This window comes from Streptomyces sp. NPDC020489 (assembly GCF_044386545.1).
Lineage (GTDB): Bacteria > Actinomycetota > Actinomycetes > Streptomycetales > Streptomycetaceae > Streptomyces.
This window is the reverse complement of sequence record NZ_JBIRUZ010000003.1, coordinates 70,980-128,650: the sequence shown is the minus strand read 5'-3', so window position 1 is coordinate 128,650 and position 57,671 is coordinate 70,980. Positions and strand designations below refer to the sequence as shown.

Genomic DNA, 57,671 nt, shown 5'->3' with positions numbered 1-57,671 from the left:
GTGGCGGGCTGGATCATCAGCGGGTGGTGTCCGCGGTCGCCTCGGAGAGGGACTGCGCGAAGGCCAGTGCCTGGCGCACCGTCTCCGGGCCGTCCCCGGCCTCGCTGACGCGAAGGCTGAGGTCGTCGGCGGTGGAGTTGCCCGTGTAGCCGTGGTCCGCCTCGCAGTTGGGGTCGCCGCAGGCGGCCGGCTCCAGATCGATGCGGGCGACGGCGCCCCAGCCGATGGTCAGCACGACCTCGCGGGGCAGGGTGCCCGGCTGGTACTGCTCCGGGTTGGCGACGACCCGGCTGAGCACCACGGAGGAGATCCGGTCCAGCTTGACCGACTCGGTGGAGGTGGTGGCGTACGGCGTCGGGGACGTGCCGTCCGCGGCCTGCTCGTCGGTGTGGCTGACGATGAAGCGGTTGCCGGTGAGGACGAGCACGGTCACGTGCCGCCGCACCTCGTTCTGGTCGAACGTCGTCTCCTGGTGGACCAGGTACGACCGGATGGGCTCGCCGCCCACGGCGGCCTCCACCGCCTCGGCCACGAGGGCCGGGTAGTAGCCGCTGCGTTCGATCGCCGCTCGCAGCCCCTGGGTCGTCGTACTGGTCTTGGCCATGGGCCCCATCCTACGGGGGAGCACTGACTGCGAGGCACCGCTCAGGGGGTTCTCAGTACGCGGGCAGCGTCCGCGGGCCGAGGTCGTCGCGGGCGGGCGGGGGCGCGAGCCGTACGGAGGCGCCGAGGACGCTCAGGCCGTGCGGGGCGACGACGACGGGCTCCAGGGTGACCGCCACCACCTCGGGGTGGTCGTCGACGAGGCGGGAGACCCGCAGCAGCAGCTCCTCCAGGGCCGCCGTGTCGACGGGCGCCGATCCTCTCCAGCCGAACAGGAGCGGTGCCGTCCGGATGGAGCGGACCAGCGAGGTCGCCTCCCGGTCGGTGACGGGGATCAGCCGGTGCGCGACGTCGTCGAGCAGCTGCGAGGCGGCTCCGGCGAGCCCGAAGGAGAGCACGGCGCCGGCCGCGGGGTCGATGACGGCCCGTACGACGGTGTCCACGCCGCGGGGCGCCATGCGTTGCACGACCGGGCGCAGCTCCTCCGGCGTCCCGAACAGCTCCGTCAACTCGGCGTAGGCGCGTCGCAGTTGGTCCTCGTCCGCCAGATCCAGGCGTACGCCGCCCAGGTCGGCGCGGTGCCTGAGGTGCGGGGCGGTGGCCTTGAGGGCGACGGGGTAGCCGAGGTCGCGGGCGGCCCGGGCGGCCGCGTCGGGGGTGGGCGCCAGCAGGGCGCGGTGGACCTGGATGCCGTAGGTGCCGAGGAGTTCGCAGGTCTCCTCGGTGCCGAGGGTGAGGCCCTGGCCGCGCGCGAGGAGGCTGTCGATCAGTCGGGCGGCACCCTTCTCGTCGATGGCCGCGTCGATGGACTCGGGCACCTTGCCGGGGTCGGCGGCCTCGCGGCGCCACTGGGCGTACCTGACGGCTTCGCCGAGCGCGCGGACGGCGCGTTCGGCGGCGGGGTAGGCGGGGATGAGGCGGGAGCCGTCGCGGGGGGTGTCCTCGGGGGGCTTGGCGGCGAGGCGGTCCAGGGCCCGGAAGGGGTGGGAGGCGCCCGGTGTCGCGGCCTGCGGTGCCGTGCTGGCCGCGGCGGACAGCGCCTCCGCGAGTCCGCCCAGCTCGACGTGGACCACGAGCACCGGCTTGCCCGGTACCTGCCCGGCGGCAGACCGCAGCGCCTCGGCGAGCGCCGCGTCCCCGGCGGACCCCTCCCCCACGGCGGGGATCGCGGTCACGACGACCGCGTCGCAGGTGTCGTCGGCGAGCGCGCGCGACAGGGCGGTGTGGAAGTCGGCGGGCGAAGCGGCCGTGGTCAGGTCCAGCGGGGGCAGCGGCCTGAGGCCCTCGGAGAGGCAGGCGTCGTACGTCAGCAGACCCAGGGACTCGGAGTTGCCGAGGATCGCCACGCGCGGGCCGCCCGGGAGGGGCTGCCGGGCGAGCAGCAGCCCGGTGTCGACGAGCTCGGTGATGGTGTTCACCCGGATCACGCCGGCCTGCCTGAGCAGCGCGGACACCGTCGAGTGCGGGAGCCGCGTGGCCCGTACGGCATGCCCTTGCGGGGCGGAGCCGGCGCCCTGGACGACGACCAGCGGCTTGGCGGCGGCGGTGCGGCGGGCGAGGCGGGTGAACTTGCGGGGGTTGCCGATGGACTCCAGGTACATCAGGACGACGTCGGTGTCCGGGTCGTCGTACCAGTACTGCAGGACGTCGTTGCCGGAGACGTCCGCGCGGTTGCCGGAGGAGACGAAGGTGGAGACGCCGGTGACCCCGGTGACGCCGCCGCCGCGCCGGTGCAGCCGGGACAGCAGGGCGATGCCGATGGCTCCGGACTGGGCGAACAGGCCGATGCGGCCGGGGCGGGGCCGCTCGTTGGCCAGGGAGGCGTTCAGCCGTACGTCCGGGTGGGTGTTGATGATCCCGAAGGCGTTGGGGCCGATGATCCGCATGCCGTACGCGCGCGCGTGCCGGACGAGTTCGCGCTGGCGCTCGCGTCCTTCGGGGCCGCTCTCGGCGTACCCGGCGGAGATCACCACGAGACCCTGGACGCCGTGCTCGCCGCACTCGGTGACGACCTGGGGGACGTGCTCGGCGGGCACGGCCACCACCGCCAGGTCGACGGGACCGTCGATGTCGCGCACCGAGCGGTACGCGGGCACCCCGTCCAGCTCCTTGTCGGTGAAGGCCTTGTTCACGGCGTGGAGGCGGCCGGTGAAGCCGGCGTCCCGGATGTTGTCGAGCAGGCCGCGGCCCACCCCGCCGGGGGCACGGCCGACGCCGATCACGGCGACCGAGCCGGGCGCCAGCAGCCGTTGCACGGACCGCGCCTCGGCGCGCTGCTCGCGCGCGTACTGCACGGCGAGGGAGCGGTCGGTGGGTTCGAGGTCGAACTCCAGGCGGACGACGCCGTCCTCGAAGCTGCGCTTCTGGGTGTACCCGGCGTCCGTGAACACCTTGATCATCTTGGTGTTGGCGGGCAGCACCTCGGCGGCGAACCGGCGGATGCCGCGCTCGCGGGCGACCGCGCCGATGTGTTCGAGGAGGGCGGAGGCGACGCCGCGGCCCTGGTGGGCGTCCTGGACGAGGAAGGCGACCTCGGCCTCGTCGGCGGGTGCGGACGCGGGCGTTCCGTCGGTGCCGATGCGGTCGTAGCGTACGGTGGCGATGAACTCGCCTCCGACCGTGGCGGCGAGTCCCACCCGGTCCACAAAGTCGTGGTGCGTGAAGCGGTGGACGTCCTTGGCGGACAGGCGAGGGTACGGGGCGAAGAAGCGGTAGTACTTCGACTCGTCGGAGACCTGCTCGTAGAAGCTGACCAGGCGCTCGGCGTCATCAACGGTGATGGGGCGGACGCGCGCGGTGCCGCCGTCGCGCAGCACCACGTCGGCTTCCCAGTGCGCGGGGTACTCGTGCCGGTCCGGCGAGCTCTGCATGGGCCCCAGGTTACGGCTCGCGTACGACAACGGCGCGAGGCAGTCTGTGGAGAACGCGCAGGATCGCGAGAGGGACGGATGTCGGGCCGAGGCCGCGGTCCGACGACTCACCCCGGACGGGACGAAGGACCGCTCCGGAGACGCTTCACGTTGTGGGAAACTGGTCTAGACAACCCTGAACACCGAAGGGCAGCATCACATGGCTGAGCGCCGCGTCAACGTCGGCTGGGCCGAGGGCCTCCACGCCCGCCCCGCTTCCATCTTCGTCCGGGCCGCCACGGCCTCCGGCATCCCCGTGACGATCGCCAAGGCCGACGGCAACCCCGTCAACGCGGCCTCCATGCTGGCGGTTCTGGGCCTCGGCGCCCAGGGCGGCGAGGAGATCGTGCTCGCCTCCGACGCCGAGGGCGCGGACGCCGCCCTCGACCGACTGGCGAAGCTGGTCTCTGAGGGCCTCGAGGAACTCCCCGAGACCGTCTGATCACGGCATGACCGAAGGGCTCGTCCGCATTATCGGGCGGGCCCTTTCTTTTCTCCGTACGCACTCGGTGAATTCGCGTTCGCAGGCAGCAGAAATAGGCCCCCGCGAATTACTGCCCCTTTGTATACGGCCCTTTTGTTAATGCCACAGGCTCGGCGTGTGTACGGGATGTTGCGAGTTCCTCACACGCTCGGGCCGGTCTCCCGCGGAGCCGAACCTGAGTCGGTGGGCGGCCGTCGAGCGTTCCGTGTGCAGCGCGGTGACGGCCCGCGCGCGTTCCCCGTCCCCGCGGCCCACCGCGTCGACGATCGCGCCGTGCTCCGCCCAGGACTCGACGGGGTCGGCCGGCGCGTCCACCGCGTACATCCAGGAGATCTTGTGGCGCAGCTGGGTCAGCACCGAGGCCAGCGCGGGGCTGCCGGAGGCCTGGGCGAGCGTCTCGTGGAACCAGCCGCCCAGGGACCGCAGGTCGTCGCTGTTGCCCCGCCTGGCCCGCTCCTGCCCCAGCCTGACCAGGCCACGCAGCACCTTCAGATGCGCCTCGGTGCGCCGCTGGGCGGCCCGTGAGGCGCCGAGCGGCTCCAGGAGCATCCGCATCTCCAGCAGGTCGGCCGCCTCCTGCTCGGTAGGTTCGGCCACGCATGCGCCCGCGTGCCGCCGGGTCACCACGAACCCCTCGGCCTCCAGCGTGCGCAGGGCCTCCCGGACGGGGACGCGGGAGACGCCGTAGCGGCGCGCGAGGAGTTCCTCGGTGAGCCGGCTGCCGCGCTCGTAGACACCGGCGACGATGTCGTCCCTGATCGCGGTGCATACCGAGTGCGCCGGAATACGCATGACCGACCTCCGCTTTAATCCCCGTGAAACGTCGACGATTGACGTGTGTTCAGTGACTCTATTGCAAAGAGCGGGAATTTCCGATGGCGGGCCGGAATCCATGGATATTTTTTGGACAGCGCCGTGCCGGAAACGACGAAACCCCGGCCGGTGGGCCGGGGTTCCGAAGAGGTCTCGCGTCGGTCGTCAGACGTTCACGCCGTGCGAACGGAGGTAGGCGACGGGGTCGATGTCCGAGCCGTACTCCGCGGTCATGCGGGCCTCGAAGTGCAGGTGCGGCCCCGTGACGTTGCCGGTCGCGCCGGACAGGCCTATCTGCTGGCCCGGGGTGACCGTCTGGCCCACCGAGACGCCGATGGACGACAGGTGGCCGTACTGGGTGTACGTGCCGTCGTGCATCTTGATCACGACGTTGTTGCCGTAGGACCCGCCCCAGCCGGCCTCGACGACCGTGCCGGAGCCGACCGCGCGCACGGAGGTGCCGCTGGCGGCGTGGAAGTCCACGCCGGTGTGGCTGCCGGAGGACCACACCGCGCCGCCGGCCTTGTAGCCGGTGGAGATGTAGGAGCCGGCGATCGGGCTGACGAAGGTGTTCAGGCGCTCGCGCTCGGCGGCCGCGCGGGCGGCGCGCTCCTTGGCCTCGCGCTCCTTCTTGGCCTTGGCGGCGGCCTGGCGGCGCGCCTCCTCCTCGGCCTTCTGCTGGGCGGCCTCGACGGCCGCCTGCTCCTGGGCCTCGGCCTGGGCGTCGATCTGGGCGGCGACCGAGTCGCCGAGGGTGATGACCGGGGTGAGTCCGGTCTGCTCGGCCGCGGGCTCCGCGGCGAGGGCCGGGGCGGCGAGGGTGCCGATGACACCGGTGGTGGCGAGGGCCGCGACGCCGGCCGCGCGGGCGGTGCCGCGCTTGATCCGGCTCGGGGCGCGGTGCTTCCCGGTGGGGCGCGTGAACGCCATGTAGTGGCTGGTCCTTTCCTTCCCTCTCGCCTACCGGGTTAGCTGACGGGTTCGGAGCAGGAAGGTCTCCTACGGACCCCCTCGCGGCACGCGCGGGCGTCCGATTCACCCCAGGGACTACGGATGGGTCCCCGGCTCCCCTGGCTCGCGCCGTACGGGGACTCGGCGATGGCTGTCCGGTGCCGCGGGCGCGGCGCAGTGCCTGACGGACAGCCGGGAAGACGCTAAGCGGGGCCACTTTCAATCCCCAAACGGATCACGGCTTTTGTAGCGCATCCCACAGGGCAAACAGGCAACTGGCCTTCAATTCGGACATTAAGGAGCCCTGGTGACCCTCCAGTCACCAGGGCTCCCCCGCGCGCGTGCCGCTACTCGGCCGTCACGACGGTGACTTCACCGATGCCGAGGGCCTCCACGGGCTCCCTGATGGCGGAGGCGTCGCCGACCAGGATTGTCACCAGACGGTCCACCGGGAAGGCGTTCACGGCGGCCGCGGTGGCCTCCACGGTGCCGGTGGCGGCGAGCTGTCGGTACAGGGTGGCCTGGTAGTCGTCGGGCAGGTGCTGCTCGACCTGGTCGGCCAGCGTGCTCGCGACGGCCGCCGCGGTCTCGTACTTCAGCGGGGCCACCCCGACGAGGTTCTGCACGGCGACGTCCCGCTCGGCGTCGGTGAGCCCCTCCGCGGCGAGGGTGCGCAGCACCGTCCACAGGTCCTCCAGGGCGGGACCGGTGTTCGGGGTGTCCACGGAACCGCTGATGGCGAGCATCGCGGCGCCGGTGCCGTCCGGGGCGGAGCGGAGGACCTGCCCGAAGGAGCGCACGCCGTAGGTGTAGCCCTTCTCCTCGCGCAGGACGCGGTCCAGGCGGGAGGTGAGGGTGCCGCCGAGGCAGTACGTGCCGAGCACCTGGGCGGGCCACACGCGGTCGTGCCGGTCGGCGCCGATCCGGCCGATCAGCAGCTGCGTCTGGACGGCACCGGGGCGGTCCACGATGACGACCCGGCCGGTGTCGTCGGCTGTGATCGGCGGCACCGGCCGCGCCTCGGCCGAGGAGCCGGTCCAGGACCCGAGGGTGTCACCGAGCAGCGCGTCGAGGTCGATGCCGGTCAGGTCGCCGACGACCACGACGGTGCCGGTGGCGGGGCGGACGTGCTTCTCGTAGAAGGCGCGTACGGCCGCGGAGTCGATCGCGCGGACGGTGTCCTCGGTGCCCTGGCGCGGGCGGGACATGCGCAGGTCCGCCGGGAACAGCGTCCGGGAGAGCTCCTTGGCGGCCCGCCGGGAGGGGTTGGCGAGCTCGTGCGGGATCTCGTCGAGCCGGTTGGTGACCAGCCGCTCGATCTCGCTGTCGGCGAACGCGGGCGCCCTGAGGGCGTCGGCCAGCAGACCGAGCCCCTTGGGCAGGCGGGACGCCGGGACCTCGAGGCTCAGGCGGACGCCGGGATGGTCGGCGTGCGCGTCCAGGGTGGCGCCGCAGCGCTCCAGCTCGGCGGCGAACTCCTCGGCGGTGTGCTTGTCGGTGCCCTCGGAGAAGGCCCGCGCCATGATCGTGGCCACACCGTCGAGACCGGCGGGCTCGGCGTCCAGCGGGGCGTCCAGGAGGACCTCGACGGCGACGACCTGCTGGCCGGGGCGGTGGCAGCGCAGGACCGTCAGGCCGTTGTCGAGGGTGCCGCGCTCGGGGGCCGGGAAGGCCCACGGCTTCGCCTCGCCGGCCTGCGGCTGGGGGTGGAACTCCATCGTGGCGAGCTCGGTCACTTGGCCGCCTCCTCGTTCTTGTCGCCGGCCTCGACAGTGGCCGCGGCCTCGGGGTCCTCGGGGAGCTCCGCGTCCTCGGCGGCCTCCGGGGAGAGGGGTTCGTAGACGAGCACCGCGCGGTTGTCGGGGCGCAGGCGGGCCTTGGCGACCTCCTGGACCTCCTCGGCGGTCACCTCCAGGACGCGGTCGACGGCGGTGAGGGCGAGCTGCGGGTCGCCGAACAGGACGGCGTAGCGGCACAGTTCGTCGGCGCGGCCCGCGACGGTGCCGAGCCGGTCCAGCCACTCGCGCTCCAACTGGGCCTGGGCGCGCTCCATTTCCTCGGCCGTCGGGCCCTCCGCGGCGAACCGCGCGAGCTCCTCGTCGATGGCGGCCTCGATGACCGGCACCTCGACGTCACCGGAGGTCTTCACGTCCAGCCAGCCCAGCGAGGGCGCCCCGGCGAGCCGCAGCAGGCCGAAGCCGGCCGCGACGGCCGTACGGTCCCGGCGGACGAGCCGGTTGTACAGGCGGGAGGACTCGCCGCCGCCGAGGACGGTGAGGGCCAGGTCGGCCGCGTCGCACGCGCGGGTGCCGTCGTGCGGCAGCCGGTACGCCGCCATCAACGCGCGCGCGGGCACCTCTTCCACGACGACCTCGCGCAGCTGCTCGCCGATGATCTCGGGCAGCGAGCCGTCGCGCGGGGCGGGCTTGCCGTCGTGGGCGGCGATGGAACCGAAGTACTTCTCGACCCAGGCGAGCGTCTGCTCGGGGTCGATGTCGCCGACCACGGACAGCACCGCGTTGCCCGGCGCGTAATACGTCCGGAAGAACGCGCGCGCGTCCTCCAGGGTCGCCGCGTCCAGGTCGGCCATCGAGCCGATCGGCGTGTGGTGGTAGGGGTGGCCCTCCGGGTAGGCGAGGGCGGTCAGCCTCTCGAACGCCGTGCCGTAGGGGACGTTGTCGTAGCGCTGGCGGCGCTCGTTCTTGACGACGTCCCGCTGGTTCTCCATCGACTCGTCGTCGAGGGCGGCCAGCAGCGAGCCCATGCGGTCGGCCTCCAGCCAGAGGGCGAGCTCCAGCTGGTGGGCGGGCATGGTCTCGAAGTAATTGGTGCGCTCGAAGCTCGTGGTGCCGTTGAGCGAGCCGCCCGCGCCCTGGACGAGCTCGAAGTGACCGTTGCCCTTGACCTGCCCGGAGCCCTGGAACATCAGGTGCTCGAAGAGGTGAGCGAGGCCGGTACGCCCCTTGACCTCGTGGCGCGAGCCGACGTCGTACCAGAGGCACACCGCCGCGACCGGGGTCAGGTGGTCCTCGGAGAGCACCACGCGCAGCCCGTTGGCCAGGCGGTGCTCGGTCGCTGTCAGGCCCCCGGTGCCTGCCTGGTCTGTGGCCGTGTGACCCATGGGCATGTACGTCCCTTCGATCGCGGTGCGGTTGATCGGAACCGCGTTTTCTGCCGGTCCTGCCACTGTATGCAAGCGTGCGAAGCCCCGGTGAAGTTCCCGGTGGTCGTACGCCGAGAGCGAGATCCCGTAGCCTGCGGGCGGGGCCGCGTGCCGTACGGGTGAACACCCGGCGGGACGGCTGACGTCGGGTCGTCGTCCGCGTTGTCAGTGCCGCGGTCCACAATGGTCCGCGTCAGATCCCGTTCACGCTTCAGCAAGAGTGAGCCGAAGGGGCGCGACCCGAAGGCGAGCGACCAGAAAAGAGGAGCCGGCAGCGATGGCCCGCCGTAGCACGAAGACCCCGCCGCCCGACGACTCGTACGAGGAGAAGATCCTCGACATCGACGTCGTCGACGAGATGCAGGGCTCCTTCCTCGAGTACGCGTACTCGGTCATCTACTCCCGCGCCCTGCCGGACGCCCGTGACGGTCTGAAGCCGGTGCACCGCCGCATCGTCTACCAGATGAACGAGATGGGTCTGCGCCCCGATCGCGGCTATGTGAAGTGCGCCCGGGTCGTCGGCGAGGTCATGGGCAAGCTGCACCCGCACGGCGACGCGTCGATCTACGACGCCCTGGTGCGCATGGCCCAGCCGTTCTCCATGCGGGTCCCGCTGGTCGACGGCCACGGCAACTTCGGCTCGCTCGGCAACGACGACCCGCCGGCCGCCATGCGGTACACCGAGTGCCGGCAGGCCGAGGCGACGAGCCTGATGACCGAGTCGATCGACGAGGACACGGTCGACTTCGCCCCCAACTACGACGGCCAGGAGCAGGAGCCGGTGGCCCTGCCCGCCGCCTTCCCGAACCTGCTGGTCAACGGCGCGTCTGGCATCGCGGTCGGCATGGCCACGAACATGCCGCCGCACAACCTCTCCGAGGTCATCGCGGCCGCCCGCCATCTGATCCGCCACCCCAACGCGGATCTCGAGACGCTGATGAAGTACGTCCCGGGCCCCGACCTGCCCACCGGCGGCCGGATCGTCGGCCTGGCCGGCATCCGGGACGCGTACGAGACGGGCCGCGGCACCTTCAAGATCCGCGCCACCGTGTCGGTGGAGGACGTCACGGCGCGCCGCAAGGGTCTGGTCATCACCGAGCTGCCCTTCGCGGTCGGCCCGGAGAAGGTCATCGCCAAGATCAAGGACCTGGTCGGCTCGAAGAAGATCCAGGGCATCGCCGACGTCAAGGACCTCACCGACCGGGCGCACGGCCTGCGTCTGGTCATCGAGATCAAGAACGGCTTCGTGCCGGAGGCGGTCCTGGAGCAGCTGTACAAGCTGACGCCGATGGAGGAGTCCTTCGGCATCAACAACGTCGCGCTGGTGGACGGCCAGCCGCTGACGCTGGGCCTCAAGGAACTGCTGGAGGTCTACCTCGACCACCGCTTCGAGGTGGTGCGCCGGCGCAGCGAGTTCCGCCGCACCAAGCGCCGCGACCGCCTCCACCTGGTGGAGGGCCTGCTCACGGCACTCGTCGACATCGACGAGGTCATCCGCCTGATCCGCTCCAGCGACAACTCCGCGCAGGCCAAGCAGCGCCTGATCGAGCGCTTCTCGCTGAGCGAGATCCAGACGCAGTACATCCTGGACACGCCGCTGCGCCGGCTGACCAAGTTCGACCGCATCGAGCTGGAAGCGGAGAAGGACCGGCTCACCACGGAGATCGAGGAGCTGACCCGGATCCTGGAGTCGGACAGCGAGCTGCGCAAGTTGGTCTCCACCGAACTGGCCGCGGTGTCCAAGAAGTTCGGCACCGACCGGCGTACGGTCCTGCTGGAGGCGGGAGCGGTCGCCCCCACGGCCGCCGTACCGCTCCAGGTGGCGGACGACCCGTGCCGGGTGCTGCTGTCCTCGACGGGGCTGCTGGCCCGTACGGCGAACGGCGAGCCGTTCCCCGAGGACGCCGCCGACGGCAAGCGGGTCAAGCACGACGTGATCGTCTCCGCGGTCCCGGCGACCGCGCGCGGTGAGGTCGGGGCGGTGACGTCCGCCGGCCGGCTGCTGCGGATCAGCGTCATCGACCTGCCGCAGCTGCCGGAGACGGTGGCGGCGCCGAACCTCGCCGGGGGCGCGCCCCTGTCGGAGTTCGTCTCCCTGGAGGACGGCGAGACGCTGGTGTGCCTGACCACCCTCGACGAGTCGTCGCCGGGTCTGGCGCTCGGCACGGAACAGGGTGTCGTCAAGCGTGTGGTGCCCGACTATCCGTCCAACAAGGGGGAGTTGGAGGTCATCACCCTCAAGGAGGGCGACCGGATCGTCGGCGCGGTCGAGCTGCGCACCGGCGAGGAGGACCTGGTCTTCATCACGGACGACGCGCAACTGCTGCGCTACCAGGCCTCGCAGGTCCGTCCGCAGGGCCGGCCCGCGGGCGGCATGACGGGCATCAAGCTCACGGACGGCGCGAAGGTCATCTCCTTCACGGCGGTGGACCCGGCGGTGGACGCGGTGGTGTTCACGGTCGCCGGCTCGCGCGGCACCCTGGACGACTCCGTCCAGACCACGGCCAAGCTGACCCCCTTCGACCAGTACCCCCGCAAGGGCCGCGCCACGGGCGGCGTGCGCTGCCAGCGGTTCCTGAAGGGCGAGGACTGCCTGTCCCTGGCCTGGGCGGGCGCCGCGCCGGCCCGTGCGGCGCAGAAGAACGGCATGCCGGCGGAGCTTCCGGAGATCGACCCGCGACGGGACGGTTCGGGTGTGTCGCTGGCCAAGCCGGTGTCTGTGGTGGCGGGGCCGGTCTAGGGCCGATTGTGAAGGTGGCCTCGTCGCCCGGAGGGCGGCCGCGCGGGCTTTCGAGCGGTGCGGCGAGCGCGTGCCGGGCGTCGCGCGGCAGAGGCCACTTCCGCCACAGGCCTTAGGGCTCGTCGACAGGCTCGGGGGCCTCGTCCTCCGTGCCCTGTACGTAGCGCAGGACGCCCCACATGCCGTGCTCGTCGGCGGTGTGTGGGGCGTGGCTCTTGCACGCCTCCAGTTGGTCGCCGAGGGCGGGCGCGTCGATGCCGGTGCCGATGAGTACGAGCTGGGTGAGGCGCTCGGCGCCGGCCGGCCAGGCCTCGGGGTAGAACCGCAGGAACCGTCCGACGGCGTGGACGGCGAAGCGGTTGCGGGTGTCGTAGGGCCCGAAGTCGACGTACCCCTTGATCCGGTACAGCCCCTCGGGCCGGCTGTCGAGGAACGCCATCAGCCGGCGTGGGTCGAGGGGGGCCTCGGAAACGAAGGAGAGGCTCTCGTACCCGGTGTGCAGATGACCCTCGTGCGGCTCCTCCCCGTGCTCGTGCACGTCGTCGAAGGAGAGCTGGCCGATCCGCTCCTCGCTGGGCCGGCAGTCGAAGAGGAACTCCGGGTCGATCCGGCCGTGGGTGGCGGGCACCACGGCGGCACGGTCGACGAGGGACCGCACGGCGTCGAGGACGCGCTCGCCGTCGGCCGCCCGGTCGAGCTTGTTGACCACGACGAGGTCGGCGACGGCGACATGCCGGTCGATCTCGGGGTGCCTGGCGCGGGTGTCGTCGAACTCGGCGGCGTCGACGACCTCGATCAGCCCGCCGTAGACGATCCCCGGATGTTCACTGGCGAGGAGCATGCGCACGAGTTCCTCGGGCTCGGCGAGCCCGCTGGCCTCGATGACGATGACGTCGATGCCGACGGCGGGGGCGGCGAGCCGTTCGAGGTAGGTGTCGAGCTCGCCGGCGTCGACGGCGCAGCACAGGCAGCCGTTGCCGAGGGAGACGGTGGAGTCGCCGAGGGCGCCCGCGACGGCCATGGCGTCGATCTCGATCGCCCCGAAGTCGTTGACGATCGCCCCGATACGGCTGCCTCCGCTGTGGTGGAGGAGGTGGTTGAGCAGGGTGGTCTTGCCGGAGCCCAGGAATCCGGCGAGGACGACGACCGGGATCTGCCGGGGGCTGGGGCTCGGCTGGCTCAACGTGCGACCTCTCTGACACCGACGCGTGCACCGGATCGTGGGTCCGGCGCACGTACGAGGATTGAATGCCGGACCAGGATACGAGCCGGAAGAATCACCGCGAAGTGAACGATTGTTAGCAGCACTTGCGGGGCAGACGTTGGGCAAGGCGCCGGTACGTGCGACCCTCGCTTCCCTCCGTGCGCCTCCTCTCCGCCTCCCCCGCCGATCAGAGCCGCTCGGCACCCTGGGAGACGGCAAGCGCCGCCCACCGCTCGCCGGTCCCCATCAGTCGACCCGCACCCCGACGACCGGCGGACGGCCGCCTGAACCGGGGGTTGACATGGCCACACGGAGTTACGGGATACGCGGACTGGGTTCCGTTGCGGCGGCCGGACTCGGCGCGGCCGTCGGCGCACTCGCCACCCTGGCCGCGCAGCACCACACACTCGAGTCGCTGCGCGTACGCCTGGCGCACCTGGAACAGCACACGCACAACCAGCAGCACACCAACCTGGCCACCCAGCAGCGTCAGCACTGGGAACTGCTGAGCAAGGCGATCGACGATCCCGACCTCGCCGAGGTCCTGGACCTCTACGAGGACCCCGTCTCCTCGAAGCAGCGCCGGCAATACCTGTTCGCGAACGCCCTCTACACGAATCTGCTGCTCTACTACCGCATCGGGAACATAAGCCGCGAAGAGTTCTTCGGTCTCGCGCGCGGAATGTTCCAGAATCCGATCGTGCGCGAATACTGGTACGCGACCCAGAAACACCGCGCCAGCATCGCGAACTCCGAGGAGGCCGAACTCGGACTGATGGTCGACGAACTACTGCGCCAGCTGGAGGACTCGGATACGGAGGGGTGGTGGGTGGTGGGAGAGCCGCCGAGCCCATAGGCACGCCGGACATGACGGGAGAGCCGAACTCCTCCCCTCTTCACCGCCCTTGAGCGACCTCCACTCGCACGCCTGTCGGTGGACATCACGCCAACGGGCGATAACGGATGCATAAAACCACGCGTTCATCGGGACAAGAAGAGGTTGACTGCTGCGCGACCGCGCGAGGAGTCGGCCGCCAAGGATTCGTCGCTCCACGCCGCCCGGTGGTCGAGGCCCAGCCCTACAGGGATGTGATCGTGCGCCGCGCTGCAGTCGTGCGCAGGCGCCAGTGCCTTGAGACCAGTAGGGAAATCAACAGTGAGTCAGATCGTCCGTCGCCTCGGGGCGTCACCGCGAGAACGAGGCAGCGCGACCGGGGCAACCTGCCCGGACATTTTTGAATTGGCCAACGGTGATTTCGCCGTCATCGGCACCGACGCGACCGACTCACTCGATGCACAACTTCCCGCCGACGCCGCCCGCGCCGACTACGAACGCATCGTGGTGATCACCCGGGAAACGCTTCTCAGAGCCAAGACCGACATTCCTGACGCATGACGGCGTCGAGGCGACCCCTCGCCTTGGGATGCGCTTCCTGACTTCTCCTCGGCGGCGCGGGCCCGGTACCACTCCTGGTACCGGGCCTGTTGCCTCCGCTCGTGGTGCCGGGGCCGTTGCCTCCGCCCCTGACGCCCGGCCAGTTGCCTCCGCTCGCGGTGCCGGGGCCGCTGCCTCCGCCGCTGCTGCCGGGGGCGTTGCCTCCGTCCGAAACCGCACCGGGAGCGCGCCGGGGCACGCCTGGGCACATGACCCCGCCGGTCACGCCATCACCGGCACCGCCACCGGCGCCCCCGGCCCCACATACCGCGCCACCGGCCGGATGATCTTCGGGTCCTGTGCCTGTTCCAGGATGTTGGCGCTCCAGCCCACCACCCGCCCCGCCGCGAAGGTGGGGGTGAACATCTCGCGGGGCAGGCCGCACAGCTCCATGACGACGCCGGCGTAGAACTCGACGTTGGTGTGGAGTTCGCGGCCGGGCTTCAGTTCCGCCAGGATCGCCTCGACCTGGCGTTCGACCTCGACGGCGAAGGCGACGCGTGGGCCGCCGAACCGCTCCGCGACCTCGCGCAGCATCCGGGAGCGCGGGTCCTCGGTGCGGTAGATCGCGTGACCGAAGCCCATGATCCGCTCCCCCGCGAGGACCCGTTCACGGATCCAGGCGTCGATGCGGTCGGGCGTGCCGATCGCGTCCAGGGTGTCCAGCGCACGGCTCGGCGCACCGCCGTGCAGCGGCCCCGACAGCGCTCCCACGGCCCCCACGAGACACGCCCCGACGTCCGCACCCGTCGAGGCGATGACCCGCGCCGTGAAGGTTGATGCATTGAAGCCGTGATCAATGGTTGAGATCAAGTATTGCTCGATTGCCCGGGCCCGCAGGGGGTCCGGCTCCGAACCGGTCACCATGTAGAGGTAGTTGGCCGCGTAGGACAGGTCCTCGCGCGGCTCCACGGGTTCCAGTCCGCGCCCGAGCCGGTACAGCGCGGCGAGCAGCGTCGGTACGGCCGCGGTCGCCACGACAGCGTCCCGGCGGCGTTGGTCCCCGTCGATGTCGTACACCGGCCGGAAGCCCTTGGCCGCGCCCAGCAGCGACAGCGCCGTGCGCATCCCGGCGAGCGGACCGGAGACCGCGCTCGCGGCCGCGAGGGCGGGCAGTGCCGCCCGTACCTCGTCGGGCAGCCGGCGCAGCGCGGCGGTCTCGGCGGCGAAGACGGCTCCGTGTCCGGCGTCCGGCAGCTCGCCGTGAACCAGGAGGTGCCAGACGTCCTCGAACGCGCGGGTCTGCGCGAGTTCGACGGCCGAGTACTGGCGGTAGTGATAGAAGCCCTCGGACCCCCGCACGTCACCGATCTCGGTGTCGGTGACGACGACACCCGCGAGACCTCGCGGTACGTCGACGAGGGTGCCTGCGGTCCTGTTGACGGACATGATTCCTCCCTGAACTTGATTTCACTGTCCATGTTGACTAAATGCTCTGTCAACATTGATTAAATCAATGATTACTCCACGCGGATACGGTGACCTCATGCGCGATCACGAACCCGCCCCCGACCTCGAGGGACGACGGCTGACCACCAAGGAGGCGGCCGAGCTGCTCGGCGTGAAGCCCGAGACCGTCTACGCGTACGTGAGCCGCGGTCAGCTCGGCAGCCGGCGCGTACCGGGCGGCCGCGGCAGCACCTTCGACGCCAAGGAGGTCCAGGCGCTCGCCCGGCGCAACAGGCGGGAGAGCGCCGGGAGTCAGGGATCCGGCGGCGAACTGTCCGTACGGACCCGCATCACACTCATCGACACGGACCGGTACTACTTCCGGGGCGTCGACGCGACCGAACTGGCCGCACGCCACTCCTACGAAGAGATCGCCGAGTGGCTGTGGACCGGGCGGATGCGCCCCGGCACGAGGTTCACGGCCCCCGAGTCCTCGGTCTCCGTCGCCCGCCGGGCCGTGAACGCACTGCCCGAACACACCTCGCCCACCGACCGGTTGCGGGTCGCCGCCATCGCCGCCGCGACCGCGGACCCGCTGCGCTTCGACCTGTCCGAGGACGCCGTGCTCGGCACCGCGCGCATCCTGATCCCCACCCTCGTCGCCGCCCTGCCGCCGGTGCGCATGGGCCACCGTGACGAGGGCTCACTGGCCGAGCGGCTGTGGGACCGGCTCAGCGCGCGCCGGCCCGACGAGGCGTCCGTGCGCGTCCTGGACACCGCCCTGGGGCTGCTCGTCGACCACGACCTGGCCGCCTCCACCCTCGCGGTGCGGGTCGCCGCCTCGGCCCGCGCGCACGCCTACGCGGCCGTCTCCGCCGGACTCGGCGTCCTGGAGGGCCCGTTGCACGGCGCCGCCAGCGGACTGGCTCACCGGCTTCTGCTGGACGTACTCGACCAGGGCGACGCGGCCCCCGTGATCGCCGACGAACTGCGGGCCGGACGCCGTATCCCGGGACTGGGCCACCGGCTCTACCCGGGCGAGGACCCCCGCGCGCGTGCGCTGTTCGCCCTCCTGGAGGAGATGCCGCACGCCGAGCCCGCCCTGGCCGCGGCCCGTGACGTGGTGGCCACCACCGCGCGCCACACCCCGCTGCACGCCAACGTCGACCTCGCCCTGGCCGTCTTCACCGTGTCCACCGGGATGCCCGCGACCGCCGGCGAGACGATCTTCGCGGTCGCCCGTACGGCGGGCTGGATCGCCCACACCCTGGAGGAGTACGGGGAACGGCCCCTGCGCATGCGGCCCAGTGGTCTCTACGTGGGCGCCAAACCCCCTCAAGCGCTGCCGTAGCGGGACACGAGCACGGTCGGGAGTCACACGGAGCCAAGTCAGGTTAGGCTCACCTCTGTGAGTACGTGTACATCCGTCTCCCGCGACCTCGACGAGCCCGTTTCCGGGACCGCGGCGACCGCGAAGACCTGGCTGCTCCTCGAACAGCCCGGTCCGTGGGGCGCGCATGCGCTCACCTCCAGCCACCTGGACCCCGCGCTGGGCCGCGCCCTGGAACGGGCGGCCAAGGGCACAGGCGTACGCGTCGCGCTCATCCGCCGGCCCGGGCGGCACGCGGACTGCGGCACCCCGTCGATGCGCCGCGTGTACGTGTCCCACACCGCTCCCGGCGGCGTCTGGCTGCACAGTGCCGAGGTCCGCGATCCGCGGCGGCTGCTCGATCTCGACTTCGCCGCGCTCGGCGCGGGCGACCACCGCAGCGTCGCCGGCGCGCTCGACGGACGCCCGTACACCGGCGCCCCGCTGGCCCTCGTCTGCACCAACGGCAAGCGCGACCGCTGCTGCGCCGTCCTCGGGCGCCCCCTGGCGGCCGAGCTCGCCGCCTCCGGGGCCGAGGGCGTCTGGGAGGTCACCCATCTGGGTGGACATCGCTTCTCACCGACGCTGCTCGTCCTGCCGTACGGCTACGCCTACGGCCGGGTGAGTGCCCAAGCGGTCAAGCAGATCCTGCACAGCGTCCAGAACGGGCGGATCGTCGTGGAGGGGTGCCGCGGCAGCTCGGCGTGGGAGCGGCCCGGCCAGGCTGCGGAGCTGGCGGTGCGCGCGGCAGCGGGCGAGTACGCGGCGGACGTGCTGAGCGTCGTACGCACGGACGGCGCCGCCCCGCGCTGGGAGGTCACCGTCGCGCACGTCGACGGGCGCCACTGGCGGGTCGTCGTGGCCCAGAGCGCCTCCCTGCCACCGCGCGCGGAGAGCTGCGGGACCTCGGTGCTGGGCTCGCCCGCGCGGATGGACGTCGTGGCGGTGCGGGAGCTGGCACCCACGGCAGCGCTCGCGAGCTGAACTGGACGCCGCCTCCCCGGCGCGAGCTGAGCTGAGCTGAGCTGAGCTGGACGCCGCCTCCCCGGCGTGGACGTCGTAAAGCGTCATCACGTGGCGCCGTACGCCCCGCATGTATTGATCAAGAGATCCACGCCACACCCCTACGGCTGTTCACACCCCTCCGCGTACCGTCATGGGTATGAGCCCCACTCCCCCCGCACGGCGCCTCCGCCTCGGTCTGCCGCGGCGGATGTTCTCGCAGCTGCTGTTGATGCAGCTCGCGATCGCCGCGGGCGTCGCGGTGCTCGCGACGGGGCTCTTCCTCGCGCCGCTGAGCGACCAGCTGGACGACCAGGCGATGCGCCGGGCCCTCGCGATCGCGCAGACGACCGCCGAGCAGCCGCAGATCGCGAAGGACCTGCAGAGCACCGCGCCGTCGGTCGACGGGCCGGTGCAGGTGGAGGCCGAGCGTATCCGGAAGGCCACCCGGGCCGAGTACGTCGTGATCATGAACACGCGCGGTGTGCGCTGGTCGCACACCGACCCCGGGCAGATCGGCGGGATCGTCTCCACCGACCCCACGCGGGCGCTGGGCGGCCAGGAGGTCATGGAGATCGACGACGGCACCCTGGGGCGCTCTGCCCGCGGCAAGGTGCCGTTGCGCGACAGTGACGGCGACATCATCGGCGCGGTCTCGGTCGGCATCGCCTACGACAGTGTCCGGGCCCGGCTGATCCACGCGATACCGGGGCTGCTCGCCTACGCGGGCGGCGCCCTGGCCGTCGGTGCGCTCGCCGCCTGGCTCATCTCCCGGCGGGTCCAGCGGCAGACCCGGGACCTGGCCTTCTCCGACATCTCGGCGCTGCTCGCGGAGCGCGAGGCGATGCTGCACGGCATCCGGGAGGGCGTCGTCGCGCTCGACCGCGCGGGCCGTATCCGCCTCCTCAATGACGAGGCGCAGCGCCTTCTGGGCATCGGCGACGAGGTGGTCGGCCGCTCCCTGGAGGAGGCGCTCGGAGAGGGCCGTACGGCCGACGTCCTGGCCGGCCGGGTGACCGGCACCGACCTCCTCACCGTCCGCGGCCAGCGGGTCCTGATCGCCAACCGCATGCCCACCGACGACGGCGGCGCCGTGGCCACCCTGCGCGACCGCACCGAACTGGAGCAGCTCGGCCGGGAGCTGGACTCCACGCGAGGTCTGATCGACGCCCTGCGCGCCCAGGACCACGAGCACGCCAATCGCATGCACACGCTTCTGGGGCTGCTCGAACTGGAGTTGTACGACGAGGCCGTGGACTTCGTCGGAGAGGTCGTCGGCGATCACCGCGCCACCTCGGAGCAGGTCACCGAGAAGATCGAGGACCCCCTGCTCGCGGCCCTGCTGGTCGGCAAGGCGACCGTCGCCGCGGAGCGCGCGGTCGCCCTGTGGATCTCGGACCGGACCTGGCTCCCGGACCGGTTGATCGATCCCCGCGCCGTCGTCACGGTGGTCGGCAACCTGGTGGACAACGCCCTGGACGCCGTCGCGGGCACACCGCACGCGCGCGCGGAGGTCGAGTTGCGTGCCGAGGGCCGTACCGCCGTCCTCAGGGTGCGCGACACCGGGCCGGGCATCCCCGCGGAACACCGTGACCTGGTCTTCACCGAGGGCTGGTCCACAAAGAAGCCGCCGACGCACGGCAAGCGGGGCATCGGGCTGTCCCTGGTGCGCAGGCTGGCCGAGCGCCAGGGCGGCAGCGCGACCGTGACGGAGGCGGACGGCGGGGGCGCGGAGTTCACCGTCGTCCTGCCCGAGGCCCTGGCGGGACCCGACCTGGAGCCCGCGCTGACCGCCCCGCCCACCGCCGGGAACGCCGGGAACGCCGGCGGAACCACCGCCACAGCCACCGCCGGGAACACCGTCGAGGAGGAGTCGCGATGATCGAGGTCCTGGTCGTGGACGACGACATACGGGTGGCGCGAGTCAACGCCGCCTACGTCGAGAAGGTGCCGGGCTTCCGCGTGGCGGGTGAGGCGCACAGCGCGGCGGAGGCGCTGCGCCAGGTCGAACTGCTGCCCAGGCTCGACCTGGTCCTCATGGACCACTACCTGCCCGACGAGACGGGTCTGTCGGTCGTCCAGGAGATGCGCCGCCGCGGTCACCAGACGGACGTGATCATGGTGACGGCTGCCCGTGACATCACGACCGTGCAGGCGGCCATGCGCCAGGGCGCGCTCCAGTACCTGGTCAAGCCGTTCGCCTTCGCGGGCCTGCGCGCCAAGCTGGAGGCGTACGCCGAGCTGCGCCGCACCCTCGACAGCGGCGGCGAGGCCGAACAGGCGGAGGTGGACCGCATCTTCAGCGCCCTGTCCGCCCCCTCCGAGCCCGACCTGCCCAAGGGCCACTCCCCCACGACCGCGGAACTCGTACGCCAGTCCCTGCTGAACGCCGAAGGCCCCCTGTCGGCCCAGGAGATCGCCGAACGCACCGGAGTGAGCCGCCAGACCGCCCAGCGCTACCTCAAGCTCCTGGAGCGCACCGGGCGGGCCCGCCTCACCCTCAAGTACGGCGACGCGGGCCGCCCGGAACACCGTTACGTCTGGGCGACCCGCGCCTGAGGACACGGCCCGTGGGGGCGGGGGAAGGAACCGTGCCCTCCCCGGATACGGATGCAGGCCCACCCCCTGCTCGACCGACACGGCGGTCGTACGGCAGTACGGCATTACGGGGCGACTACGGCGATGACGGGAGCCTGCGGCGGAGGGGCGAGGCCGTTCCTACGCGGGCCTGCAAGGCAAGGCCAGGTACGGCCACCCGCCCCAACGCAGGCCTGCAAGTCAAGGCCCCGTACGGCCACCCACCCCTACGCCGCCCCAGCCCCCGTCAGGGAACGCACCTCGGTCTCCGCGTGCTTGGCCTCGTCCGCCACCTCCGCCGAGGTGACCGTCCCGAGCCAGCCGGCGACGAAGCCCAGCGGGATCGAGACCAGGCCGGGGTTCTGGAGCGGGAAGTACTGGAAGTCGACGCCCGGGAACAGCGACGCCGGACTGCCGGACACCACAGGCGACAGCAGCACCAGCACCACGGCCGGGACCAGCCCTCCGTAGACCGCCCACACCGCTCCTCGGGTGGTGAAGCCGCGCCAGAACAGCGAGTACAGCAGCACCGGCAGATTGGCGGACGCGGCGACCGCGAAGGCCAGGCCCACCAGGAAGGCGACGTTGAGGTCGCGGGCCAACAGGCCGAGGCCGATCGCCACCACACCGATCCCGACGGCGGCGACACGCGCCACGGCGACCTCACTGCGGGGTTCGGTGTCCCGCCGCCGCAGCGAGGCGTACAGGTCGTGGGCCACGGACGCGGAGGAGGCGAGCGTGATGCCGGCGACCACCGCGAGGATCGTGGCGAAGGCGATCGCGGCGACGATGGCGAACAGAACCGTTCCACCCGTGGAGTTCGCCCCGCCGCCCAGATCGAGGGCCAGCAGCGGCACGGCGGTGTTGCCGGCCGCGTTGGATCCCCGCACGGCGTCCGGACCGACGATCGCCGCCGCCCCGAAACCAAGGACGATGGTCATCAGATAGAAGCCGCCGATGAGTCCGATCGACCAGACGACGGAACGGCGAGCGGCCCGCGCGGTGGGCACGGTGTAGAAGCGCGACAGGATGTGCGGCAGCCCCGCCGTCCCCAGGACCAGCGCGAGTCCCAGGCTCATGAAGTCGAAGCGCGCGGTCCAGTCCCCGCCGTACTTGAGCCCGGGCGCCAGGAACTTCTCGCCGTGGCCACTGCGTTCGGCCGCGGTGAGCAGCAGTTGGTCGAAGTCGCCGTGGAAGCGCACCAGGACGAGCACGGTCAGCGCGATCGTGCCGCCGAGGAGCAGGACCGCCTTCACGATCTGGATCCAGGTGGTGGCCCGCATCCCTCCCAACGACACGTAGATGACCATGAGCGCGCCGACGCCGATGACCGTCCAGGTCTGCGCCGCCTCGCTGGTGCCGCCGAGCAGCAGGGCGACCAGGCTCCCCGCCCCCACCATCTGCGCCACCAGATACAGAACGGACACCGTGACCGAGGAAGTTCCCGCCGCGATCCGCACCGGGCGCTCGCTCATCCGCGCCGCCACCACGTCGGCCAGCGTGAACCGCCCGCAGTTGCGCACCAGTTCGGCGACGAGGAACAGCACCACCAGCCACGCCACCAGGAAACCCACCGAGTACAGCATCCCGTCGTACCCGAAGAGCGCGATGAGTCCGGAGATGCCCAGGAAGGATGCCGCCGACATGTAGTCACCCGCGATGGCAAAACCATTCTCCATCGGCGAGAACAGCCGGCCCCCGGCGTAGAACTCCTCCGCCGAGCCGTGCCGGTTGCGGCTCACCCACGTCGTGATCGCCAACGTGACCGCGACGAAGGCGCTGAACAGCAGCAGCGCCAGCGTCTGGTGGTCGCTCGTCACGAAGCACCGCCCTGAATGCCCCTGGTCAGCTCCTGGGTGTCCCAGCGCAGCTCCAATGCCGCCCGGTCCCTGCGCAGGCGGGCGTGGCGCGCGTACGCCCACGTCAGCAGGAAGGTGGTGAGGAACTGCCCGAGTCCGGCGACCATCGCCACGTTCACCGCCCCCGCCACCGGCCGCGCCATCAGCCCGGGCGCGGTCGTCGCGGCCACCACGTACCCCACGTACCAGGCGAAGAAGGCGAGGCATGCCGGCACCACGAACCTGCGGTACCTGGAGCGCACTTCCTGGAAGGCCGCGCTGCGCTGCACCTGGAGGTACACGTCCGCGGCCGCCTCCTCCCGCTCGGCCCGTCCGGACCGGGCGACCGGCAGGGGCACGGGCGCCCCGGCGCCGCCCGACTCGCCCCAGCCGGAGGCGAGTGCGTCGTACCAGGGGTCGTCGTACTTCACCGCTCCGAACGTCTCTGCGAACGCCGGGGGCTGACCGTCGTGGTTCCCGGCCGCACTTTCGGGACCACTCTCGTCTGCGCGGGGACGACCGTTGCTTGACTGCATGCCCAAGGATGGACAGAACAGGAAGATCCCCGACTCTTCTTCTCCTCCCGCTTCACCCCATCAGGTGACTCGACCTGGCGGACCGGCTCGCCGGGGCGATTGGCTCGCCCCAGCGATCGACCATCAGGCGGTCAGACGCGGCGAGTTGAGTGCCCCCGCCCCTGACCGGCGCCCCGAGCCGCCCTCCGAGCCGCCCCCGGCCCAAACCCGGCGCAGCACTACGCGTCGATCCGTGACCGATCCAACGTGGCCGCCGAGCTCGAGATGAACTCCTTGCGCGGCGCCACGTCGTTGCCCATCAGGAGGTCGAAGACCTGCTCGGCGGCCTCCAGGTCGGAGAGGTTCACCCGGCGCAGCGTGCGGTGCCGTGGGTCCATGGTCGTCTCGGCCAGCTGGTCGGCGTCCATCTCACCGAGGCCCTTGTAGCGCTGGATGGAGTCCTTGTAGCGGATCCCCTTGCTCTGGAACTCCATGAGCTTGTCGCGCAGCTCTCGGTCCGAGTACGTGTAGACGTACTTGTCCTGGCCCTTCTTGGGCTGGACGAGCTCGATCCGGTGCAGTGGCGGCACCGCCGCGAAGACCCGGCCCGCCTCGATCATCGGGCGCATGTAGCGCTGGAACAGCGTCAGCAGCAGCGTCCGGATGTGGGAGCCGTCCACATCGGCGTCGGTCATCATGATGATCTTGCCGTAGCGGGCCGCGTCGATGTCGAAGGTCCGGCCCGAACCCGCTCCTATGACCTGGATGATCGCGCCACACTCGGCGTTCTTGAGCATGTCGGTCACGGACGACTTCTGGACGTTGAGGATCTTGCCGCGGATCGGCAGCAGCGCCTGGAACTCGGAGTTCCGGGCCAGCTTGGCCGTACCGAGCGCGGAGTCCCCCTCGACGATGAACAGTTCGCTGCGGTCGACGTCGTCGCTGCGGCAGTCGGCGAGCTTGGCCGGCAGCGACGAGGACTCCAGGGCCGTCTTCCGGCGCTGTGCGTCCTTGTGCTGACGGGCCGCGATGCGCGTGCGTGCCGCGGCGACCGCCTTCTCCATGACGACCCGGGCCTGGGCCGCCGCGTCCCGCTTCGTGGACGTCAGGAACGCCTTGAGCTCCTTGGAGACCACGGTGTTCACGATGCGCCGGGCCGCCGACGTGCCGAGCACTTCCTTGGTCTGGCCCTCGAACTGCGGTTCGGCGAGACGCACGGTCACGACCGCCGTGAGGCCCTCCAGGGCGTCGTCCTTGACGATGTCGTCCTCGGCGACGCGAAGCAGCTTCTTGGCGCGCAGCACCTCGTTCATGGTGCTGGCCACGGCCGTCTCGAAGCCGGCGACATGGGTGCCGCCCTTGGGTGTGGCGATGATGTTCACGAACGACTTGAGGGTCGTGTCGTAGCCCGTGCCCCAGCGCAGGGCGACATCGACGTCGAGTTCCCGGGTGACCTGGGTGGGCGTCATCTGCCCGTGCTCGTCCAGGACCGGCACCGTCTCCTTGAAGGTGCCCTGGCCGGAGAGGCGGAGGACGTCGCAGACCGGCTTGTCGTTCGCCAGGTACTCGCAGAACTCGCTGATACCGCCGTCGAAGCGGAAGGACTCCTCGCCCTTGCTGCCCCCCTCGCCGAGACCGAACTCGTCGCGGACGACGATGGTCAGCCCGGGCACCAGGAAGGCGGTCTGCCGGGCGCGCTGGTGAAGGTTCTCCAGGGAGAGCTTGGCGTCCTTCAGGAAGATCTGCCGGTCGGCCCAGTACCGCACGCGCGTGCCGGTGCGGGTCTTCGGGATCCGCTTGGTCTTGCGCAGGCCGCCCGTCTCGAACTTGGCGTCGGGCCCCGCCCCGGCGAAGGCGCCGGGCACGCCGCGCCGGAAGCTGATCGCGTGGGTGTTCCCCGCGCGGTCCACCTCGACGTCCAGCCGCGCGGAGAGGGCGTTCACCACGGAGGCGCCCACGCCGTGCAGGCCGCCGGAGGCCGCGTACGAGCCGCCCCCGAACTTGCCGCCGGCGTGCAGCTTGGTCATGACGACCTCGACGCCGGACAGACCGGTCTTGGGTTCGACGTCGACCGGGATGCCTCGGCCGTTGTCCCGGACCTCCACCGAGCCGTCGTCGTGGAGGATCACCTCGATGTGGTCGCAATAGCCCCCGAGAGCCTCGTCGACGGAGTTGTCGATGATCTCCCAGAGGCAGTGCATCAGGCCTCGACTGTCGGTCGAGCCGATGTACATACCGGGGCGCTTGCGTACGGCCTCGAGGCCCTCGAGGACGAGCAGGTGCCGCGCGGTGTAGTTGGAACCGTCCCGGTCTGCTCCTGCCAGCAGCGCTGTGGACGGCACGGACGTCTCGGCGGTCACGCGGTTCGCTCCTCGCTGAATTTCAGATGTCGCCCTGATGGGTAAGGGCGCGGCTTCGGTCGCCGCCAAGAGGGTACCGAGGCCTGGTAGAGCCGTTGTAACGCCACCCTCGTCGGAAGTCACGATAGTCCAGAGTCGCATGCATGTTCGATCCCTCGATGGAGTGAAGTACATATCACGTTCCCTTCGGGGCATGAACCATTTAGGCTCCGGGCACGTCCTCATGAACAACCGGCAACCCAGCCGGGAGGACGGACTTTGACCGCAAGAGCGAATCCGTAAGACACCTAGACACGCAATACGGCACATTCGCCGCCACCGGCAGCAGACGGCCGGCCTCGAAAGATTTTTTCGAGGAGAAGCCCTGAGCGGGAACGTTTGGGGTTGGTTGGATGTTGACCCTGGTACGACAGCTCGTCGAGCTAGAGAAGAGGCGACGTGACTACTGTTCTGACCCCTGCGAGCCCGTTGACGGCCGCCGATCGCTGCGACCGTTGCGGCGCCCAGGCATACCTGCGCGTCGTCCTGCTCAGTGGCGGTGAACTGCTCTTCTGCGCCCACCATGGTCGCAAGTTCGAGCCGGAACTCAAGAAGATCGCCGCTGAGATACAGGACGAGACGGAGCGCCTGACGACCGCTCCCGCATCCGCCTCGGAAGAAGATCGCTGACACCTCGCATCACGACGAGCCAGCGCCGGCACAGGCCGGCACACGAGCGGCCGCCCCTGAAGAGGGGCGGCCGCTCGCGCCGTGTCTGGAGGGACGGGCGCGCCGTGACCGACGGGTACGGCCGCGCCAGCCACCGGGTACGGGGCCTGCCGTCTTGTCGGCACTATGAGCCGCCACTACGGGCCGTTCGTTCGCGAGCACGGCTACGGACCGACCGTGAGCGCAGCTACGGGTCGTCCGTGAGTTCGGCTCTGGGGCCGACCGTGAGTGGCCCCACGAGCAGCCAGCCGTCCGCAGGTGCCGCCACGGGCCTCCGTGAGCGCCCTGAGGAGGCCCCGTCAGCGCCCCTACGGCCTCTCACGCACCGTCAGACCCTCGTCGGGCACCCTCGGGGCCTCCCGCCCACCGTTGGCCCGCTCAGGGACCCTCACGGCCCCCTGCCCCCTATTGGCCCCGTCAGAGCCCCCCACGGCCTCCGGCCCGCCGTTCCACCCGAGCGTCCGCAGCACGTCCGACACGCGCGTGTAGACCCCAGGGCTCCCCGCACGTCCGCAGCCGCTCCCCCAGGACACGAGCCCGATCAGCTTCCCCTGAGCGACCAGCGGTCCACCGCTGTCCCCCTGACAGGCGTCCATGCCGCCCGTCGCCTCACCGGCGCAGAGCATCGTGCCGACGAGGTAGGTGCCGTCGGCGCTGCCGGGGTAGGCGCGCTCGCACAGGGCGTCGGACAGCACATGCACGTGTGCCGCCCGCAGACTGTGGGCGTAGTCGCCGCCGCCCGTGGCGTCGCCCCAGCCGTACACGGTGGCGGAAGTGCCAGGCTCGTACGCGGCGTCGCCGGCCGGCGCCATCGTGATGGCGGAGCTGCCCGGCAGGGCTGTGGCGAGGGTGATGACCGCGAAGTCCCCGGCGTTGGTGCCCGCGTCGTAAGCGGGGTTCACCCAGGTGGCGCGTACCGGGATCTCCTGACCCTCGTTCGAGAGCAGGTCCGTTCGACCCGCGATGACCTTGAGGTCACCCACCCGGTCCGGCGGCCCCCCGAGGACGTCCTCGCCCAGACAGTGGGCCGCGGTGAGCACGGTGGTCCGACCGACGGCCACGCCACCGCAGAACTGCCCCGCGCGCGTACCCCCGAACCGGTCACGACTCGACAGCGCCACGGTCCACGGACCCTCGGAGATGTCGACGGGGAATCCGCCTACGACGACGCTGTCGGCGGCCACTGGGGTGGCGGCCACAGGAGCGGCGGACACCAGCGGTATGGCACCCGCCAAGGCCGCGAGCACCAGCGACCCGGTCAGCGGCCGGGCAAAGGGACGACGCATGCACGTTCCTCACTCTGGGGTGGTCATGGGACACCCAGGGTGATCCACCGAGGCGTCGCCCGCACCCGCTCAGCCCGAAGGCCCGGCCCCCTGTACGGGAACCGGGCCTTCGACGTCGTACGGCCTCGACCTAGTCGAGGTAGTCGCGCAGCACCTGCGAACGCGACGGGTGGCGCAGCTTCGACATGGTCTTGGACTCGATCTGGCGGATGCGCTCGCGCGTCACGCCGTACACCTTGCCGATCTCGTCGAGGGTCTTCGGCTGACCGTCGGTGAGACCGAAACGCATGGAGACGACGCCCGCCTCGCGCTCGGACAGGGTGTCCAGGACGGAGTGCAGCTGCTCCTGGAGGAGCGTGAAGCTGACCGCGTCGGCCGGGACGACCGCCTCGGAGTCCTCGATGAGGTCACCGAACTCGCTGTCGCCGTCCTCGCCGAGCGGGGTGTGCAGGGAGATGGGCTCGCGGCCGTACTTCTGGACCTCGATGACCTTCTCGGGGGTCATGTCGAGTTCCTTGGCCAGCTCCTCCGGGGTGGGCTCGCGGCCCAGGTCCTGGAGCATCTGGCGCTGCACACGCGCGAGCTTGTTGATGACCTCGACCATGTGCACCGGGATACGGATGGTGCGGGCCTGGTCGGCCATCGCGCGGGTGATCGCCTGACGGATCCACCAGGTGGCGTACGTGGAGAACTTGTAGCCCTTGGTGTAGTCGAACTTCTCCACCGCGCGGATCAGACCGAGGTTGCCCTCCTGGATGAGGTCCAGGAAGAGCATGCCGCGGCCGGTGTAACGCTTGGCCAGGGAGACCACCAGACGGAGGTTGGCCTCCAGGAGGTGGTTCTTGGCGCGGCGGCCGTCCTCGGCGATGATCTCCAGCTCGCGCTTGAGCTTCGGCGCGAGCTTGTCGGCGTTGGACAGCTTGTCCTCGGCGAACAGACCGGCCTCGATGCGCTTGGCGAGCTCGACCTCCTGCTCGGCGTTGAGCAGCGGGACCTTGCCGATCTGCTTGAGGTAGTCCTTGACGGGGTCGGCGGTGGCGCCGGCGACGGCGACCTGCTGGGCCGGCGCGTCGTCCTCGTCGTCGTCGGAGAGGACGAAGCCCTTGCTCTCGCCGCCCTCCTCTTCCTCTTCGCCGGGCTTGATCTCCTCGAGGACCTCGTCCTCGATGACCTCGGCGTCGTCCTTGCCGGCGGTCGTCTTCTTGGCGGCCGTCTTCTTGGCGGTCGTCGCCTTCTTCGCGACCGCCTTCTTGGCCGTCGTCGTCTTCTTGGCGGCGGCCTTCTTCACCGGCGCCTCGTCGTCCACGGCAGCCTCGGCGGCGGGCGCCGCCGGGGTGGCGGTGGCGGTGGCCTTCTTGGTGGTCACCGTCTTCGCGGCAACCGTCTTGGTGGCGGTGCGCTTGGCCGGACTCTTCGCTGCGACGCTCTTTCGGGTGCGCTTGGGCTCCGCGGCACTGACCATCAGCGTCACACCCTCTTCCTCGAGGATCTGGTTGAGGCTGCGCAGTACGTTCTTCCACTGAGTGGCCGGAATCTGGTCAGCTTCGAAGGCCCGACGCACGTCATCGCCGGCGATCTGCCCCTCAGCCTTTCCCCGCTCAATGAGAGCCATGACAGAGACGGACTCGGCGATCTCCGGCGGGAGCGTACGGGATGTGCTGGCCGACACGAACAACCTCTCGGAACGTTGGAAAACGGCTTCCGGCCCCGTCCGGGCTGGACAGGAACCGACCACCGGCCGTGGAGATGGGCCGACGGTGCGGGCGGGGGCCGGGAAGATGCACAGCGCCTTCTATGGCGTCCGTATTCCCTCCGCGGCTGTCACCTCTTAGGTCATCGCGTTGTTTCCACAAGCGTTACGCCCAATCTGCGTGGCCCGAGTCACACCCCGTAAGCGATCAAAAACGTTCAGATACGGGCAAAGGTGGGCAGCATTGGGCGCTTCGAGGGAGGAGCTGGAGGAGCCGCCCTGTCGCGCCGTCGGACCCCGCAGGATTCCGAAGGATCCTGCGGGGTCCGACGGGGGGCGGTTCGCCGGCCGAACGATGCCCAGGAGGGGGAGGCATCCTCCGGCCGTACCGCCCGCGGTGTGTGGTCAGTGCTCGCGCGGCGCCGGCACCACACGCTCGACCTCGGGGTGGACGGTGAGCAGCTGACGCATGGCCGCCTCGGCCGCCGTGCCGTCGCCGGCGGCGAGGGCGTCGGCGATCCTGCCGTGCTGCACGAGGGACGCCTCGTTCGGCCGGTCGCAACCCGTCACCGGACCGCCGGACACCTGAAGCGCCGAGGACACGATGCCCGAGAGGTGCTCCAGCATGCGATTGCCCGCGAGCTGGATGAGCAGGGAGTGGAACTCGGCGTCCGCGCGCGAGAAGGTCAGCGCGTCACCCTGCCCCAAAGCGTGCCCCATGATCTCGACCATGTCGGCGAGCCGCTGCTGGGCGTCGTCGCGCCCGTGCCCGGCGGCGAGGCGCGCGGCGAGCGGCTCGATCGTCCAGCGCAGCTCGCTCAGCTCACGGCGCTGGTTGTCGCGCTGCGGCCCGAAGGCACGCCACTCGATGATGTCCGGGTCGAGCAGGTTCCAGTCACTGACGGGGCGCACGCGCGTGCCGACGTTCGGCCGGGCGCTGACCAGGCCCTTGGCCTCCAGGACCCGGAGAGACTCACGGACGACGGTGCGGGAGACCTCGAAACGCTGGCCGATCTCCTCGGGCACCAGCGGGCGGTCGGCACCGAGGTCGCCCGAGACGATCATCTGTCCCAGCTGCTGGACGAGTTGGCCGTGCAGTCCGCGTCCCCGGCTGCCCGCGGCGCGTCGGCCCACACGCCCCAGCTCGGGATCCGCGGCGTCCCACGCGGAGGCCCCGACGCGCTCGGCGGCGGGCGCCTCCGCGTAGGGGTAGCGGTCGAGTCCGCCCGGGCCGGCGAGGCCGGAGTCTGCGGAGCGGGCGGCGGTCATCATGGTGTGCGCAAGGGTACTCACGGATCTTTTGTCGGCGCCCTCTCCAACTGCCTTGAGGTCTTTGGTGAAAAGCACACGAAAGGGTGATCGCTCACCCCGTCGCAATTGACGCCTTATCGGAAAGAAATGGGCTTTCCACGGGGAGTTGTGCGCAGAGCATGACCGGACGGACGCGGACGGTCGTCATCGGACCCTGCTACGCAGGGTCGTGAGCAGATATGCGCAGAGCAGGGCCGTCAGCGACAACATCAGCGCGCCACCCACGGGTTGGGCGATCATGCGCACAGCGGCGGCGAGCCAGCGCTCTCCGCCGAAGGGCCACTGCACCAGGAACACCTCCCGCAGCCGCTGCGGAAACCCGGCCGCCGTCCGCACAGCCGGTCCCTCCAAGGCCTTTTGTACGAGAGGTACGACGACGACGGGCACCGCGACCACCGCCGCCAGCCCCGCCGCGGTGGACCGGAAGATCCCGGCGGCCAGCACACCGGCCCAGCCGCACCCGACCACCAGGCTGATCCAACTCGCGCCCAAGGTCAGCCAGTCCGCGGGAACCTGCGCGAGCTCCCGTCCGTAGAGCAGGTAGAGCACTTCGGCGTCGCAACCCACCGTGAGAAAGGCCAGCAGCAGCGCGGTGACCGCCGAGACGACGAGTTTGGCCGCGAGCAGCCCCAGTCGGCGGGGCACGGTGCCGCGGTCCGCCGCCAGCGCGGGGTGGCGGAACTCGTCGCCGAAGGCGAACGCCCCGAGCAGACCCGCGCCGAGCGCTGCGGGCGGCAGCGGCAGCTCCTGCGGCCAGGCGGCCAGCAGGCGGTGCTGCGGGGTGTGACCGACCCGGGCCAGCAGTACGGCGGTCAGGGCGGACACGACGAGCACGGCGGCCCCGGTCAGGAACCCGGTCCCGACACCGGTGGCACGCCGCACCTCGTACCGCAGCGGACGGAGCGGGCTGGGGGCGGAACGGACCGAGATGGGGGCCGGCAGTTCGACACGAACGTCGAGACTGGTGAGCCCGGCGGGAGGTCGAGGCCGCGTACCGCGCCGAGGTGCGACGCCCTCGACGGGGCGGGGCACGGAGGGGGCCGAGGGCTGCTGGGCCTCCTCGCCGAGATCTGCCTGTGGCGCGTCTCCTACGGGGTCTACCTGTGTTGCGTCTCCCACGGAGGTTCCGTCCTCTACGGGGGTCCCGTCCGAGGCCGGGCTCCGGGGCTCGGTGTCGGGCCTCGGGATGCCAGCGAGTCGGTGCCCCTCGAAAGGGGCGGGCCGAGCGGGCCCGGGCGCCCGGACCTGCGGAGCCGGGGCAAGAGCACCCTCGGACGTGTCCCGCGGAGCCTCCCCCGCTCCCGGCCCCATGTCCCCCACCTCGTCGGCGAGTTGGTGTACGAGGATGCCGTGACGGAACGCTGTCTCGCCGACGTCGGCACAGGTACTGCCGTAGACGGAGAGCCGGTTGCCGCCCTCCCGGACGACCTCGACGGAGCGCTGTGCCGTGCGGGCCTCCCTGGTGAGCAGGGTGGCGAGACGGGCGGCGTGGGGGGTGCGGACGGCGACTCGAGGGCGCAGTCGGGTGCGGGCGAAGTCGTCGGCCTCCTGATCGGCGACGAGTCGGCCCTCCTCCAGCGTGACGACCCGGTCGGCCGTGCGAGCGGCCTCCTTGGGGTCGGCCGTGGTGATCAGGACCGTGCCGCCCTGGGCCGCGTGGGTCCGCAACATGCCGTACAGCCAGCGGCCCTCGCGGGCGGAGAGGCTGTGGGCGGGTTCGTCGAGGACGAGGGTGTGCGGGTCGGAGAGGAGGGCGCAGGCGAGGCCGAGACGGCGGTCCATGCCGCGCGCGAGGGTGCCGAGGCGTTCCTCGCGCAGGCTGACCAGGCCGACGACCTCGAGCACTTCGTCCGCACGGCGGACCGGGACGCCGGCCGCGGCGCACAGCATCCGCAGATGGTTGCGGACCGTGCGGGACGGGTGCCCCGGCACGTCGCCGAGGAGCACGCCGACCTCACGCGACGGGTGGGCGATCCGATGCAGGGGCCGGCCTCTGAAGTACGTGACCCCGCGCCCCTGTTGCAGTTCGAGCATGAGCCTGAGCGCCGTCGTCTTGCCCGCCCCCGGGGCGCCGAGCAGCGCGGTGACTCGACCCGCGGGCGCCTCGAAGGAGACGTCGTCGACAGCGGGTGGAAGCTCCTTGCGAGGGTTGCTGGTCAGTCCGAAGGCCTGGATCACCCTCAGCAAGATAGCGCGCTATGTCCGTTTTTTCCGTCACTGCAAGGCTCGTTCGACCGACAGTCGGTGAGCGATCCGGCTCCGGGGACCTGCGCCCCGCGCCGAACTCCACCCCTGCGCGAGCGATGGCCCGAGCGTCACATCTCGACTGGTCGGCAGGGAGGTTGAGTGAACCTCACACTTCGGGGCGCAGCATCGGTGGGTTGAGCAGCGTGGCACCGCCCGCTCGGAAGAGCTGGGCCGGGCGGCCGCCCTGGCGGGTGGTGGTGCCGCCGGTGGGGACGAGGAAGCCGGGCGTCCCCGTCACCTTGCGGTGGAAGTTGCGCGGGTCCAGCGCCACTCCCCACACGGCTTCGTAGACACGGCGCAGCTCGCCGACGGTGAACTCGGTGGGGCAGAACGCCGTCGCCAGCGAGGAGTACTCGATCTTGGAGCGCGCGCGCTCCACCCCGTCGGCCAGGATCTGGGCATGGTCGAAGGCGAGCGGTGCGACCGCTTCGCCGTCCCGGCCGTAACCGCCCTGCTGGAGCAGTTCCTCGACCGGCGCCCAGCGTGCGTTGCTGGCGTCGCCGCCCGCTCGGGGCGCGGGCAGGTCGGGGGCGAGCGCGAGGTGGGCGACGCTGACCACCCGCATCCGGGGGTCGCGCTTGGGGTCGCCGTACGTCGCGAGCTGCTCCAGGTGGGCTCCGTTGTCCTGGACGGGGGCGGCGGGCTCATGGGCGCGCAGCCCGGTCTCCTCGGCCAGCTCCCGGGCCGCGGCCTGCGACAGGTCCTCGTCGGCCCGGACGAAACCGCCGGGAAGCGCCCAGCGCCCCTGGAACGGCGGTTCCCCCCTGCGCACCGCCAGCGCGCACAGGGCATGGCGGCGCACGGTCAGCACGACCAGGTCCACGGTGACGGCGAAGGGCGGAAAGGCTGACGGGTCGTAGGGCATGCCGCGATCATAGTCGTCTGCCTGACGATAAACACGCCGTTCACCGACCGCATCCATCGCTCGTCCACCGCGGCTAGACACCGGTTCCACCGGCTCCCGCTCGTCTCGGTCCGGCACCTCGGCCCAGCACGTCGTACCAGGTCACGCTCCCAGTTGCAGCCCGTCGGCAGCCTCCTCGACCATGGCGAGACCCAGTCGGCCGACCCGTACGGAGAACGGGGCGCCCGCGACCCTCAGTCCCGTCAGGACGATCTCGCCCAGCGGCGCGCTGCGCACCGGGCGCAGGGTGACGGTCCCGGCGGGGGCGTCGGGGCGGACACCCGCGAGGGTGGTCAGCATCAGCACGCTCGCTGCCGACGCCGTGGCCGCGGGTCGGCATGCCGCCGGATGCGGAACCGGTGCGCTTCCGTCGGTGCGCTGCTCTCCCGCGTACATCTCGGGCAGCCGGTGGCCGAAGGCCTCGGCCGCCGCCAGGGCGCCTCGCAGCAGCGAGGTCGCCTCCTTCTCGTAGCCGGCGGCGGCCAGCCCGGCGACGGCGACCGCCGTCTCATGCGTGCGTACGGCTCCCCCGCGGTGGCCGAACGGGTTGTACCCCGCCTCCTTCGCGCCCAGACCGCGCAGCCCCCAGCCCGAGTCCATGGCGGGGCCGCCGAGCAGCCGGGCGAGCTGTTCGGTCTGGACTCTGTCGAGCAGGCCTGCCGCCGGCTCGCCCCCGCCCAGCAGGCCCGTGTCGAGAAGGTGGACGGCGACCGCGGCCAGGTGCGGGAGGGGTCGGCCGTCCGGGGCGCGGGCCGCCGCCGGTCGGCCGCCACCCGCGTCGTCGAGCCAGAACTCCTCCCGGAACGACCTCCGCAGGTCCTGCGCCCACTGCCGCAGCCCTGCGCCGCCCGGTCTGCCGCAGTCGTCGAGCAGATCGGCGCCGAGCAACGCGGCGCGGTGCGCATGGGCCTGCGTCTCGCAGCGGGCCGGGCCGCCGGGCTGCGGGTCGCTCAGATACGGGGCCTCGCCCACAGTGGTCCGCAGCCAGGTCAGACAGCGCTCGGCGGCCGGCAGCAACTCCTCCGTCTCGGCATCGGGAAGACCCCAGCGGCGGGCCTCCGCGAGGAGCACCGGGAAGAGCAGCGTGGCCTCCGTGCCGGTGCAGCTCGGCGGGAGGTGCGGGCCCGCGTCGCGTCTGGGGCCGGGAATCATGCCGGACTGCCGTCCCGGGCCGGGCAGTTGGGTGCGGGCGAGCGTGCGCAGGGTGCCCGCCGCGAGCCTGGTGCCCAGGGGCAGGGTCATCCGGGCCGCGGCAAGCGCCTCGGCCGGGGCCAGACCACAGCGCCAGGGCGCTCCGGCGGCCAGATGTGTGTCGGTCGGGTGCGCCGGGTCGCGCAGGAGCAGGGACTGGAGATCCTCGACGCTCGTCCGGAGCAGTTCCTGGACTCTGGGGTCGTCGCCTGACGCCCGCGCGGGCGCGAGAGGGCTCGTGGCGGCCCGTCCCACGGCCCGGACGGGTCCCGCGCCGTCCGTACGAACCCGCAGCTCCACGCTGGTACTGCCTCCCGGGGGCAGGACGAACTCCCAGCGCAGCAACCCGGCCGAGGCCAAGGCGTCGGACGGCGGCGGGTCGGCCGTGACCGACGAGTTGCCGAGGGGGGACGACCAGCGCAGACCGGAGTCGTGGACGCTCGCGGGCAGTTCGGGGCCGGGAGTGCCGCTCGCGATCGCCCCCAGGTCGGCCAGGTCGGCGCCGAGGGCCACCTCGACCGGCAGACGCAGCGGGCGCGGGGCCGCGCTGTGCAGGGTGATCCGCTCGGTGCCGTCCGCGTGGCGCAGGCGCTCCACGACGACGTCCGGGTCCGGACCCGCATGCGCCGAGGTGCGGACGGTCCCCACGAAACGGGCGCTGTCGGCCGTGTTCATGCGCGACTGAACCGCGAGCGGCTCCCGTCCGGCAACCCGGACCTGGCAGCGGGACAACACCCGTCGACCGCCCCGGTAGAACCCCTCCAGCCCACGACCGGTCAACTGCCCGTGCTCCGTGGAAATCGCGAGGCCCGGGAGGGCGACACAGATCAGGGCGGTGTGGGTGGGCGGCAGCTCGCCGACGCGACGCGGTGCCGGGGGCGCAGGCGCACCGCTGAGAGGGGGTGGGATGGGTGAGCGGCTTGCCTGCCCGGCCTGTCCGACCTGCCGGGCCTGCCCGGGCTGGGGGGCCTGCGCAACCTGTCCAACCTGGCCGACTTGTCCGGCCTGGCGGGCCTGGCGGGGTGGCGCGGAGCCTTGGCCCACGGGGGGTGAAGAGGGGAGTCCTGCTCCTGCCAGCGGGCCCGGGCGGCGTGGTCGGCCTTGCGGTCCGGCAGGGGCCGGACCACGCGGCGGAACAGCCGGATCCCCTTCCCCGGGCATGGAAGGGCCCAGCCTCCCTGCGCGGTCGGAGTGAGCGGCTGGTTCCGCTCCCGGTGATGCGGCCGACGCTCTTGCCGGATCGGGGGGATCGGTTCGGGTTCGGTGTGGCTCGTGGGCGAGAGGCGAGGCCGGGGTCGTCGATGGATCGAGGGGACCGGTTCGGTGTGAATCGTGCGCAGGAGGCGTGCCCGAGTCCCTCGCCGGATCGAGAGGATCGGTTCGGTGTGACTCGTGCGCGAGAGGCCTTGCCGGCGCCTTCGACGGATCGGGGGGACGGTTTCGGTGTGGCTCGTGTGCGAGAGTCGCGCCTAGGTCCCTCGCCGGATCAGGCGTGCGGTCCAGCTGCGCCTCGCGGGGGATCGAGTCCCGGTCGGGAGACGCGGGGGGCCGGCCCGCGTCCCGCGGATCGTGTCGGCCGGCGCCGCCCGCAGACGGTGGCAGACCGATCTGCGGCGCTGGTCCACCTGCGGTGGTGCAGTCGTCGTCGGAGGCGGAGGGCGGAGTCGACTGATGCATGGGCGGCTTCTTCTGCGCTCTGTGCGCCTCGGGCGGGGCCGGCGTCGGGGTAGGGGTTCCTGAACGGCCAGGGTGGTGCGTCGGCAGGGCCCGTCCAGGCGTTCCGCCACTCAGGTGAACGGAACAGGGCTCCTCGGAGTCACGCCTGCAATCGGCCGAGCCAACCGGATGGCGGCCAGTGTTCGGTCGACCGAGGCGCGGGGTGCTCGGCGTGGGCCGACAGGTCGAAGAGGGGGTTCGGTCGCCCGGAGCATGTGAGTGTCAGGCGCTTGGGCCTTCCGGCGGCCGGGACTGCGGGGCTATTGGACTCGGGGACTTCCAGCGTTCCAACCCCCCGCACTCCGGGACTTGGGGTCTCCCGCACTCCCGGAGGCCCGGACTCCCGCACTCCCGGAGGCCCGGACTCCCGGACTCCCCGACTTCGAGCCTCCCCGACCCGCGGACTCCGGACTCCCGGTTGTTCCTCGGTCCCGGAGATCCAGGGACCCAAAGCTCCCCACGCGCACCGACATGAAGTCCGCTCTTCTCCCCACCCGCAGCGCCCGCCTCAGTGCCGACGCATACCCATGCACCACAGGATCGCCCTCCGTCCCGTCCAGCCCTTCGCCGTCGATGTCGCCCCGCATACAGACGGCACCCCCTCACGCACCCCCATCCGTGTCGCCGCCCTTCTCACGCACCACCCTCCTGCGCGTGCGGTTCACACGTGCGGCGAGAGGCCTGGTGCCTCCCGTGGTCGGCGTACGCGGACGGGAGCCGTTCGAGCCCTGTCCCTGCGGCTTCGTGGTGGCGGAGCCGTCGGACCGCACCCTGCGGCGGCGTCCGGTGGCGGGTGCGGGACGAGGCGCGGATCCGTCCGTGTCGCCCGGCGCCGTGGGCCCGGCACTGCGGGAGCGCTCGGAGGCGGGTTCCTCCTCGTCCACCCGTTCCACCCGCTCCGCCCGCAGACAGCGGCGGATCGACTCCGGGTCCAGCCCCTCGTTGCAGGCCTGGTGCAACAGCCGTGCGAAGAGGTAGTCGGGATCGGCGCCCAGCGCCATGGCCAAGGCCTCCCTGGCCTCCAGTTCGTCGCCGGTGGACCAGGCGACCCAGCCGGCCAGGGTGAGGGGCGCCGCCGCGTGTTCGCCGTACGGTCCGACACAGCGCCGTGCCAGAGCCCGCCACAGGCGGAGGGCCAGGAGGGCCTCGTCACCCTCCATCCACTCGGCTGCGCGATCGCGGGTCGTGCGGTCCTGGAGGCCCAGAATGAGCATCGCGGCCTCGTCGTGGTCGAGCAGTTGGTCGTCTCGGAGATCCTCGGTCAGCGTGCCGGACACGCGCGGAGCCTGGCCGAAGCGCCGCATGATCTGCCTCGCCAGCTCCAGCGTCTCCTCGGCCATCCCCGCCCGGCTCGAATCGTCGAGGATCCTCGGCACGATCGCCATGCTGCCCGTGTCCAGGGCGATTTCCTGGGCCAGGGCTGTGGCGTTCTCCCAGGGGAGCAGCCTGCCTCGCAGCTCGCTCAGGGTGCCGCGCACCTGGAGTCCGGCGTAGGTGGCGGCCGCCGCCAGTACCGAGGTGCCGGGCAGGCCCATCGCCTCGCCCTCGGGCGGGCAGCACTCCTCGCTGGCGCAGCAGTAGGACCAGAAGCGGCCGTCCGAAATGCACAGAGCCTCGATCACGGGTACGTCGAGGAGCCCGCACTCGACGCGAAGCTTTTGCGCGAGAGGCCGCAGGCGTTCCATCACCTGCCGGCCGGACTCACCCTTCCCGGGCTCCTGGCAGAGGTAGGCCACCATCTGCTCGGGGCGCGCTCCCCTGCGTTCGCTGCCGGTGACGAGTCCGTGGGCCAGCTGCCGGGCCACGGCAGGCCAGTCCTCGCCGCCGGCCGGGATGCCGAGCCGGGCCCGGCCTCCGAAACGGCCTCGCCCGTCCCTGTCGTGGAGGGCAACCAGGACGATGCTGTCCTCGGGGCGGTACCCCAGGAGATACGGCAGGGCGTCGGCGAGCTCGGCCGGGCTGCGCAGGGTCAGCTGGTGCTCGCCGGTGTGACCGTCGTACGGGGTGCAGTCGAGGTGTCCCGTGGGAGCGGGACGGCCGCTCTGCCCTCCGAGGTCTTCAGACCGCTCGCGCCTGTCATGCCGGTCGGGTCGGCCACGCCCCGCCGCGTCGCCGTTTTCGGGGGATCCAGTCGTTTCGCTGTGGTTCGTCATGCGCAGACGATCTCGCGAATCACGAAGTTCCGTTTTGCCCTGTGGATAACCTCGACCAGGGACACGTCAACCCGGGCTCGATCGCGGTGCCCCCACCCCGAGCGAGGCCCCCGCCACCCCCGCACCCACCCCCCGGGCAAGCCCCGCCCCCGATCCGCGCCCCCATCCCCAGCAGGGCCGGCCCCGGAATGTCAGTGGCGTCCTGTTGTATGGACACATGGAGCACACGAGCAACGTCGATCTCCGGGCGGCCGCCGACGCGGTTCTCGCCCGTCTCGTCGGGGACACCACCGGCACCGCCCGGCTGCGGGAGGACCAGTGGCGGGCGATCGAGGCGCTGGTGGCCCACAAGCGGCGAGCCCTGGTCGTACAGCGCACGGGCTGGGGCAAGTCCGCCGTGTACTTCGTGGCGACGTCGCTGCTGCGCGCCCGGGGCAGCGGTCCCACCGTGATCGTCTCGCCGCTGCTCGCGCTGATGCGCAACCAGGTGGACGCCGCGGCCCGGGCGGGCATCCACGCCCGCACCATCAACTCCGCCAACACGGAGGAGTGGGACACGGTCCAGGCAGAGATCGCGGCCGGTGAGGTCGACGTCCTGCTGGTCAGCCCCGAGCGGCTCAACAACCCGGACTTCCGTGACTCGGTGCTGCCCAAGCTGGCCGCCGCCACCGGGCTCCTCGTGGTGGACGAGGCCCACTGCATCTCCGACTGGGGCCACGACTTCCGCCCGGACTACCGGCGGCTGCGCACCATGCTGGCCGACCTCCCGCCGGGCGTCCCGGTGCTGGCGACGACCGCCACCGCCAACGCGCGCGTGACCGCCGACGTCGCGGAGCAACTCGGCACCGGAGGCACCTCGGACGCCTTGATCCTGCGCGGCCCACTGGACCGCGAGAGCCTGAGCCTGGCCGTCCTGCCGCTGCCGGACGCCGCGCACCGGATGGCCTGGCTCGCCGACCACCTCGACCAGTTGCCGGGCTCCGGCATCATCTACACGCTCACCGTGGCCGCGGCCGAGGAGGTCACCGCCTTCCTGCGGCACCGAGGCCACACCGTCGCCTCGTATACGGGCAAGACGGAGAACGCCGACCGGCAGCAGGCCGAGGACGACCTGCTCGGCAACCGTGTCAAGGCGCTGGTCGCCACCTCCGCGCTGGGCATGGGCTTCGACAAGCCCGACCTCGGTTTCGTGGTCCACCTCGGCTCGCCCTCCTCCCCCATCGCCTACTACCAGCAGGTGGGACGCGCGGGGCGCGGCGTCGAGCACGCCGAGGTGCTCCTGCTGCCGGGCAAGGAGGACGAGGCGATCTGGGAGTACTTCGCCTCCCTCGCCTTCCCTCCGGAGGACCTGGTGCGCCGCACGCTCGACGTCCTCACGCGCGCGTCGGGCCCGATGTCGCTGCCCGCGCTGGAGCCGCTGGTGGAGCTGCGCCGCTCCCGGCTGGAGACCATGCTCAAGGTCCTGGACGTGGACGGGGCCGTCCGGCGTGTGAAGGGCGGCTGGGTCGCGACCGGTGAGCCGTGGACGTACGACACGGGGCGGTACGACTGGGTGGCCCGGCAGCGCAAGGCGGAACAGCAGGCCATGCGCGAGTACGCGTCCACCACGGGCTGCCGGATGGAGTTCCTGCAACGCCAGCTGGACGACGAGGGCGCCAAGCCCTGCGGCCGGTGCGACAACTGCGCCGGAGCGCGTTTCACGGCGGACACGTCCACGGCCGCACTGGCCGCCGCGCGCGTCGATCTGGGCCGGGCGGGCGTCGAGGTCGAGCCGCGCAGGATGTGGCCGACGGGGCTGCCGGCGATCGGCGTGGAGCTCAAGGGACGCATCCCGGCCGGCGAACAGGCCTCGCCGGGGCGGGCGTTGGGCCGCCTGTCGGACATCGGGTGGGGCAACAGACTGCGGCCGATGTTCACCCCTCAGGCCACGGACGGTCCCGTGCCGGACGATGTCGCGAAGGCCGTGGTGGGCGTGCTCGCCGACTGGGCCAAGGGGCCGGGCGGCTGGGCTTCGGGAGCGGCGGACGGCCAGCCGCGGCCCGTGGGTGTGGTCACCATCCCCTCACGCACACGGCCTCGGCTGATCAACTCCCTCGGTGCGCACATCGCGGAGGTCGGCCGGCTGCCGCTCCTGGGATCGCTCGAGTACGCGGGCGACGCGCCCCCGCGCTCCAGAAGCAACAGCGCTCAACGCCTGAAGGCGCTCGACGGCGCCCTAGCGATGCCGCCCGACCTCGCCGCCGCCCTGGCCGACGCCGGTGGCCCCGTGCTCCTCGTGGACGACTTCACCGAGACGGGGTGGACTCTCGCCGTGGTGGCCCGGATGCTCCGTCGCGCCGGTGCGCAGGCAGTGCTGCCTCTGGTGCTGGCCGTACAGGGGTGATGACGCCGTACAGGGTTGTTGCCGCCGTACAGGGTTGATGACAGTGGTGCCATCGGTGATGTCGATGGCACAGAGTCACCGACCACGACTCTGACGACATGCTCCGGCTTCCCGGCGCCCCGGGAGCGCGCGGCCTCTGACATGGGCGGACGTCCCATGCGTCGCGCGGCGGTTCGCCGGGTAAGGATATAAACCACACACCATCAGATATCGGTCGACGGCCCCAATTGCTCGTTGCCGCAACCAAGTTCGACAGGAAGAATTGAAGTCCGCTCCCCGCACGGCTCGCCGTGGTCCGGTAGGGCTCTGCTGCGGCGTGCGCTCCCCCGAATCCGACCCCGCCCGCAGTGTGGGCGCGTAGCCGAAGGGAGGACCGTGACCTTCGGATTCGCTCCGTCCCCCGCGGCATCCACGTCGACGACTGCCGACCTGTCCGCCGCATCCGCCAACCCGTTGACCCGCATGCTCGAACCCGCGGAGTGGGCCGCAGCCGGAATCCCCCTGCTGCGCAACCCCCGTGAGGTCGTCAGCGGACTCCACACCCGGCACCACCCGAAGCCGTCGACCGCGATCGTGGCCGTGCTCGATCCGGACGAGCGGCTGCTTGCGAGTGCGTCGTTCGTCCGCCGCCCGGCCCCGGCCGACGGCTGGATGTTCCGTAACGCGCTGCTCGCCCAGTTGCGTCGGGTCATCCCGCACGACCTGCGGCGCCGCACACCGGTACGCACCGCCGTGCTGCTCTACTGCCGGGACGGCGACGCACGCTGGACCGAGGAGGACGGCGCGTGGATGTGGGGCCTGCGAGACGCCTGCACGCTGCACGGGTTGCGCTGTGGCGCGTACATCACGCTGACCCGTGACGGCTGGCAGGTTCTCGGCGAGGGACGCGGCGGACGCCGACCCCACTCCGAGTCGTCACCCGAACCCCTCGCCCTGTCCGAGGCGCCGCCCCCGCTGCCCCGCACCGGCGGTGCCGCCTCGGAGGTCCTGCGCCGCGCGGCGGCCCGCTGAGCAACCCCGGCAGGGCACAGCCAACCGGTGCGGCCCGGGAGACCGATCGGCCGCTCCGGAGGCGGAGGTGGGAGCGGTCCGGCTGCGCCTGCCGACGGATCGCTCCGGGCGGCGGCCCAACCTCGGCGCGGGGAGCTCCACTTCAGAGGCATGCCGATGGCACGCCGATCCCAGCGCGCCCGTATGCATCAGGGGCGCGACCACTTCAGGCAGCCCGCACCGACTCACGCGCCGGACGACGAGCGGACGTCGCGCAACCTCGGGCCCGCCCAGGCGTGGGCAGACGCCCACGGACCGTCCCCCGACCATCCGCGCACGACAAACCCCCCACCGTGCAGGCGCCGCCGCGGCGACGCCTTCGTCACTCCTAGAGCCCCGGAGCCTTAGGAACGGGGTCAGACGCCCGCGCCCAACACCGAGTTGATCTGCTGCGGGTCACCGCAGACGATCAGCAGGGCGCCGGCCCGACCGAGTGCCTGAGGCAGAGCGGTCGCGGCGACGGAGTCGGGGCCCCCGTTGACGGCGACCACGACCACGGGACGCGTGGTGACCCGGCCCGCCGCGGCGGCGTCGGCGTAGAAGACGTCGTCGCCCGCGTCGTGCTGGGCCCAGTAGGAGGTCTCACCGAAGGACAGCTCGTGGGTGGCCCACGGGTGCTGCTCGCCGGTCGTGATCACCAGTACGTCTCCGGGGGCACGGCCCGAGTCCAGGAGCAGGTCCACGGCTTCCTCGGCGGCGTCGAGCGCACCTTCCGGAGAGGCCGGGATCAGCTGGATCTGCGGAGCTGCCACCGGGGCGGCGGTGTGGGCGGCCGGACTCGACGGTCCGGGCTTGACGGCAACGTCGCGCGGCGTGCGTTGCACCGGAGGCGTGGGCCGGAGGGGGCCCGAACGACCGGGACGCGGGTGCGCCGCAGGCCTGGGGCCGGGTACGGGACGAGGGGTCGGCGCGGTACGGCCACTGGCCGAAGTGGCGCGGGGACCCTGGGCACTCTCGTGAATCTGAGGCTCCTCGGGAAGGAGAGGCATGGCTGACTTTTATCAAACGTTAGTGCGGCTCGCACCGGCGGGTGGCACATGAGTGCGAGCGGAACGGTCAGAAATCGAATCCGAGCTGGCCCTCGATCTCCGGGACGCGCCCCTCCGCCCAGCTGCGGGCCTTCTTGAGGTGCCGCCACTGAGGCAGCGCATCAAGATACGCCCACGACATCCGGTGGTGCGGGGTGGGTCCCCGCTCCTCCAGTGCGGCCTTGTGCACGGGCGACGGATACCCGGCGTTGTCCGCAAAACCGAAGTCTGCATGGTCGCTACCCAGTTCGGCCATCATTTTGTCGCGCTGAACCTTGGCGATCACCGACGCCGCCGCGACCGCCACACACGACTGGTCGCCCTTGATCACGGTACGGACCTTCCAGGGCCCTCCGAGATAGTCGTGCTTGCCGTCGAGGATCACCGCGTCGGGCCGGACCGGCAGAGCCTCCAGCGCCCGGACCGCCGCCAGGCGCAGCGCGGCCGTCATGCCGAGATGGTCGATCTCCTCGGGAGAGGCGTGCCCCAGGGCGTACGACGTCACCCACGTCTGCAACTGCGCGGCCAGCAGGGTGCGCCGCTTGACGGTGAGCAGCTTGGAGTCGGTGAGACCTTCGGGGGGTCGGCGCAGTCCGGTGATCGCCGCACAGACGGTGACGGGACCGGCCCACGCGCCGCGCCCCACCTCGTCAACACCGGCAATGATCTTTGCTCCGGTCGTGGCGCGAAGGGAGCGCTCGACGGTGTGTGTAGGCGGTTCGTACGGCATGGCGCCCTTAGCCTACGCCGCCCGGATCACCCGGCGACACCCCGGTTTCCCCGTGCGGCACGGACGCCGGTCCGAGCCGTGTTCAGGCGTCACCCTTCCGCAGCAGGGGGACCATCAACTGGTCGATCATCTCCTCGAGATCACGATCGCTCCATTCACTGCCGCACATCTTGGACCGGTACATCATCATGGCCGGAACGGCGTCGAAGACATAGCTGTTCGCAGCGTCGGCACGGACCTCGTTCCGCTCGATCCCGCGAGCGATGACCTCCTGGAGGAGCCTCGTCATCGGCTCGACGACTCCGTCGAAGATCACTGCGTGGAAGCGCTCCGCCTGCGTGGGGTCGCATTCGTGAATGACCGCGCGGAGCGCGAGACCGGGCCGCGAGAACATCGCGTCCCGTGCCTGCCGGCACAGTTCGAGAAGGTCCTCGCGCACGCTGCCCAGATCGGGTGCCGTCTCGATGATCGGCAGCCCGAACTGGAGCGCGTCGGCGACGAGATCCTCCTTGGACGGCCAGCGCCGGTAGACCGCCGCCTTGCCGGTCTGGGCACCGGCGGCCACACCTTCCATCGTGAGGCCCCTCCACCCGACCGTACTGAGTTGCTCCAGCGCGGCATCGAGGATCGCGCGTTCGAGCACGGCGCCGCGCCGACGGAGGGAGGCCGCCTGGGCGGGGGCGGCCATCCAGCGCGAGGTAACCATCTGAGCGACTCCAGCGAGCAGAGGAAGCGGGAATTCCGGGGAGGGGGACGGCGCGCGACACCTACGGGGGACACGCCACGCGGCGAGAACGCGAGGTGCAGGCTTGCGTGCACCACGAGGGACTCAGTACGGCCGACGCGACAGTGAACGAGAGCGTTCACTAACGCATTCGTGGAGCACCATAGCGACGGCCTCGCAGTTGATCAAGGAGTAGAGGCCAGGCGCGGCCCGCCGGAAGGTACACCCCGGCATCGGCATCGCCCTCACCGCCATCTCCCGGCCTGCCAATCCAGGCGGCCCTGGACATGATCATTCCGACGCGTGTTGCACCGCCCCTGTCATCGTCATCACCCTTGCCAGCAGGCAGTCCAGCACCCTATGAGGGATTTGCCCACCTCGGACTCGACCAACCTCCGTTCACCCCGCCCGTCCCGTCGCCTGCCGCAGCGCCCTACGTCTTCCCGACCCCACCCCGCAGGGATGACAGGACCAGGCGCCCATACCGCGTGGTGAGGGCTCCCGCCGTGGCGGCGACCGACAGCCCGAGCGCGATCAACAGGTGGAACGTGGAGTGGTCGTCGAGGACTTGCAGGATGCTGAGGGCAGTGCCGAGCGGCAGGCCGAGGATGGTGAGGACGCCCAGGGCCCCGCTGATCTGCTGGCTCTCCTGGGTCTGGACGAGCCTGCTGTAGTCGGCCGCTTCGGCCAGGATCTCGCCGAAGCGCGCGGGCAGCCGGTGCTGGTTCTGGAAGGCGAGGAGCAGGTCGTTCGCCGCACCGTGGGCGGTGAGGTGCTGGCGCCAGTAGGTACTGCGGAAGACGGCGATGTTCCGCTCCAGCGCGGCAACGCGGCGCGCGAGACGGGAGGAGTTGAACACCTCGGAGAGTTCGTCGGTGAGCTCGTCGATGTGATCGCGTTGGAGCGAGCCGAGGAGCAGGGCGTCGAGATAGACGGTCCGGGAGTGCAGAGCGCCGAATTCGAAGAAGTCGCCCGCACCGGTATCGGGCCGATGGCCGAGGAAGGCGGCTCCTTGACGCAGCACCAGGGCGCTCCAGTCCGCCGAGATCCTTACGGCGTCATGGAGTTGCTCGGCGGCGGTTTCCGGAGGCAGGGGGAAGTCCTCCGGCGTGGAGCGCGAGGCCAGCTGCCACAGCCAGTGGTCCGCGGTGGCGGGCAGGACCCCTCCGTCGCCGGTGCGAAGGGCGGGAGTGTGCCGGGCCGTGGGTGTCATGAAGGCGACGGTGTAGGGCCTGGCGATGGCGAACGGCGAGTCGGCGGTACGGACATCGGCGATACCGGCGAGGAGCCCGGCGGGGTCGAAGGGGCCCGTGAGCGGTTCGTCGGCGGCGCTCAGTCTCCGACCGGCGAGGGCCCGCAGGACGGGCAGCAGCGGCCTCTCCACGCTCAAGTGCAGGACGGCAAGGGCGCGTTCGGGGTCGCGAGCGGTGGCCGCGCGGAGGAGCTCCATGCCCAGCAGGTGCAGCCCGTCGTGCTTGACGTCCATTGGCAGGTGCCAGCGGCGCGGTCGCCCGGGTGCCCCGTAGAGGGCGCGGGCGGAGGCGGGGGCGAAATAGGTGGACCGGGTCCGGGTGTCGGTGCGGCGGCTGCCCAGTTCGAAGGGGAAGGGGCCTTCGGGCCAGCCGGGGACCCGCAGCAACCGCACCGGAAGGGCGACGGTCAGCTCCTGGCGTGCCCCTGTGACATCAGCGAGCTGCGGCTCTCCATGACTGGTCACCGGTAGTACTCCGCGGGGTCGGGCCGGCCGAGGCGGATGACGAACTCCGCCCGGTCGAGGCTCTCGGCGCCGGCGCGGAAGCGGACGCCTTCGCCGGTCCGAGTGGTGCGGAATCCCTCGGTGACGATCCGCCGGTGGCCGAAGCCGTAGCAGCGCTCGTCCTCATCACCCTGTACGACGTAGGCGCCGAGCGCACCGCCGGGCCCACCACCACTCGGACGCCGGCCCAGGATGATGCCGTGACGCGGGTCGCCGACGCTCATACAGCCCCCTCCTTGCTTCCGGAGTCATCAAGGTCATGCACACACCGGAAGTCGACCACGGTACCCCCGCCCCGCTCGCCGCGTATGCCCTTGCTGCCGCTCTACACGGCACGCATCGGGTCACCCACGCCGCACTCCCTCTCTCTCCCTCGACACCGACTGACGAGCCAAGTCACGCCGCCTTCTCCGGAATCATCACCCCGTCACCACCCCTGTTCGCCCCAGCAGCGTGACGTCGGCCTGCGCCTGCCAGCCTTCCCAACCGACGCCACCACCTCCAGGCCAACCACCTTAGAGAACGCTTGTGTTCACTAGGGCCGACTCGCTATCGTCCCGATTAGTGAACGCGTACGTTCACTACATTGTCTCTGGGGGACATGCCGTGACGCACGATCAGATACAGACCCAGTCACCATCGCCACCGGGTACAGGCTCGCGCCCATCACACCCAGGCATCGCACTCACGGTCATCGCTGCGTGCCAGCTGATGGTCGTGCTCGACGCCACGATCGTCAACATCGCCCTGCCCGACATCCAGACCGCGCTGAACTTCTCCACGACCGACCTGACGTGGGTGGTCAGCGCCTACACCCTCACCTTCGGCGGCCTGCTGCTGCTCGGCGGGCGAGCCGGGGACATCCTCGGACGACGGCGGGTCTTCATCGCCGGCATCCTGCTGTTCACCCTCGCCTCGCTGCTCGGCGGACTCGCCCAAGAGCCCTGGCAGTTGCTGACCGCACGAGCCCTGCAGGGAATGGGCGGTGCGATCGCGTCACCCACCTCACTCGCGCTCATCACCACCGCGTTCCCGGAAGGTCCCGAGCGCAATCGGGCGCTCGGTATCTTCGCTGCCGTGTCCGCGGGCGGCGGTGCCATCGGGCTCCTGGCCGGCGGACTGCTCACCGACTGGCTCGACTGGCGCTGGGTCCTCTTCGTCAACGTGCCCATCGGCGTTGCCATCGCGGGACTCGCACCCCGCTACATCAAGGAGTCCGAGCGCCACCCGGGCCGCTTCGACCTGACCGGCGCGCTCACTTCGACGCTCGGCATGGTCGCTCTGGTCTACGGGTTCATCAGGGCGGCATCCGACGGCTGGCGGGACTCGCTGACCGTCGGCGCCTTCGGCACCGCGGTGGCACTGCTCGCCGTCTTCGTCATCGTCGAGAACCGCGCCAAGGAACCGATCACCCCCCTGAGGATGTTCGCCGACCGCAACCGCTCCGGCACGTACGTGATCATGATCAGCCTCGCGGCGGCGATGTTCGGCATGTTCTTCTACATCGTGCTCTTCGTGCAGAACGTGCTGGGCTACTCCCCCATCCGCGCCGGTCTGGCCTTCCTCCCCGTCACCGTGGTGATCGCGGCAGGCGCGGGGATGTCGCAGCGACTGTTGCCGGTACTCGGCCCCAAGCCGTTCCTGATATCCGGCACCACTCTCGTCACCATCGGGCTCGTCTGGCAGTCGCTGGTCGACTCCGGCAGCTCGTACGTCGGCGGAGTACTCGGCCCGATGCTGCTCTTCGGCTTCGGCATGGGGCTCAACTTCGTCACCCTCACCGTGACCGCCGTGTCCGGTGTCGCCCCGCACGAAGCAGGCGCGGCCTCCGCCCTGCTCAACACGACACAGCAGGTGGGCGGTGCGCTCGGCCTGTCGATCCTCACCACCGTGTTCGGCTCCGCCAGCCGCGACGAGGCAGGCAAGCAGGTCGCGTCGTTCATGGCCCAGGCCACACCGGAACAGAAGGCGTCGTTCGCCAAGACCCACCAGCTGCCTGCCCCCTGGAGCCATGAGGTTCTCGCCCACGGGATCTCCACGGCATTCATCCCAGCTGTAGCCATGGCCGTACTCGCCCTGGCCACGGCCGGGTTCGTCATCCGGGTCCGCAAGAGCGACCTGGAGGCGCTCGCGGGCACGGCAGGCCCCGGCATCGGCTGACTCCACCTGGCCCGCGCAGGACCCCGGATGACTGGGCCCCATCCGGGGAACCGGCGGCGTGGACGAGGTTCGCCCATCCACACCACCCCTACAGGGCGCGACCGGACGCGGCCAGCGCGTGGTCGTACGGTCAAGGCTTCACCCGCCACGGCCGGCAGCCTTCTAGGTCGCGGCAAGAGCGGTACCAGCCGCAACCGCAGTCGCAGTCGCAGTCGCAGTCGCAGGAGAAAAAGCAGAAGCATCGACTCGAACCGCATGACCACCACCCCCGTACCCCTCGTGAGTCGCCCCGCCCTGCGCCCCCCAGGGGTCACACAGCGGTTGTCACAACAACGAGCGCACGGTAACGCAGAGTTCCCGGCGTGCACAGAGAGTTTCCTCCCCATGGAGACGGCAGCCGTCCGGAAACACCGCCACCCACGCCACAGCCGCGCCGAGAGGCCGGCACCGGCGCTCGCGCCACGGCACAGCGCACACCCACGCCACCGCAGCCTCACCCACCCCCCGGCACCCACTCCGGCAGCGCCTCGGTCCGCCCCACCCACTCGGCGGGCGGCGTCCCGGCCTTGCTCCCGGCGATCACCCCGCCCACGATGGCGCAGGTCGTGTCCACGTCACCGCCGACGTGGGCGGTCGTCCAGAACGCCCCCTCGTAGTCCCCGAGGGACCGCGCGGCCGACCACAGCGCGAAGGGCACGGTGTCGTGGGCCGTCGTACGCCGCCCGCAGCCCAGTACGGCCGCGACGGTGCCGGCGTCGTCGTAGTCGAGCATGTCCCGGGCGCGGCGCAGCCCCGCTCCGACGGCGCTCTTCGGGACAAGGGCGATGACGCCGTCGAGGAGTGCCTCGGGGCTCGGCGGACCGCCGGGGGCAGCGGCCAGCGATGCCGCCGCGGCGACGGCCATGGCGCCGACGACGGCCTCGCGGTGCTGGTGCGTGGGGTAGGCCGAGATCTCCGCCTGATGGGTGGCCTGCTCCGGGTCGTCGGCGTACCAGGCACCCAGGGGCGCGATGCGCATCGCGGCGCCGTTGCCCCAGGAGCCCTGCCCGTTGAAGAGCGCGGCGGCGAGTTCGCGCCAGTCGCCGCCCTCCCGGACCAGCCGCAACAGACGGTTGACGGCGGGGCCGTAGCCGCGGTCGAAGTCGTGGTGGTGGGCGAAGGAGTGGGCCAGCGCGTCCTGGTCGATCCGGTGGTGGGCGGCCAGGACCGCCACCACGGAGCAGGCCATCTCGGTGTCGTCGGTCCACTGCCAGGGCTCGGCCGGCAGCTCGCGGCGCTTGAGCAGCGGGTAGTTCACCGGCACGAAGAACTGGGAGCCCAGCGCGTCACCCACCGCGAGCCCGCGCAGGCTGGACAGGGCGCGGTCCAGGCGCCCGTCGGGAGAGGAGTCAGCGGTCATCGCCCTGCCACTCTAATTCGTCGTCGTAGGGTCCAGCACCCCGCGGCCGGCGCGGTCGGCCTGGGCGAGATCCGGGGTCACTCGGGGATGACCAGGCCGTACTCGCGCAGCCGGGGCAGGCAGATCTTGAGGCAGGACTGCACGGACACCGCGTCCGTGCGCACCAGGAGGCCCTCGTGGAAGGGCGCTCCCGTCGCCACGAAGGTCCACGGTTTCACGCCGTCCCGCATGCGCTCCGCGTCGGCCTTGAACAGGACGGTGACCCCCTGTTCGGCCAGCGCCTCCATGACGCGCACCACGTCCACCAAAGCTCCCCACCCGCCCGTTCGAACACGGCTCGACACGCCATGGGGGCCTATCCACTGATCCCGTAGGACTCCGGATCACGCCACCGATCGAAAGGGCGGTCGAGCACGTACCTGCCGTCGTCCCCGAGAACGAGCATCCGCATCTCCGCGTTCCCCGGATTCGCCAGCGACTCGAATTCCGCGACGGACCAGTGGAACCAGCGCATGCAGAACAGCCGCATGGCGAGCCCATGGGTCACCAGCAGGACGTTCGGCGGGTGGTCGGGGGCCTCGAAGCTGCGGAACAGGCTCTCCAGGAAGCCGCCGACCCGGTCGTACACGTCGGCACCGGACTCTCCCTGCGCGAAGCGGTAGAAGAAGTGGCCGTAGGCGTCCCGGTAGGCCTTCTGCAGGCGTACGTCGTCACAGTCCTGCCAGTTCCCCCAGTCCTGCTCCCGCAGCCGGGGCTCCTCGCGCACCCGTACGAGTTCGGGGTCGAGGTGGAACGCGCGGAAGGTCTCATGGGTGCGGCGGTACGGGGAGACGTACACGCTGACGCGCTCGCGCCCGAAGACCTCGCGCAAGCGTTTTCCCGTCTCCTCGGCCTGCTGCCAGCCTCGCTCGGTCAGTGCCAGCGCGTGGTCTGGCTCGCGTTCATACACGGTGTCATCAACATTGCCCATTGACTCCCCGTGCCGGACAAGGACGATTCGCCGTGGTCGTGCCATGCCAAGACCCTAGATCGAGTGACGGCCGATCGAGCACCCGTAGGGCCTCCATACGGCGTACGTCACACACTTCCCGCACCTGGATCACGGCCGATGAGTCAGTCCGGTTTTCAAACCGTCCAGCTGGGCTCCAGCTCCACGATGTCGCCCGTCAAGGAAGCCACGTCGGCTTCCGTCTGGGCGCGCAGGGCGAGCCGCTCGATCCGTTCCGTGCGGTACTTGCCGTGTTCCGCCGCCGACCGCCACATCGACAGCACCAGGAACTCATGGCCGGGAGCCTCGCCGAACAGGCCGCGGATCATGCCGGGTGAGCCGGCCATCGCGGGGTTCCAGACCTTCTCCTGCATCAGCGTGAAGTGCTCGGCGCGCTCCTGGTGGACGCGGCAGTGGGCCACCCGGACCAGATCGGTGTCGGTGAAGCGCGGTTCGAAGCCGGTCTTCACATCGAAGCGGTAGTCGAAGAGCTTGACCTGTGGGTCCTTGAAGGTGCCGGACTGTGCGGAGGCCAGCCGGTCGTGGGAGCGGGCCATGAAGGAGTCGTAGAAGGAACGGCTCTCCCAGAAGGAGAAGATGTGCGCCACCCCGGGTCGTCCCCGGCTCCAGCCTCCGCCCTGTCCCCGAAACCCCGGCTCCCCCAGAAGCCCCGCCCATTTCCGCTGCCCGCGCTCGAACCCGCGGCGGTCCACCACGGTGCAGCGAATCCACTTGACCAGCACCGCGCCATCGTAAGGCCACGCACCGTGGCGTCGGTCACGCTCTGACGGAGATCTCTCCCGCGAGCGGCACGCGCGCGTGGCAGGATGGACAACCGGCCGCGACTGCCTGGCAGTTCGGACCGTGGACCACGGGGAAGGGGAAGCCTGGTGAACGGCCTCAACAAGGGGATCCGCAAGGTGGAAGTCTCGCTGAAGTGGGACCCGAGCCCGGCGGGGCAGAGCGCCACCGACCTGGACATCGTCGCCGCGACCTATCTGGCCGCCGAGCCGTACGGTGACCCGGCCTATGCGGTGCACTTCGACAGCCGCTCGCCCGACGGCACCATCACTCTCAACCGGGACAGCAAGGACGGCAAGGGCTTCGGCTGGGACGAGGTCATGACCCTGGAGCTCGACCGGCTCGACAGCCGGTACGCGCGCGTGGTCGTCGGTGTCGTCATCCAGCAGCGCTCCGAGGAACGGACGTTCGTCGGCGTGATCAACCCGGCGCTGCGGATCCGTGAGGGGTACACGGTGCTGACCGAGGACGACTTCGGCAGTGTCCTCGGGGCGACCGCGGCGACGGTGGCCGAGTTCGTCCGGGACGGGTCCGGGACCTGGGAGCTCCACCCGGGCATCCACGGCTTCGAGGACGACCCGGCGGAGTTCACGCGGAGCATGGGGCAGGTCCATCGCCCCTGATCAGGGGTACGGATGCGCTCAGCCCCCAGCGTCCCGGAGCTCCCCGGCAGCCGTGCCAGTACCGGTACGGCGAGAGGACCGAGCACGCGCGAGTGGACCCCGATCGTCTGAACCGTCCTGCCAGGCCCCCCGGCCTGCTCGCGGCGTGGACGAGCTGTCCAGCGCCATGGGCCGCTGACCATCGAGAAAGCCGAGCGGGGAGCCGGCATCGCGCCGACTCCCCACTTCACACCTTCAGTTCACGCCTGGACGGCGCGTACGGTCAGCTGCACCCGCTGGTCGAGCCGCAGCCCTCGCAGATGTAGCAGGAACCGGCCCGCTGCATCTTCGTACCGCAGGAGAAGCAGAGCGGGGCGTCGGCCTGGATGCCCAGCTGCATCTCCACCAGCTCGGCGCTGGTGTGGGCCTGCTTCAGGGCGGGCTTGGCCGCCTCGACCTCGGCCTTCGGGGTGACGACGGCCTTCAGCTCCTGGGCACGCGGCGCCGACTGGGCCAGACCCTCGACGTCGACCTCGTCGTCGGACGGCTCGTACGAACCGGTCTCCAGGTGACGCTGGCGCTCCTCGGCGGAGTGGATGCCGAGCGCGGAGCGCGTCTCGAAGGGCAGGAAGTCCAGCGCCAGGCGGCGGAAGATGTAGTCGACGATCGACTGCGCCATCCGCACGTCCGGGTCGTCCGTCATACCGGCCGGCTCGAAGCGCATGTTGGTGAACTTCGAGACGTACGTCTCCAGCGGAACGCCGTACTGCAGACCCACGGACACCGCGATGGAGAAGGCGTCCATCATGCCCGCGAGGGTGGATCCCTGCTTGGACATCTTCAGGAAGACCTCGCCGAGACCGTCGTCCGGGTAGGAGTTGGCGGTCATGTAACCCTCGGCGCCGCCGACGGTGAAGGACGTGGTGATACCGGGACGGCCCTTCGGGAGGCGCTTGCGGACCGGGCGGTACTCGACGACCTTCTCGACCGTCTCACGGATGGTGGCCTCGGCCTTCTCCGTGATCTCGGTCTTCTCCTTCTCCTTGGTCTTGGCGGAGAGGGGCTGGCCGACCTTGCAGTTGTCGCGGTAGATGGCGAGCGCCTTGACGCCCATCTTCCAGGCCTCGAAGTAGACCTCTTCGACGTCCTCGACGGTCGCCGTCTCCGGCAGGTTGACGGTCTTGGAGAGCGCGCCGGAGATCCAGGGCTGGATCGCGGCCATCATGCGGACGTGGCCCATCGCGGAGATGGAGCGCTCGCCCATGGCGCAGTCGAACACCTCGTAGTGCTCGTGCTTGAGGCCGGGGGCGTCGATCACATTGCCGTGCTCCGCGATGTGGGCGACGATCGCCTCGATCTGCTCCTCCTGGTAGCCCAGGCGGCGCAGGGCCTGCGGGACGGTGCCGTTGACGATCTGCATCGACCCGCCGCCGACCAGCTTCTTGAACTTGACCAGGGCGAGGTCGGGCTCGAGGCCGGTGGTGTCGCAGGACATCGCGAGACCGATGGTGCCGGTCGGGGCGATGACGGACGCCTGGGAGTTACGGAAACCGTTCTTCTCACCGAGGCGCAGCACGTCCTGCCAGGCCTCCGTGGCGGCGGCCCAGATCGGCGTGTCCAGGTCGTCCACACGGACGGCCTTGGTGTTCTCGTCAGCGTGCTGCTTCATGACCCGCAGGTGCGGCTGCGCGTTGCGGGCGTAGCCGTCGTACGGGCCGACGACCGCGGCGAGTTCGGCGGAGCGCCGGTACGACGTGCCGGTCATCAGGGAGGTGATGGCACCGGCGAGGGCGCGGCCGCCGTCGGAGTCGTACGCGTGGCCGGTCGCCATCAGCAGGGCGCCGAGGTTGGCGTAGCCGATGCCGAGCTGGCGGAACGCGCGCGTGTTCTCGCCGATCTTCTGCGTCGGGAAGTCCGCGAAGCAGATGGAGATGTCCATCGCGGTGATGACGAGCTCGACGACCTTCGCGAAGCGCTCGACGTCGAAGGACTGGTTGCCCTTGCTGTCGTCCTTCAGGAACTTCATCAGGTTCAGCGAGGCGAGGTTGCAGGACGTGTTGTCCAGGTGCATGTACTCGCTGCAGGGGTTCGAGCCGTTGATACGGCCGGACTCCGGGCAGGTGTGCCAGTGGTTGATGGTGTCGTCGTACTGGATGCCCGGGTCGGCACAGGCCCAGGCGGCTTCCGCCATCTTGCGGAACAGCGCCTTGGCGTCGACCTCTTCGATGACCTCGCCGGTCATCCGGGAGGTCAGGCCGAACTTGCCGCCCTGCTCGACGGCCTTCATGAACGCGTCGTTCACGCGGACCGAGTTGTTGGCGTTCTGGTACTGGACGGACGTGATGTCGTCGCCGCCCAGGTCCATGTCGAAGCCCGCGTCACGCAGGGCGCGGATCTTCTCCTCTTCCTTCACCTTGGTCTCGATGAAGTCCTCGATGTCGGGGTGGTCGACGTCGAGGATGACCATCTTCGCGGCACGCCGCGTGGCGCCACCGGACTTGATCGTTCCGGCGGAGGCGTCGGCACCGCGCATGAAGGAGACGGGACCCGAGGCGTTGCCGCCGGAGGACAGCAGCTCCTTGGAGGAGCGGATGCGGGAGAGGTTCAGGCCGGCGCCGGAGCCGCCCTTGAAGATCATGCCCTCTTCCTTGTACCAGTCGAGGATCGACTCCATGGAGTCGTCGACGGACAGGATGAAGCACGCGGAGACCTGCTGCGGCTGCGGGGTTCCGACGTTGAACCACACAGGGCTGTTGAAGCTGAAGATCTGGTGCAGGAGGGCGTACGCCAGCTCGTGCTCGAAGATCTCGGCGTCGGCGGGCGAGGCGAAGTACTTGTAGTCCTCGCCGGCCTTCCGGTACGTCTTCACGATGCGGTCGATCAGCTGCTTGAGGCCGGTCTCGCGCTGCGGGGTGCCCACGGCACCGCGGAAGTACTTGCTGGTGACGATGTTGACCGCGTTCACCGACCAGAAGTCGGGGAACTCGACGCCACGCTGCTCGAAATTGACCGAGCCGTCGCGCCAGTTGGTCATGACGACGTCACGGCGCTCCCAGGCCACCTCGTCGTACGGATGCACGCCGGGGGTGGTGTGGATGCGCTCGATGCGCAGGCCCTTGTTCGCAGCCGCCTTGGTGCCCTTGGCGCGGGAACTCCGTGCCGGACCGCTCGCCGTCTCTGTCATGCCGCCTCCCTGTACGGGCTAAAACGCCCTGAAGTGCCCCGATGTTCCCGTGGCACGGTGTTCTGTCTGGTGTTGCGGGCACCCTCGCTGCCACCCGCAACAGGTCTTCGATCGCCGCCGTCCGGCCGGCCCTGGGTCTGCGCCCGGCCCGGCCCGCTGATCAGTCGGCGGCACCTGCGGGCTCGGGGACCTGAACGGCCTCTCCCGACCCGGCGTTCTCCTGGCTCCCCACGTCCGCGTCGGAGCGGCCCGTCGCCTCCCTCAGTTCCGCGATCGCGGCCTCGAAGTCGTCGAGCGAGTCGAACGCCCGGTAGACGGAGGCGAATCGCAGATAAGCGACCAGGTCGAGCTCCTGCAACGGGCCGAGTATGGCCAGCCCCACGTCATGGGTGGTCAGCTCGGCGCTCCCGGTGGCCCGCACCGCCTCCTCGACCCGTTGGCCGAGCTGGGCGAGCGCGTCCTCGGTGACAGGCCGTCCCTGGCATGCCTTGCGCACACCATTGATGACCTTGGTACGGCTGAAAGGCTCGGTGACTCCGGACCGCTTGACCACCATGAGCGAACACGTCTCCACGGTCGTGAAACGACGGGAGCAGTCCGGGCACTGGCGGCGCCTGCGGATCGACGTGCCGTCGTCGGTCGTACGACTGTCGACGACACGGCTGTCGGGGTGCCTGCAGAAGGGGCAGTGCATGAACTCCCAACCCTCCTCACAGCAGACTCAATAGCCTCGCTGGACCTCATGGGCCCCTCGAAGCAGCCCCCAGCATAGGCGATGGCTGGGGACTCGAAGACCCCGGGGACCACAACTTCTGGGCTGCTGTAGCAATCCAAGCACTAGATGTAGGGATCGTCTCGGCAAACACGCCGTACACGCGTGTCGCGCCCGTATAGGTATGTGCCGCGCGACCGAGCCGTCACGGAGGGACACCCGCGCACAGGCCGTACCCCTGCGGCGCATGCGGAGATACGGTGGGCACCGCACGGAGGGAACGTGGTTCTCCCGCACAGATGAGGACCGACGCGCTGTCGCCGGAATTCCGGGTGGCAGACTGGGCCGACAACCCGCGAGGGCGTCACTCGGCGGTGAAGAGTACAGCAATGGGCCCCTTTGTCCGCCAGGCACCGCGTTAGCCATACACCCAGATGCACGATCACGTCAGGCGATCTGCGATTTTTCACTCGAACGTGTGTTTGGCGCAACCTTTCGAAAGCAACTACCGTTGTCCAGCAGGGAGACCATCGAGAGGGGCCGACGTGACCACCACCGCAGACAGTGCCACCATCACTGCCCAGGACCGCTCCCAGGGCCGACTCGAGCCGGTGCATGCGATGAACGAAGCCACGAATCCCGAGGGACACAAGCGGTCCCTGCCGGGCCGACCTCCAGGCATCCGGGCGGACAGCTCCGGACTGACCGACCGGCAGCGCCGGGTGATCGAGGTCATCAGGGACTCCGTGCAGCGGCGCGGCTACCCGCCGTCCATGCGGGAGATCGGACAGGCCGTCGGCCTCTCCAGCACCTCCTCCGTCGCACACCAGCTCATGGCACTGGAGCGCAAGGGCTTCCTGCGCCGCGATCCGCACCGGCCGCGCGCGTACGAGGTGCGCGGCTCCGACCAGGCCGCCTCCGTGCAGCCCACGGACACCGCCGGCAAGCCCGCCGCGTCCTACGTCCCGCTCGTCGGCCGCATCGCCGCCGGTGGCCCGATCCTCGCGGAGGAGTCCGTCGAGGACGTGTTCCCCCTCCCCCGGCAGCTCGTCGGTGACGGCGAGCTGTTCGTGCTGAAGGTCGTCGGCGACTCCATGATCGAGGCCGCCATCTGCGACGGCGACTGGGTCACGGTCCGCCGTCAGCCGGTCGCCGAGAACGGCGACATCGTGGCCGCGATGCTCGACGGCGAGGCCACCGTCAAGCGCTTCAAGCGCGAGGACGGCCACGTCTGGCTCCTCCCGCACAACGCCGCCTACGAGCCGATCCCCGGCGACGACGCGACCATCCTCGGCAAGGTGGTGGCGGTGCTGCGCCGCGTGTGACGGCCGCGGCGGGCGGGCCCATCGAGGTCGGCCCCCAAGACCGGGCCCCGGAACCCCTGCGCCGGTTCCGGGGCCCAGCGCTGTGCCGGGCGCGTACGGACGGCTGGGGCACGGACTGCCGTGCACGGACTGCCGTGCCCAGGGCGTGGGGGGGGGGGGGCGGCGGCCGGGCGGCCGCCCCCCCCCCCCCCCCCCCCCCCCCCCCCCCCCGCCCGCGGGGTAGGCGCCGGCAGCATGGACGGGCGCCGCGGCAGGACCACGGTGGGGGGCG

44 protein-coding genes and 1 riboswitch (1 of these 45 only partly in view) are annotated in these 57,671 nt (G+C 70.9%); of the genes, 14 read left to right on the top strand and 30 right to left on the bottom strand.

Annotated features, from left to right (window positions below; translation table 11 throughout):
- The 3 genes in view from ACH41F_RS07715 to ACH41F_RS07705 are tightly spaced (at most 43 nt apart) and all read right to left on the bottom strand, a layout consistent with a single transcriptional unit that may run on beyond the window.
- Positions 1-17 carry the 5' end (the start) of an alkaline phosphatase family protein gene (locus ACH41F_RS07715; RefSeq protein ID WP_391233714.1) on the bottom strand. Its footprint begins 1,177 nt before the window's first position, so only the first 17 of its 1,194 coding nucleotides appear in the window; it begins with the start codon at positions 15-17; its stop codon lies beyond the left edge, outside the window.
- Positions 17-613: a DUF5998 family protein gene (locus tag ACH41F_RS07710; protein ID WP_398834272.1), complete on the bottom strand. Its 597-nt coding sequence runs from the start codon at positions 611-613 to the stop codon at positions 17-19. The genes ACH41F_RS07715 and ACH41F_RS07710 overlap by 1 nt, the downstream gene beginning before the upstream one ends.
- Positions 614-656: 43 nt before the next feature.
- Positions 657-3,473 (bottom strand): GNAT family N-acetyltransferase, encoded by a 2,817-nt coding sequence (locus ACH41F_RS07705; RefSeq protein ID WP_398833783.1) that lies wholly within the window; start codon positions 3,471-3,473, stop codon positions 657-659.
- A gap of 199 nt (positions 3,474-3,672) precedes the next feature.
- On the opposite strand from ACH41F_RS07705, the gene ACH41F_RS07700 reads away from it, so the two are divergent.
- Positions 3,673-3,954, top strand: a complete 282-nt coding sequence (locus ACH41F_RS07700; RefSeq protein WP_079309245.1) for an HPr family phosphocarrier protein — start codon at positions 3,673-3,675, stop codon at positions 3,952-3,954.
- A 138-nt stretch (positions 3,955-4,092) separates the two neighbouring features.
- Here ACH41F_RS07700 and ACH41F_RS07695 read toward each other — a convergent pair whose 3' ends face one another.
- The 4 genes from ACH41F_RS07695 to ACH41F_RS07680 all read right to left on the bottom strand — a co-directional run bounded on the left by ACH41F_RS07695 (position 4,093) and on the right by ACH41F_RS07680 (position 8,887).
- Complete coding sequence (locus ACH41F_RS07695; protein ID WP_398833780.1) at positions 4,093-4,788, bottom strand: GntR family transcriptional regulator; 696 nt, start codon at positions 4,786-4,788, stop codon at positions 4,093-4,095.
- A gap of 186 nt (positions 4,789-4,974) precedes the next feature.
- Entirely contained in the window at positions 4,975-5,739 is a 765-nt protein-coding gene (locus ACH41F_RS07690; protein ID WP_398833778.1) for a M23 family metallopeptidase, read from the bottom strand.
- Positions 5,740-5,751: 12 nt separating this feature from the next.
- Positions 5,752-5,917: riboswitch (cyclic di-AMP (ydaO/yuaA leader) on the bottom strand.
- Between the two features lie 190 nt (positions 5,918-6,107).
- Complete coding sequence (locus tag ACH41F_RS07685) at positions 6,108-7,496, bottom strand: insulinase family protein (protein ID WP_391233710.1); 1,389 nt, start codon at positions 7,494-7,496, stop codon at positions 6,108-6,110.
- Positions 7,493-8,887 (bottom strand): insulinase family protein, encoded by a 1,395-nt coding sequence (locus ACH41F_RS07680; protein ID WP_391233709.1) that lies wholly within the window; start codon positions 8,885-8,887, stop codon positions 7,493-7,495. Before ACH41F_RS07680 ends, ACH41F_RS07685 begins: the two co-directional genes overlap by 4 nt.
- A gap of 313 nt (positions 8,888-9,200) precedes the next feature.
- Between ACH41F_RS07680 and ACH41F_RS07675 the strand changes: the two genes are divergently transcribed.
- On the top strand, positions 9,201-11,663 hold the full coding sequence (locus ACH41F_RS07675; protein WP_398833776.1) for a DNA topoisomerase (ATP-hydrolyzing) subunit A: 2,463 nt from the start codon (positions 9,201-9,203) through the stop codon (positions 11,661-11,663).
- Positions 11,664-11,775: 112 nt separating this feature from the next.
- Here ACH41F_RS07675 and ACH41F_RS07670 read toward each other — a convergent pair whose 3' ends face one another.
- Entirely contained in the window at positions 11,776-12,846 is a 1,071-nt protein-coding gene (locus ACH41F_RS07670) for a CobW family GTP-binding protein (RefSeq protein WP_398833774.1), read from the bottom strand.
- 322 nt (positions 12,847-13,168) lie between these two features.
- Between ACH41F_RS07670 and ACH41F_RS07665 the strand changes: the two genes are divergently transcribed.
- Entirely contained in the window at positions 13,169-13,723 is a 555-nt protein-coding gene (locus tag ACH41F_RS07665) for a DUF6082 family protein (RefSeq protein WP_391233706.1), read from the top strand.
- A 300-nt stretch (positions 13,724-14,023) separates the two neighbouring features.
- Positions 14,024-14,263 carry a hypothetical protein gene (locus ACH41F_RS07660; RefSeq protein ID WP_391233705.1) on the top strand — a complete coding sequence of 80 codons (240 nt, stop codon included), beginning with the start codon at positions 14,024-14,026 and terminating at the stop codon, positions 14,261-14,263.
- Positions 14,264-14,524: 261 nt separating this feature from the next.
- Here ACH41F_RS07660 and ACH41F_RS07655 read toward each other — a convergent pair whose 3' ends face one another.
- Positions 14,525-15,691 (bottom strand): citrate synthase/methylcitrate synthase, encoded by a 1,167-nt coding sequence (locus ACH41F_RS07655; protein WP_398833771.1) that lies wholly within the window; start codon positions 15,689-15,691, stop codon positions 14,525-14,527.
- A gap of 97 nt (positions 15,692-15,788) precedes the next feature.
- On the opposite strand from ACH41F_RS07655, the gene ACH41F_RS07650 reads away from it, so the two are divergent.
- The 4 genes from ACH41F_RS07650 (at position 15,789) to ACH41F_RS07635 (ending at position 20,621) form a co-directional block, all read left to right on the top strand.
- Entirely contained in the window at positions 15,789-17,042 is a 1,254-nt protein-coding gene (locus ACH41F_RS07650) for a citrate synthase (RefSeq protein WP_398833769.1), read from the top strand.
- 57 nt (positions 17,043-17,099) lie between these two features.
- Positions 17,100-18,044 carry a sucrase ferredoxin gene (locus ACH41F_RS07645; RefSeq protein WP_398833767.1) on the top strand — a complete coding sequence of 315 codons (945 nt, stop codon included), beginning with the start codon at positions 17,100-17,102 and terminating at the stop codon, positions 18,042-18,044.
- 178 nt (positions 18,045-18,222) lie between these two features.
- Positions 18,223-19,944, top strand: coding sequence for an ATP-binding protein (locus ACH41F_RS07640; RefSeq protein WP_398833765.1), 1,722 nt, complete (start codon positions 18,223-18,225; stop codon positions 19,942-19,944).
- Positions 19,941-20,621, top strand: a complete 681-nt coding sequence (locus ACH41F_RS07635) for a response regulator (protein WP_398833763.1) — start codon at positions 19,941-19,943, stop codon at positions 20,619-20,621. The genes ACH41F_RS07640 and ACH41F_RS07635 overlap by 4 nt, the downstream gene beginning before the upstream one ends.
- Positions 20,622-20,866: 245 nt before the next feature.
- On the opposite strand, the gene ACH41F_RS07630 is transcribed toward ACH41F_RS07635, so the two are convergent.
- From ACH41F_RS07630 to ACH41F_RS07620, 3 genes are all read right to left on the bottom strand, one after another.
- Positions 20,867-22,459 (bottom strand): cation acetate symporter, encoded by a 1,593-nt coding sequence (locus ACH41F_RS07630; RefSeq protein ID WP_391233699.1) that lies wholly within the window; start codon positions 22,457-22,459, stop codon positions 20,867-20,869.
- Entirely contained in the window at positions 22,456-23,013 is a 558-nt protein-coding gene (locus tag ACH41F_RS07625) for a DUF485 domain-containing protein (protein ID WP_391233698.1), read from the bottom strand. Before ACH41F_RS07625 ends, ACH41F_RS07630 begins: the two co-directional genes overlap by 4 nt.
- Before the next feature lie 218 nt (positions 23,014-23,231).
- Complete coding sequence (locus ACH41F_RS07620) at positions 23,232-25,352, bottom strand: DNA gyrase subunit B (protein ID WP_391233697.1); 2,121 nt, start codon at positions 25,350-25,352, stop codon at positions 23,232-23,234.
- Positions 25,353-25,790: 438 nt separating this feature from the next.
- Between ACH41F_RS07620 and ACH41F_RS07615 the strand changes: the two genes are divergently transcribed.
- Entirely contained in the window at positions 25,791-26,021 is a 231-nt protein-coding gene (locus tag ACH41F_RS07615; protein ID WP_391233696.1) for a hypothetical protein, read from the top strand.
- Positions 26,022-26,368: 347 nt separating this feature from the next.
- Here ACH41F_RS07615 and ACH41F_RS07610 read toward each other — a convergent pair whose 3' ends face one another.
- The 7 genes from ACH41F_RS07610 to ACH41F_RS07580 form a co-directional block, all read right to left on the bottom strand.
- The gene (locus ACH41F_RS07610; protein WP_391233695.1) at positions 26,369-27,346 is read right to left on the bottom strand and encodes a trypsin-like serine protease; all 978 of its coding nucleotides are present in this window, start codon (positions 27,344-27,346) and stop codon (positions 26,369-26,371) included.
- A 130-nt stretch (positions 27,347-27,476) separates the two neighbouring features.
- Positions 27,477-29,015 (bottom strand): RNA polymerase sigma factor, encoded by a 1,539-nt coding sequence (locus tag ACH41F_RS07605; protein WP_391233694.1) that lies wholly within the window; start codon positions 29,013-29,015, stop codon positions 27,477-27,479.
- Between the two features lie 426 nt (positions 29,016-29,441).
- A complete protein-coding gene (locus tag ACH41F_RS07600) occupies positions 29,442-30,329 on the bottom strand; it encodes an FCD domain-containing protein (protein WP_391233693.1) in 888 nt (295 codons plus the stop codon).
- Positions 30,330-30,491: 162 nt separating this feature from the next.
- The gene (locus tag ACH41F_RS07595; RefSeq protein ID WP_398833759.1) at positions 30,492-32,525 is read right to left on the bottom strand and encodes an ATP-binding cassette domain-containing protein; all 2,034 of its coding nucleotides are present in this window, start codon (positions 32,523-32,525) and stop codon (positions 30,492-30,494) included.
- A gap of 175 nt (positions 32,526-32,700) precedes the next feature.
- On the bottom strand, positions 32,701-33,459 hold the full coding sequence (locus tag ACH41F_RS07590) for an NUDIX domain-containing protein (RefSeq protein WP_391233691.1): 759 nt from the start codon (positions 33,457-33,459) through the stop codon (positions 32,701-32,703).
- A 141-nt stretch (positions 33,460-33,600) separates the two neighbouring features.
- Positions 33,601-35,469 (bottom strand): glycogen debranching N-terminal domain-containing protein, encoded by a 1,869-nt coding sequence (locus ACH41F_RS07585; RefSeq protein ID WP_398833756.1) that lies wholly within the window; start codon positions 35,467-35,469, stop codon positions 33,601-33,603.
- Between the two features lie 1,538 nt (positions 35,470-37,007).
- Positions 37,008-38,558, bottom strand: a complete 1,551-nt coding sequence (locus ACH41F_RS07580; protein ID WP_398833754.1) for a DUF4192 domain-containing protein — start codon at positions 38,556-38,558, stop codon at positions 37,008-37,010.
- A 217-nt stretch (positions 38,559-38,775) separates the two neighbouring features.
- Between ACH41F_RS07580 and ACH41F_RS07575 the strand changes: the two genes are divergently transcribed.
- Together ACH41F_RS07575 and ACH41F_RS07570 are read left to right on the top strand one after the other, a co-directional pair.
- Entirely contained in the window at positions 38,776-40,941 is a 2,166-nt protein-coding gene (locus ACH41F_RS07575) for a RecQ family ATP-dependent DNA helicase (RefSeq protein WP_391233688.1), read from the top strand.
- 375 nt (positions 40,942-41,316) lie between these two features.
- Positions 41,317-41,952 (top strand): hypothetical protein, encoded by a 636-nt coding sequence (locus ACH41F_RS07570; RefSeq protein WP_391233687.1) that lies wholly within the window; start codon positions 41,317-41,319, stop codon positions 41,950-41,952.
- A 395-nt stretch (positions 41,953-42,347) separates the two neighbouring features.
- On the opposite strand, the gene ACH41F_RS07565 is transcribed toward ACH41F_RS07570, so the two are convergent.
- The 5 genes from ACH41F_RS07565 to ACH41F_RS07545 all read right to left on the bottom strand — a co-directional run bounded on the left by ACH41F_RS07565 (position 42,348) and on the right by ACH41F_RS07545 (position 46,453).
- Positions 42,348-42,980: a hypothetical protein gene (locus tag ACH41F_RS07565; protein ID WP_391233686.1), complete on the bottom strand. Its 633-nt coding sequence runs from the start codon at positions 42,978-42,980 to the stop codon at positions 42,348-42,350.
- Between the two features lie 67 nt (positions 42,981-43,047).
- Positions 43,048-43,749 carry a ribonuclease HII gene (locus tag ACH41F_RS07560; protein ID WP_398833751.1) on the bottom strand — a complete coding sequence of 234 codons (702 nt, stop codon included), beginning with the start codon at positions 43,747-43,749 and terminating at the stop codon, positions 43,048-43,050.
- Positions 43,750-43,831: 82 nt separating this feature from the next.
- Positions 43,832-44,455 carry a TetR/AcrR family transcriptional regulator gene (locus ACH41F_RS07555; protein ID WP_398833749.1) on the bottom strand — a complete coding sequence of 208 codons (624 nt, stop codon included), beginning with the start codon at positions 44,453-44,455 and terminating at the stop codon, positions 43,832-43,834.
- A gap of 451 nt (positions 44,456-44,906) precedes the next feature.
- A complete protein-coding gene (locus ACH41F_RS07550; protein WP_391233683.1) occupies positions 44,907-46,190 on the bottom strand; it encodes a hypothetical protein in 1,284 nt (427 codons plus the stop codon).
- Positions 46,187-46,453: a hypothetical protein gene (locus tag ACH41F_RS07545; RefSeq protein WP_398833747.1), complete on the bottom strand. Its 267-nt coding sequence runs from the start codon at positions 46,451-46,453 to the stop codon at positions 46,187-46,189. Before ACH41F_RS07545 ends, ACH41F_RS07550 begins: the two co-directional genes overlap by 4 nt.
- A 397-nt stretch (positions 46,454-46,850) precedes the next feature.
- Here ACH41F_RS07545 and ACH41F_RS07540 point away from each other — a divergent pair, with 397 nt between their 5' ends.
- On the top strand, positions 46,851-48,389 hold the full coding sequence (locus ACH41F_RS07540; RefSeq protein ID WP_398834270.1) for an MFS transporter: 1,539 nt from the start codon (positions 46,851-46,853) through the stop codon (positions 48,387-48,389).
- A gap of 493 nt (positions 48,390-48,882) precedes the next feature.
- Here ACH41F_RS07540 and ACH41F_RS07535 read toward each other — a convergent pair whose 3' ends face one another.
- The 4 genes from ACH41F_RS07535 to ACH41F_RS07520 all read right to left on the bottom strand — a co-directional run bounded on the left by ACH41F_RS07535 (position 48,883) and on the right by ACH41F_RS07520 (position 51,519).
- Positions 48,883-49,788: an ADP-ribosylglycohydrolase family protein gene (locus ACH41F_RS07535; RefSeq protein WP_391233681.1), complete on the bottom strand. Its 906-nt coding sequence runs from the start codon at positions 49,786-49,788 to the stop codon at positions 48,883-48,885.
- A 77-nt stretch (positions 49,789-49,865) separates the two neighbouring features.
- Positions 49,866-50,093, bottom strand: a complete 228-nt coding sequence (locus ACH41F_RS07530; protein WP_398833744.1) for a hypothetical protein — start codon at positions 50,091-50,093, stop codon at positions 49,866-49,868.
- A gap of 50 nt (positions 50,094-50,143) precedes the next feature.
- Positions 50,144-50,803, bottom strand: a complete 660-nt coding sequence (locus ACH41F_RS07525; protein ID WP_391233679.1) for a histidine phosphatase family protein — start codon at positions 50,801-50,803, stop codon at positions 50,144-50,146.
- 110 nt (positions 50,804-50,913) lie between these two features.
- Complete coding sequence (locus ACH41F_RS07520; RefSeq protein ID WP_398833742.1) at positions 50,914-51,519, bottom strand: YdbC family protein; 606 nt, start codon at positions 51,517-51,519, stop codon at positions 50,914-50,916.
- A 147-nt stretch (positions 51,520-51,666) separates the two neighbouring features.
- Between ACH41F_RS07520 and ACH41F_RS07515 the strand changes: the two genes are divergently transcribed.
- The gene (locus ACH41F_RS07515) at positions 51,667-52,200 is read left to right on the top strand and encodes a TerD family protein (protein ID WP_398833740.1); all 534 of its coding nucleotides are present in this window, start codon (positions 51,667-51,669) and stop codon (positions 52,198-52,200) included.
- A gap of 262 nt (positions 52,201-52,462) precedes the next feature.
- Here the strand turns inward: ACH41F_RS07515 and ACH41F_RS07510 are convergent, their stop codons facing one another.
- Both ACH41F_RS07510 and nrdR read right to left on the bottom strand, forming a co-directional pair.
- On the bottom strand, positions 52,463-55,363 hold the full coding sequence (locus ACH41F_RS07510) for a vitamin B12-dependent ribonucleotide reductase (RefSeq protein ID WP_391233676.1): 2,901 nt from the start codon (positions 55,361-55,363) through the stop codon (positions 52,463-52,465).
- A gap of 160 nt (positions 55,364-55,523) precedes the next feature.
- Positions 55,524-56,057: a transcriptional regulator NrdR gene (gene nrdR / locus ACH41F_RS07505; RefSeq protein ID WP_391233675.1), complete on the bottom strand. Its 534-nt coding sequence runs from the start codon at positions 56,055-56,057 to the stop codon at positions 55,524-55,526.
- Positions 56,058-56,620: 563 nt separating this feature from the next.
- Here nrdR and lexA point away from each other — a divergent pair.
- Complete coding sequence (gene lexA, locus ACH41F_RS07500; RefSeq protein ID WP_171145262.1) at positions 56,621-57,400, top strand: transcriptional repressor LexA; 780 nt, start codon at positions 56,621-56,623, stop codon at positions 57,398-57,400.
- Positions 57,401-57,671 lie beyond the last annotated feature (271 nt).

Bases quoted from the DNA above. Each gene is read 5' to 3' on its own strand.
- ACH41F_RS07650 (WP_398833769.1), top strand. From the start codon at position 15,789: ATGCGCGATCACGAACCCGCCCCCGACCTCGAGGGACGACGGCTGACC.
- ACH41F_RS07635 (WP_398833763.1), top strand. From the start codon at position 19,941: ATGATCGAGGTCCTGGTCGTGGACGACGACATACGGGTGGCGCGAGTC.
- ACH41F_RS07690 (WP_398833778.1), bottom strand. From the start codon at position 5,739: ATGGCGTTCACGCGCCCCACCGGGAAGCACCGCGCCCCGAGCCGGATC.
- ACH41F_RS07705 (WP_398833783.1), bottom strand. From the start codon at position 3,473: ATGCAGAGCTCGCCGGACCGGCACGAGTACCCCGCGCACTGGGAAGCC.
- ACH41F_RS07655 (WP_398833771.1), bottom strand. From the start codon at position 15,691: ATGTCCGTCAACAGGACCGCAGGCACCCTCGTCGACGTACCGCGAGGT.
- ACH41F_RS07710 (WP_398834272.1), bottom strand. From the start codon at position 613: ATGGGGCCCATGGCCAAGACCAGTACGACGACCCAGGGGCTGCGAGCG.
- ACH41F_RS07535 (WP_391233681.1), bottom strand. From the start codon at position 49,788: ATGACCGCTGACTCCTCTCCCGACGGGCGCCTGGACCGCGCCCTGTCC.
- ACH41F_RS07575 (WP_391233688.1), top strand. From the start codon at position 38,776: ATGGAGCACACGAGCAACGTCGATCTCCGGGCGGCCGCCGACGCGGTT.
- ACH41F_RS07675 (WP_398833776.1), top strand. From the start codon at position 9,201: ATGGCCCGCCGTAGCACGAAGACCCCGCCGCCCGACGACTCGTACGAG.
- ACH41F_RS07590 (WP_391233691.1), bottom strand. From the start codon at position 33,459: ATGCCCTACGACCCGTCAGCCTTTCCGCCCTTCGCCGTCACCGTGGAC.
- ACH41F_RS07610 (WP_391233695.1), bottom strand. From the start codon at position 27,346: ATGCGTCGTCCCTTTGCCCGGCCGCTGACCGGGTCGCTGGTGCTCGCG.
- ACH41F_RS07545 (WP_398833747.1), bottom strand. From the start codon at position 46,453: ATGAGCGTCGGCGACCCGCGTCACGGCATCATCCTGGGCCGGCGTCCG.
- ACH41F_RS07525 (WP_391233679.1), bottom strand. From the start codon at position 50,803: ATGGCACGACCACGGCGAATCGTCCTTGTCCGGCACGGGGAGTCAATG.
- ACH41F_RS07510 (WP_391233676.1), bottom strand. From the start codon at position 55,363: ATGACAGAGACGGCGAGCGGTCCGGCACGGAGTTCCCGCGCCAAGGGC.
- ACH41F_RS07565 (WP_391233686.1), bottom strand. From the start codon at position 42,980: ATGCCTCTCCTTCCCGAGGAGCCTCAGATTCACGAGAGTGCCCAGGGT.
- ACH41F_RS07700 (WP_079309245.1), top strand. From the start codon at position 3,673: ATGGCTGAGCGCCGCGTCAACGTCGGCTGGGCCGAGGGCCTCCACGCC.
- ACH41F_RS07625 (WP_391233698.1), bottom strand. From the start codon at position 23,013: ATGCAGTCAAGCAACGGTCGTCCCCGCGCAGACGAGAGTGGTCCCGAA.
- ACH41F_RS07680 (WP_391233709.1), bottom strand. From the start codon at position 8,887: ATGCCCATGGGTCACACGGCCACAGACCAGGCAGGCACCGGGGGCCTG.
- nrdR (WP_391233675.1), bottom strand. From the start codon at position 56,057: ATGCACTGCCCCTTCTGCAGGCACCCCGACAGCCGTGTCGTCGACAGT.
- ACH41F_RS07580 (WP_398833754.1), bottom strand. From the start codon at position 38,558: ATGACGAACCACAGCGAAACGACTGGATCCCCCGAAAACGGCGACGCG.
- ACH41F_RS07665 (WP_391233706.1), top strand. From the start codon at position 13,169: ATGGCCACACGGAGTTACGGGATACGCGGACTGGGTTCCGTTGCGGCG.
- ACH41F_RS07640 (WP_398833765.1), top strand. From the start codon at position 18,223: ATGAGCCCCACTCCCCCCGCACGGCGCCTCCGCCTCGGTCTGCCGCGG.
- ACH41F_RS07560 (WP_398833751.1), bottom strand. From the start codon at position 43,749: ATGCCGTACGAACCGCCTACACACACCGTCGAGCGCTCCCTTCGCGCC.
- ACH41F_RS07555 (WP_398833749.1), bottom strand. From the start codon at position 44,455: ATGGTTACCTCGCGCTGGATGGCCGCCCCCGCCCAGGCGGCCTCCCTC.
- ACH41F_RS07695 (WP_398833780.1), bottom strand. From the start codon at position 4,788: ATGCGTATTCCGGCGCACTCGGTATGCACCGCGATCAGGGACGACATC.